Genomic DNA, 56389 nt, shown 5'->3' on the forward strand with positions numbered 1-56389 from the left:
CCGGTGGGCGGCGGCGTCGAGGTGCCGGACAGCGCCCAGATCGCGTGGGCGACGGCGTCGCTGTTGCGGTCGAGGGCGGTGTCGTTGATGTTCGCCGTCGTGTCGCAGGACGAGTGGTAGCAGCGGTCGAAGGCCGTGGCCGTACCGCCCCACTTCGCCACCTGGGCACTGGTCTTGACCCGGCTGGCGCCCGTGAAGAGCCCGCCGACGGGTATGCCGACGTTCTTGAACGAGGCGTGGTCCGAGCGACCGTCGCCCTCGGTCTCGATCTCGGTCGGGACGCCGAGACCGGCGAAGTAGTTCTTGAAGGTCGTCTCGATCGTGGGGTCGTCGTCGTAGACGAAGTAGCCCGGGTTCGGCGAGCCGATCATGTCGAAGTTCAGGTACCCGGAGAGCTTGGCGCGCTCGGTCGTGGGCAGCTGGGCGACGTAGTACTTCGAGCCGACGAGGCCGAGTTCCTCCGCGCCCCACCAGCCGAAGCGCAGGTGCTTGGAGGGCTGGTAGCCGGCCCGGGCCACCGCGAGCGCGGTCTCCAGGACGGCGGCGGAGCCGGAGCCGTTGTCGTTGATGCCGGCGCCGGAGGAGACCGAGTCGAGGTGCGCGCCGGCCATCAGGACCTGGTTCGGGTCGCCGCCCGGCCAGTCGGCTATCAGGTTGTAGCCGACGGCGCTGTTGGAGGTGAACTGCTGGATGGTGGTGGTGTATCCGGCGGCGTCCAGCTTGGCCTTCACGAAGTCGATGGAAGCCTTGTAGCCGGTACGGCCGTGGGCGCGGTTGCCGCCGTTGGCGTTGGCGATCGACTGCAGGTCCGTCAAGTGCTGCTTGACGTTGGCGAGCGGGATGTCGGGCGCGGCGGCGGCAGCGGCGGGGCTGGCCGAGGCGCTGGTGCCGGTGAGACCGCCGAGGGCGAGCGCCGCGAGTGCGGCGGCCGCGGTGAAGCGTCTGGACACGGAGATGTTCATCTGTGGGGGCTCCGGATTCCGAACGGGGATGGGACGGAACGTGCGAGACGCCTCGGGCGTGGGTGCCACGAGGCGCTGGAGCTGTGCGAGTGCATGTGCGGTGTTCAGTTGTTCTGGTGTTCTGTTGTGCGTGCTGAATGTTCAGCGAGGGTTTGACTCCGCGTCAAGAGCGGAAACCGGTCAGGGGCGTTCGCTCACCGGACAAGTGGACCCGCGACGGTCTCTCGCGCGCCGGGAGTCGGCCCGGTCCCGTCGGCGGGAGGCTGCTGAGGTCCGGGGGCGTCGTCTCGGGTGGGTCTCGGGTGCGGCCGCCCTCTTTCCGGGTGTGGCGGCCCGCGCACCCCGAACCGGCCGTGACGGACCCACCTGCCCGTCGCCACTGACCAAGCCCCCACCCACCGGCCGACAGGCGCACGCGCAGCCCCCGCCGCTGCCCGGGGCTTCGCGTGACCGCGGTCCCACCCGCGCCAGGGAAGTCGGCCCGCCCTGAAGCCCGGTCGGCCGGACGCTGTCCCGCGAGGAGGTACCCCGCCGCCGTTCAAGATCGTTCAGGAGGCAGAATGGGCCTTATGCCTCTGTCGAACACCCCGAAAACGGCAATAATCGACGACGCCCCGATGGTCAGCGGCGTCCTGGCCCGCGCCTTCGGCGACGACCCGATGATGCGCTGGTTCTTCCCCGACGACGCCTCGCGCGAGGCCGGTCTCGGCCGGTACTTCACCACCCTCTTCGCCCGGCAGTACGGCCTGCACGGTGTGTGCGAGCGCACCGACGCCGCCGCCGCCTTCTGGGTGGCGCCGGAGGGGCAGGACAAGGCCGTTCCCGACGCGGAGACCGTCCAGGAGCTCCAGGAGATCCTCGGTGACCGCGCCGGCCTGTTCCGTGCGGCCGTCGAGGCGGCCGCCGAGCACGCGCCGCAGGAGCCCCACTGGTACCTCGCGGTCATCGGTGCCGACCCGGCAGCCCGGGGGCAGGGTCACGGATCCGCGCTGCTGCGCTCCGGCCTCGCGCAGGCCGACGCGGCAGGCATGCCGGTCTACCTGGAGTCCTCCAAGCCGGACAACCTCCCCGTGTACGAACACTTCGGCTTCGTCGTCCTCGGCGAGGCGAGCCTGCCGGGCGGCGGTCCGACCCTGTGGGCCATGCGGCGCGCGCCCCGCGACCCCTCGGACGTCTGAGCCGCCACCGGCGGCCTCGGCATCCCGGTCGTCACGGCGCCGGCCGCCTGGGCTCCTGTGCCGTCCGCGCGCGCAGGTGGTCCAGGAGGCCCGCCGGCTCCGGGTACGGCTCCTCGTTCGGCAGCAGTCGGCGGGCGCCGTCCAGGTCGCCCGAACGGACGAGGTCGCGCACGTCGTGGGCGAGCGGCGTCACGTCGCTGACCGACACCGTCCACTCGTCCGCGTACCGGCGAGAGGCCTCGCCCGAGAGTCCGAGCTGGAGCGAGCGGTACGGCAGTGCCCGGAGCTGCGGGTCGCGCTCCGGGTCCCACTGGACGCGTGTCGGCGCCTCCCTCAACTGCCTCTTCCAGGCGGCCTGGTCGGGGTGGAACCCGCGCTCGTAGTGGGAGAGGCAGGCGTTCCGCAGGGCCCACTCGAAGCCCTCGCGGGTGATCTCCACGGCGAGGACGGTCTCCTGGCCCTCCTTCGTCCCCCAGCCGGAGCGGTACATCATCCACAGGAACGACGGCTTGATCCACGTCATCCGGTCCCGCTTCCAGGTGGCCGGAAACCGGCCCTCGCGGGCCGCGGGCAGGCCGATCCCGGGTCGGTACGCCTGGTAGACGGTGACCGTACGGTCGGTGTGGAGCGCCCGGATGCGGTACTTCGGCTCATCGGTGGCCGGCTTCGTTTCTTCCATGGGCCTCAGGATGGGTGAAGTCCCCGGGGAGGACCACCGGTTATCCGTGTCCTCCCGGCGAGACGTCCTCAGGACACCGCCGCCGCCTCCTTGGCGTCGTACTCCTCCCGTGCCGCCGCGATCTCGTTCTGGTGGCGTTCGGTCCAGGTGACCAGGGACCGGATCGTGGTGTGCAAGGTGCCGCCCAGAGGCGTCAGTTCGTAGTCGACGCGCGGCGGCACCACCGGGTGGACCGTGCGCTTCACCAGGCCGTCGCGCTCCAGCTGGCGCAGCGTCACGGTCAGCATGCGCTGGCTGACGCCGTCGATCTCGCGCTTCAGCTCGGTGAAGCGCAGGACGCGGCGGTCGAGGAGGGCGATGACCAGGAGGGACCACTTGTCGGCGACCCGGTCGAGGATCTGCCGCACCTCGCAGTCCTCCCGGGTGTCCCACTGGAAGGGGTCGGGGTCGCCCTCGGTTCCGTAGGTTCCCGCGCAGTGACTCGGTTCCTTCAAAGTGCCTTCTTCCATGGCACCCGATGGTCCCGCAGGATGCAGATGGTTACAAGAGGGAACCGACCCTCGGATCGGTAACCGTCCACCGCAATCCGTCCTGCCCTGGAGGCAGTTGTGTCCCTACGCGCCTGGAGTCTGCTCCTCGTCCTCTCCGGGACGATCTTCCTCGAAGGCATCGACGTCGCCATGCTCGCCGTCGCCGTCCCCACCGTCCGCGCCGACCTCGGACTCACCACCGGCACCGCCGCCTGGGTCATGTCCGCGTACGTCCTCGGCTACGCCGGCTTCACACTCCTCGGCGGCAGAGCCGCCGACCTGCTCGGACGGCGCCGGATGCTCCTCGGCTGGCTCACCGTCTTCCTGCTCTTCTCCGGCCTCGGCGGCCTCGCCGACGAGGGATGGACCCTGATCCTGGCCCGCTTCGTGACGGGCGTCGCCGCCGCCTTCATGACCCCGGCCGCCCTGTCGATCATCACGACGTCCTACGAGGAGGGCCCGCAGCGCAACCAGGCGCTCCTGGTCTTCGCCGGCACCGCCGCCGGCGGCTTCTCGCTCGGGCTCGTCATCGGCGGGCTGCTCACCCAGCTCGGCTGGCGCTGGGTCTTCTTCGCCCCGGTCCTCCTCGCCGCCGCCATCCTGGCCGCCGCGATCGCCCTGGTCCCGAAGGAGCCGCGCCCGGCCCGTGCGAACGGCGCGGCCGACGCGCAGGGCTCTGGTTCCGTGCGGGGCGGCTTCGACCTCGGCGGGGCGCTCACCGCCGCCGGAGCCATGCTGCTCCTCGCGTACGGCATCATCCGCCTGGAGCACGGACTCACCGGCTGGCAGGTCACGGCCGCCGTGCTCGCGGCCGGACTCCTCCTCGCCGCGGCCTTCGTCGCCGTCGAGCGCCGGGCCGCCGCCCCCCTCGTCCGCCTCGGCATCCTCCGCAAGGCCTCGCTCGTCCGCGCCGACCTGGGAGCCCTGCTCTTCGTCGGCTCCTTCTTCGGCTTCCAGTTCGTGGCCACGCTCTACCTCCAGGAGCTGCGCGGCTGGTCGTCCCTCCAGACGGCGCTCGCCCTCCTCGTGATGGGCGTCGACGCGGTCCTCGCCCCGACGCTCACCCCGCGACTCGTGGCCCGGTTCGGCAACGCCCGGGTGATCCTCGGCGGCTTCGTCCTCGCCGTCGTCTCCTACGCGCTGTTCCTGCCGGTCGGCCCGGACTGGTCGTACGCGGCGATGTTCCCGACGCTGTTCCTGACCGGGCTCGCGTTCGCCCTGGCGTACGGGCCGCTCACCATCGCCGGTACGGAGGGGATCGCGGAGGAGGAGCAGGGGCTCGCCGGCGGACTGCTCACGACGGCGACCCAGTTCGGCTCGGCGGTCGGCATCGCCGCGGTCACCGCGGTGTACGGCCTGGCGGGCGGCGGCCTCGACGGCTTCCGCGCGGCGCTCGTGGTGCCGCTGGTCATGGTCGTGCTCGGCGCGGTGATCACGGCGACGGGGGTACGCGGCGGGGCGGCCCGCGCGCGGGAGGTCCAGGAGGCCGCTCAGGCCCCGGAGGCCCCGGAGGTGCCCCAGCCTGCGACGAACGTCACGGTCTGAAGGCCCTCGCCCGCCCCTAATGTGGAGGGATGGACCTTTCGCCCGGCTGCCCGCTGATCGGCGTCGTCGCCACGTACATGCCCCGGCTCTCGGAGTTCACCTTCGAGCCGGGGCTCGTGGCCGCCGTCGACCAGCACGCCGCCGCCGTGTGCGACGCCCTGATCCCCGCCCAGCGGGGGCCGGAGGGCCGGACCGTCCGGCGCGAGGAGCTCGCCGACTACGTCCTCGGGTTCACGGACTGGCTCTCCGAGGTCGACTGGACCGAGCCCGTCGGCCACGACTTCGCGACCCTGCGCCTCACGGCGGTCTGCTGGCTGATCAGGGAGCACGACCTGCTGGCCGTGTGAGACCGGATCCGATATCCGGATCCCGGATCCGGGATCCGGATATGTGGAATGCGGATCCCGGATCCCCTGGATCTACATCGGGTCCATCGGCGGTTCCTGGCCGGGACGGCGCTCCATCGGCTCCTGTCCCTCGCCCCGCACCATGCGCTCCTGAGGAGCCGGCATTCCGCTCCGGGCGTCCTCACGGCCCCGCTGGTAGGCCGCGACCTGGTCCTTGGCCCGCCCGGTCTCGACCTCGGCCGCCGACAGCCAGCGCTCCCAGCGTCCCCGCATCGGGGTGATGAGACCACCGCCGACGCCGACGATGATGACACCCGCGATCGTCGCGAGCACCGCCGTGAGCACCGGCCCGGTCACCGAGGTCGCGATGCCCGCCTGGCTCAGCGCGGCGATCACGCCGAGGCCGACGATGAACGCCCAGGCCGCCGTGGCGAGGACCCTGCCGTAGGACGTCTGGCTCAGCGCGCCGCCGATGATGTCCCGTACCGCGCGGGCGATGGCCATGGCGACGACGACGATGACGCAGGCGACGATCGCCCTCGGCAGCCAGGCGACGATCCCGTTGATCATGACGCTGACCGGGTTGGGGCCGAAGACCCCGAAGGCCAGCTGGAGGGCGATCAGCAGGACCGCGTAGTAGAGGATCTTGGCGATGATGCCGGTGGCGTCGTACTTCGATTCCCTGAGGGTGTTCGAGACGCCGCTGCGCTCGGCCATCCGCTCGAAGCCGACCCGGCGCAGCAGCCGGTCGGCGACCTTGGCGATCATCTTGGCGACGAACCAGCCGATGAGCAGGATCACCAGGAAACCGATGAACTTCGGCACGAATTCGGCGACGGCGGACCATGCGTCCGTGAATCCCTGGCCGAAGTCGACCGAGAGGGCGAGGCGCTGCGCCATGGAGCCATCTCCACTCGGAGGGGCCCCTCCGGTTCGGGGCCTGGACCTCCGACGTAACTACGGCGGGGCCGCGTCCGCCCCCGGTCAGCGTCCCGGCTGGGCCGAAGGGGTGGAAACCACCGCTGTGGCCCCGGTCTCTTCACCGGCGTGTCCGGTGGCGGGCGGCACGGGCGCACCCGTTCCGGCCGCGCCCGACCTGGCCGCGCCCTTCGCCGCCTCGACCGCGAGCCGGCTGCGGCGGCCGGCGCGCAGGGCGTCCCAGGTGAGGATCGTCAGGGCCAGCCAGACGAGGGAGAAGCCGGCCCATCGCTCCGGCGGCATCGCCTCGTGGAAGTAGAGGATGCCGAGGAGGAACTGGAAGGTCGGTGCCAGGTACTGGAGGAGGCCGAGCGTGGACAGCGGTACGCGGATCGCCGCCGCCCCGAAGCAGACGAGCGGGACGGCCGTGACGATGCCGGTGACGGCGAGCAGGAGCGTGTGGCCGGTGCCGTGGGCGCCGAAGGCCAGGGTGCCCTGGCTGCCGAGCCAGACGAGGTAGCCGAGGGCGGGCAGGAACTGGACGGCGGTCTCGGCGGCGAGCGATTCGAGGCCGCCGATGTTGACCTTCTTCTTCACCAGCCCGTAGGCGGCGAAGGTGAAGGCGAGGGTGAGGGAGATCCACGGCGGCTGCCCGTACCCGATCGCGAGGACGAGGACGGCGGCGAAGCCGATGCCGACCGCCGCCCACTGCGCGGGGCGCAGCCGTTCCTGGAGCACGAGGACGCCGAGGGCGATGGTGACGAGCGGGTTGATGAAGTAGCCGAGGGAGGCCTCGACGACGTGGCCGGTGTTGACCGACCAGATGTAGAGGCCCCAGTTCACCGTGATGACGGTGGCGGCGACGGTGATCAGGCCGAGTTTGCGCGGGCTGCGGAGGAGCTCGCGTATCCAGCCCCAGCGGCGGAGGGCGAGCAGGGCGAGGCCGACGAAGGCCAGGGACCACACCATCCGGTGGGCGAGGATCTCGATCGCCCCGGCGGGCCTGAGGAGCGGCCAGAAGAGCGGGACCAGTCCCCACATGCCGTAGGCGCCGATCCCGTAGAGCAATCCCGCTCGCTCCGTGTTCTCCGTCTTCACCGGACCTCCCGCCCTGTGTCGCGCTGTCCTGTCGAAGGTAGCGCCGCACAGGGCGGCTTGTCATGTCCGTACCGCGATACGGTCATGACGGCTCAGGAGGCGTTCAGCGCTTCCTCGATCGACACGGCGATCGGGGTGGTGGGGCGGCCGATCAGGCGGGTCAGGTCGCCGGTCTGCAGGGCGAGCGCGCCGTGCTCGACGGCCCGGTCGACGTCGACCAGGATCTCGGCGAAGGGGGCGGGGACGCCGGCGCCGGTGAGGATCGCGAGGTGGGTCTCGGCGGGGACGCTGCTGTACGTGATCTCCCGGCCGGACTGCGCGGCGACCTCGGCCGCGTACTCGGCGAGCGACCAGGCGGTGTCGCCGCTCAGCTCGTACGCCCGGTTCAGGTGCTCCTCGGCGGGGCCGGTCAGGACGGCGGCCGCGGCGGCGGCGTAGTCGGCGCGGGAGGCCGAGGCGATCCGGCCCTCGCCCGCGTTGGAGACGACGGCGCCGTGGGCGAGGACGGGGGCGAGGTTCGCGGTGTAGTTCTCGGAGTACCAGCCGTTGCGCAGGAAGGTGTACGGCAGGCCGGAGGCGAGGATCAGCCGCTCGGTCTCCTTGTGCTCGGCGGCCAGGTCGAAGTCGGCCTCGTCGCCGCCGAGGACGCCGGTGTACGCGAGCTGGGCTACGCCCGCCGCCTTGGCGGCGTCGATCACGGCGGCGTGCTGGGCGACGCGCTGTCCGACCTCGCTGCCGGAGATCAGGAGCACCCGGTCGCCGGCCTCGAAGGCGTCCGCCAGGGTCTCGGGACGGCCGTAGTCGGCGATCCGCAGCTCGACGCCGCGCTCCGCGAGGTCGGCGGCCTTCTCCTTGTTCCGTACGACGGCGGTGACGGATGCGGCGGGGACGCCGGCGAGGAGGGCGTCGATGACGAGACGGCCGAGGGCTCCGGTGGCTCCGGTGACGACGATGCTCATGGTGCTTCCTTCTCCCGTGGGGGTGCGGTGGGCGGTGCACTCACCGGTACTCACCGTACGAGGGGCGCTGTCGTTTCGAAAGTACCCACTTTGAAGTAAGGTACTGGTATGGGAGTAAGTGACATGGGCGAGAAGCCGAAGGCGCTGTTCACCGACGTCGTCGGGGGCATGTGCCCGGCGCGTCTCGTCCTGGAGCACGTCACCAGCCGCTGGGGCGTCCTGATCCTGATCGCGCTGCTCGAGCGCTCGTACCGCTTCAGCGAACTGCGCCGGAGGGTCGGTGGAGTCAGCGAGAAGATGCTCACGCAGACGCTCCAGACCCTGGAGCGCGACGGCTTCGTCCTGCGCGTCGCCAGGCCCGTCATCCCGCCCCACGTCGACTACAGCCTCACCGCCCTGGGCGAGGAGGCCGCCCGTCAGGTCTCGGAGCTCGCCCGCTGGACCGACAGCCGGGTCCCGGAGGTCGAGGAGGCCCGCGCGCGATACGACGAGGCGCGTCGCGACAATGCCACGGATCCGTCTCAATGACGCTGTAACCGGGGCGAGTTGTCAGTCCCTGGCCATACGATCTGCTCACCGTTCGTGGGGAAACCGTGAGGGACCGTGGGGGAACTGTGGCGTACGGGGAGCGGAAGCCTCGGCATGTCTGGCGCGCCGTGATGGTGGGCGGGATGCTGGGCGGCTTGGTGTTGACGGGCTGTTCCGACGGGGGTGACGACGGGAAGAAACCCGACGGCATGGGGAGTACGAGCACGTCGGCCGCCCCGACCAAGGCGTCCCCGACCACACCCGACCCGACCACGGCGTCTCCGCCGCCCACCGCCCTTCCCTTCGTCCCCGACCCGAAGCGCGCGCCGAAGACCGAGGCCGACGCCAGACGGATCGCCCTCGCCGTCGTCGCGGGACCCGACGCCTGGGGCCCGGACTACGTGAAGCGCACCCCGCACCTCAGCGACCCGGCCTACTGGCCGGTGCTCGGTGCCGACTGCTCCTGGGGGACCGGCACCCGGCCCGCCACCGTCCTCTACAGCGTCACCGCCTACAGCGAGATCCCCGCCGACGGCGCCCTCGGGAACCTCCGGGTCGCCGCCACCGTCACCGTGCACCGCACGGAGGCCGACGCCGACTGGGAGATGGCCGGGACCCTGGAGGAGGCGCTCCGCTGCCCCGACCAGAAGCTGCGCGACGGCGAGCGCATCTCCGACCTCATCTCGCTCGGCAACCCCTTCGGCGTCGGAGGCAACTTCACCGCCCACGACTCCCTCGGAGAACGCGGGACCTACCTCAACGACGCGGTGAAGGGGAAGCAGTTCTACGGCTGGTACCAGTCGCGGATCGGCCAGGTCACCGTCGCCACCGTCGTCAAGGGTGCGCCCGGCTACAGCGAGCAGGAGGGGAGCGGCACGGTCGGCACCGTGACGGCCCAGGTCCAGGCCCTCGTCACGATGCTCCAACGTGCCGAGGACGAACTGGAGGTCCAGTCATGAGCCCCACCGGACCCATCGACTCCGCCGGCCCCACGGACCCCCAGCGCGGCCCCGTCCCCACCCCTGCCCGGCCCGAGCCCGGAGCCCTCCAGCCCCTCCTGTCCTCCGACCCGTCCTCGATCGCCGGCTACCGCCTCCTCGGCCGCCTCGGCGCCGGCGGCATGGGCGTCGTCTATCTGGGCCGTACGGAGAACGGCGAACTCGCCGCCGTCAAGGTCACCCACGCCGACCAGGCCGACCAGCCCGACTTCCGGGCCCGGTTCCGCCGCGAGGTCGAGGCCGCCCGCCGGGTCTCCAGCCCCTGGGCCGTCCCCGTCACCGGCGCCGACCCGGACGCCCCCGAACCGTGGATGGCCACCGCCTTCGTCGCGGGCCCCTCCCTCGGCGAGGCCGTCACCGCGCACGGCGCGCTGCCCGAGCGGAGCGTCCGCCTCCTCGGCTGGGCCGTCGCCCGCGCCCTGTCCGCCGTGCACGCGGCGGGCCTCGTCCACCGGGACGTGAAGCCGGGCAACGTCCTCCTCGCCGTCGACGGGCCACGCCTCATCGACTTCGGCATCGCCCGCGCCACCGGCGAGACCGCCCTCACCGCCACCGACATGGTCGTCGGCACCCCCGGCTTCCTCGCGCCCGAGCAGGCCGAGGCCCGCACCGACGCCATCGGGCCGCCCGCCGACGTCTTCGCGCTCGGTTGCCTCCTCGCGTACGCGGCGACCGGCCGCCCGCCCTTCGGCACCGGCGCCGTGGACGCCCTGATGTACCGGACCGTCCACGACGAACCCGACCTCACCGGCGTACCCGAAGGGCTGCTCGACCTCGTCAGGGCCTGCCTGGCCAAGGACCCGGCCGCCCGGCCCACCGCCGCGGAGATCGGAGTCCGGCTCACCGAGGACAGCCCCGCCGGCGGCGCCGACTGGCTGCCCGCCCCCGTCGTCCGGACCATCGCCGAACGCTCCGCCCGGATGCTCGCCCTCCCCGAGATCGACGCGACCGGGCCGGGCACCGAGCCGACGGAACCGCCGCGGCGCAGCCGTCGCGGCTTCCTGCTCCTCGCCTCCGGGGCCGCCGCCCTCGCCGTGGGCGGGGGTTCCTTCGCCGCGTGGGCGGGACTCAAGGACGACGAGACCGGCGGCGAGGCGGACGGCAAGAAGCCCGCGCCGCCCCGCACCACCTGGAAGATCGGCGTCCTCGCCGACCTCTCGGGACCCGCCAAGGAGATCGGCCTCGCCCAGGAGCGCGGCGCGCGCCTCGCCGTCGAGCAGTTCAACGCCCGTAAGAACAAGCCGTACACGCTGGAACTCGCGGTCTCCGACGACCGGGGCGACCCGGCCACCGCCCTGGAGGCGGCCCGCAGACTCACCACCGACCCGGGCGTGCTCGCGGTGCTCGGCGCCACCTCCGACGACACCGCCCAGGTCGTGCTGCCCGCCTTCGAGGAGTCCGGTCTCCCGCTGATCACGGTCTCGGCCGGCTACAACCTGCTCACCGTCCGGGACGAGGAGAGCCCGCCGAACACCACGGTCCTGCGGGCGATCCCCCACCACCCCTTCGCCGGGATGCACCTGGCCTACGCCGTCACGCTCCTGTCGGCCATCCGCAGGCCCGGGGTGCTCCAGGAGCGCACCGACGACCAGTACAGCTGGCAGCTCGTCCGGGGTGTCCAATTCGCCTTCGGGCAGGCCGGCCTCACGCCCCACTTCCGGGTGGTCCCGGCCCGGGTGCGGGAGTACCGCGCGGTCCTCGGCGAGATGATCGACTCCGGGATGGATGCGTACGTCCACTGCGGGACCCTGGCCGGCGCCGTCCTCGCGGCCCGCGCACTCGGTGAACTCCGGTTCACGGGGCCCCGGTTCACCGGGCAGCGGGCTTTCGGGCAGGCGTTCCTGAAGGAGGCGGGCGCCGACGCCGAGGGTTGGTTCTTCGGCGCCCCCGTGCTCGACGCCGTCTCCCGCAAGGAGGCCGCCGGCTTCGTCGCGGCCCACCGCAAGCGGTTCGGGGCGGCTCCCGCGTACTACACGGGGGAGTCGTACGACGTCGTCACCATGGCCCTGGACGAGCTCGCGCGACGCGCGAAGGCGGGTGGGGGCCCGGCCCGCAAGGGGCTCTGGCAGGCGCTGCGGAAGCAGAAGTACACCGGTGTCATGGGTGGTTACACCTTCGACGAGAGCGGTGACCTCACGAACGGCGGGACCTTCGTGCACGCGGTGCAGAACGGCGCCTACAAGGTGATCGGGCCCGCCCCCGTCGTCCCGGCGGACAAGGGGAAGCGGAAGGCCTGACCGTGCAGCCACTCCGTAAGGCCGACCAGTCCTCGATCGCGGGCCACCGGCTCCTCGGCCGGCTCGGCGCCGGCGGCATGGGCGTGGTGTACCTCGCCCGGTCCGGCGGCGGCGCGCTCGTCGCGCTCAAGGTGATCCGGGCCGAGCACGCCGCCGACCCCGGATTCCGGGAGCGGTTCCGTCGCGAGGCCCGTGCCGCCGAGCGGATCACGGGCCGCTGGGTCGTCCGCGTCCTCGGCGCCGACCCGGAGGCGCGGGAGCCGTGGCTGGCGACCGAGTACGTGCCGGGGCCCTCCCTCGCCGAGGCCGTCGCCGTGCACGGCGCCCTGCCCGAGCCGACCGTACGGGCCCTGGGCGCCCGGCTCGCGTCCGCGCTCGGCGACATGCACGCGGCAGGGCTCGTCCACCGGGACGTCAAGCCCGGCAACGTCCTCCTCGCCCTCGACGGGCCCCGGCTGATCGACTTCGGCATCGCGCGGACCGCCGGGGCGACCGCACTGACCGCCACCGACGCGATGATCGGCACCCCCGGCTTCCTCGCTCCCGAACAGGCCCGGGTCGGCGGGGCCGGTGAGGTCGGCCCGCCGAGCGACGTGTTCTCGCTCGGGTGCGTCCTCGCGTACGCGCTGACCGGTGAGCGCCCGTTCGGTACGGGTGGGGTGGCCGCCGTCGTCTACCGCACCGTCCATGAGGAGCCCGACCTCGCCGCCGTACCGGACACACTCCTGCCGCTGGTCACGGCCTGTCTGGCCAAGGATCCGGCGGCCCGGCCGACGGCGGCGCGGGTGCGGGCCGCCCTGGGGGAGGCCGAGGGGCCGGCCGGGGACTGGCTGCCGCCCGGCCTGCCCGCCCTGATCGCCCGGCGCTCCTCGCGGGTCCTTGACCTGCCGGTCGCCGAGCCGACGGTGCTCGTGAACTCCGAAGCGCCGCAAGGCCTTTCGCGGCGCAGGCTCCTGATGGGCGGCTCCGCGGCGGCCCTGGCGGGTGCGGGAGGCCTGACCGCCTGGCTCCTGAGCCGCGGACCGGCGGAGACGGGCGTGGGCACGATCGGCGGCATGGGCGGCACCGGGGCGCCGCTCTCCACGTACACCCTCGGTCTGCTCACCGACCTCAGCGGCCCTTCAAGGACCGACGGCCGGGCCCAGGAGCGCGGCGTCCGGGTGGCCGTGGAGGCCTTCAACGCCCGGCAGGGCCGCCCCTTCGACCTGGCCCTCCGGGTCACGGACGACGGAGGGGACGCCCGGCGCGCCGAGGCGGCTGCCCGCACCCTCCTCAAGGACGAGAGCCTGATCGGCGTCCTCGGCCCGACGACCGCCCCGACCGCCCACGCCGCGGTGGCCGAACTGCTCGACCGGTCGGTTCCGCTGGTCAGCGTCCTCGCCTCGATCCCGACGGGTGACACGGTCAAGGGCCAGACCAGCAGGCGGACCTATTTCGAGGCGCGGGCCTCCCCCGACGTGATGATCGTGCCCTTCGCACGCTACCTCTCCGAGCGGCAGGCCGTCCGGACCGCCGTCGTGGAGGACCGGGCCGCCGGCCGGTACAGCTGGTTCGCCGTCAAGAGCCTGAAGGACAGCCCGCCTTCGCAGGCCCAGGGCGGGGTGGTGACCTCGCACCCCGTCGAAGCGGACAGCCAGGACTTCGCGGCCGCCGTGCGGGCGGCTCTCGCAACCGGCCCGCAGGGCGTGATGTACGCGGGAGACTCGCCGCGCAGGGCGGCGCTGTGCGCCCGTGCCCTGCGCGAGCAGGGGTACGAGGGGCCCTGCGGCAGCGTCGAACGCGTCCTGGAGCCGGAGTTCCTCCGCCTCGCGGGGCCGGCGTGCGAGGGCTGGTACTTCGGCACGGGATACGTCGACCCTGACGGGATCCCGGCGGCGAAGGCCTTCGCCGCCGCGTACCGCAAGCGCTGGGGACTGACCGGTGCGACGCCCGTCGACCGCTACGCCACGGAGGCCTACGACGTCGTCAACTGGCTCGCGGAGGCGCTGAGTACGGCAGTCCTGGAGCACGCGGAGTCGAAGGCCTCCGCCGTCGCGAACACGCTGACGAGGGCCGCCCACGAGGGGCTGGCCAAGATGTACTCCGCCCGGGGCAAGGACAACAAGGTCGAGAGTCTCTCTGCGCTCTTCCTCTGGCAGGTGAGGGGCGGCAGGCCCGTCTTCCTCGGGAAGTACGACGAGGCGGCGCGGAAGGCGGCGCAGGACGGCACATGAGGGGGCCCGGTCCGTAAGGGTCTACGGACCGGGCCCCTCGTACGCGCGCGTGCTAGCCGACGACCGTCCAGGTGTCGTTCCCGGTCAGGAGCTGGCCCAGGTCGCCCTTGCCGTACCGCTCCACCGCCGTCTCCAGCTGGTCGGCCATGAGCGTGTCGTACACCGGCCGGTCCACCGAGCGGAACACCCCGATGGGGGTCTGGTGCAGGGTGTCCGGGTCCGCGAGCCGGGAGAGAGCGAAGGCGGTGGTGGGGGTGGTGGCGTGGGCGTCGTGGACGAGGATCCGCGACTCGTTCTCGGGGGTGACCGTGACGACCTGGAGGTCGCCGGTGGCCGGGTCGCGGACGACGCCCTTCTCGTCCTCGGCGCCGAAGCGGATCGGGCTGCCGTGTTCGAGGCGGATGACCGCCTCCTTGGCCTGGTCCTTGTCCTTGAGGACCTCGAAGGCGCCGTCGTTGAAGATGTTGCAGTTCTGGTAGATCTCGACGAGCGCCGTGCCGTTGTGGTCGGCGGCCTGTCGCAGCACCTCGGTGAGGTGCTTGCGGTCGGAGTCGACCGTGCGGGCCACGAAGGAGGCCTCCGCGCCGAGCGCGAGCGACACCGGGTTGAAGGGGGCGTCGAGCGAGCCCATCGGGGTCGACTTGGTGATCTTGCCGACCTCGGAGGTGGGGCTGTACTGGCCCTTGGTCAGCCCGTAGATCCGGTTGTTGAAGAGCAGGATCTTCAGGTTGACGTTGCGGCGGAGCGCGTGGATGAGGTGGTTGCCGCCGATGGAGAGCGCGTCGCCGTCGCCCGTGACGACCCAGACGGACAGGTCGCGGCGGGAGGTGGCCAGGCCGGTGGCGATGGCCGGGGCGCGGCCGTGGATCGAGTGCATCCCGTAGGTGTTCATGTAGTACGGGAAGCGGGAGGAGCAGCCGATGCCGGAGACGAAGACGATGTTCTCCTTCGCCAGTCCGAGCTCGGGCATGAAGCCCTGGACGGCGGCGAGGACCGCGTAGTCACCGCAGCCCGGGCACCAGCGGACCTCCTGGTCGGACTTGAAGTCCTTCATGGACTGCTGGGCCTCGGCCTTGGGCACCAGGTGGAGGAGGGGCTCAGGCATCGATGGCCTCCTTGAGGGCGGCGGCGAGCTGCTCGGCCTTGAACGGCATGCCGTTGACCTGGGTGTGGCTCCGGGCGTCGACGAGGTACTTCGCCCGGACGAGGGTGGCGAGCTGGCCGAGGTTCATCTCGGGGATGACGACCTTCTCGTACCGCTTCAGCACCTCGCCGAGGTTCTTCGGGAAGGGGTTGAGGTGGCGCAGGTGGGTCTGGGCGATGGGCTTGCCCGCGACCCTGAGGCGGCGGACGGCCGCGGTGATCGGCCCGTAGGTGGAGCCCCAGCCGAGGACCAGGGTGTCGGCGCCGTCCGGGTCGTCGACCTCGATGTCGGGGACGTCGATGCCGTCGATCTTTGCCTGCCGGGTGCGGACCATGAACTCGTGGTTGGCGGGGTCGTACGAGATGTTGCCGGTGCCGTCCTGCTTCTCGATGCCGCCGATGCGGTGTTCGAGGCCGGGTGTGCCGGGTACGGCCCACGGGCGGGCCAGGGTCTCGGGGTCGCGCTTGTACGGCCAGAAGACCTCGGTGCCGTCGTCGAGCGTGTGGTTCGGGCCGGTGGCGAACAGGGTCCGCAGGTCGGGGAGGTCCCCGACATCGGGGACGCGCCAGGGCTCGGAGCCGTTGGCGAGGTAGCCGTCGGACAGCAGGAAGACCGGCGTGCGGTAGGTGAGGGCGATCCGGGCCGCCTCGACGGCCGCGTCGAAGCAGTCGGCGGGCGTCCTGGGGGCGACGACCGGCACCGGCGCCTCGCCGTTGCGGCCGTACATGGCCTGGAGGAGGTCGGCCTGCTCGGTCTTGGTGGGCAGGCCGGTCGACGGGCCGCCCCGCTGGATGTCGACGATGAGGAGCGGCAGCTCCAGGGAGACCGCGAGCCCGATCGTCTCCGACTTCAGCGCCACGCCGGGGCCGGAGGTGGTGGTCACGGCGAGCGAGCCGCCGAAGGCCGCGCCGAGCGCGGCGCCGATGCCCGCGATCTCGTCCTCGGCCTGGAAGGTGCGCACGCCGAAGTTCTTGTGCTTGGACAGCTCGTGGAGGATGTCCGATGCCGGGGTGATGGGGTACGAGCCGAGGTAGAGCGGCAGGTCGGCCTGCCGGCCCGCGGCGATCAGCCCGTACGAGAGGGCGAGGTTCCCCGAGATGTTCCGGTAGGTGCCGGCGGGGAAGGCGCGGGTCGCCGGGGCGACCTCGTAGGAGACGGCGAAGTCCTCGGTGGTCTCGCCGAAGTTCCAGCCGGCCCGGAAGGCGGCCACGTTGGCCTCGGCGATCTGCGGCTTCTTCGCGAACTTCTGGCGCAGGAAGTTCTCGGTGCCCTCGGTCGGCCGGTGGTACATCCAGGAGAGCAGTCCGAGCGCGAACATGTTCTTGGAGCGCTCGGCCTCCTTCCGGGACAGGCCGAAGTCCTTCAGGGCCTCCACGGTGAGCGTGGTGAGCGGCACCGGGTGGACCCGGTAGCCGTCCAGCGAGCCGTCCTCCAGGGGGGACGTCTCGTAGCCGACCTTGGCCATGGCGCGCTTGGCGAACTCGTCGGTGTTCACGATGATCTCGCCACCGCGCGGCACGTCCCCGATGTTCGCCTTGAGGGCGGCGGGGTTCATCGCGACCAGCACGTTCGGGGCGTCACCGGGGGTCAGGATGTCGTGGTCGGCGAAGTGCAGCTGGAAGGAGGAGACGCCGGGCAGGGTTCCGGCGGGTGCCCGGATCTCGGCCGGGAAGTTCGGCAGCGTCGAGAGGTCGTTCCCGAAGGACGCCGTCTCCGAGGTGAACCGGTCACCTGTCAGCTGCATGCCGTCACCGGAGTCACCCGCGAAGCGGATGATCACCCGGTCGAGCCGGCGTACTTCCTTCTCTGTACCGTGGTGCGGCTTGGCCGGGGCGCTGCGCTGCTCCCCGAGCAGGGCCTCACCGGCCTCGCTACTGACCTGGCTGGTCACTGAACTGGACCTCCCTCGCGGCAAGGGGACTCTCCGCCGAAGGCGGGAGAAGGCTCGGGCTGCGGTCGGCCGATCACCGTCCGTCCCGTGCCCACCCTACGACGGTAAGGGGGGCCCTCCCGGGACTTCTCACATTGTGGACCTCTTTTTGAGACGCCCTCTTGCCCTGAATTGTCACGTTCTGTCGCCGCCCGGATTTCCGGAATGCCGGATTCCGTCCCCTCCGGGGGCTCGGGGCCCCCGGGGCGTCGACAGCCGGCCTTCCGTCCTCCAGGTCATCTGACAGGGTGTCAGATCATCAGGACTTCAGATACGTCAACACTGCGAGTACCCGGCGATGATCGCCGTCACTCGGCGAGAGCCCCAGCTTCAGGAAGATGTTGCTGATGTGCTTCTCCACCGCGCCGTCGCTCACGACCAGCGCTTTCGCGATCGCCGAGTTCGTCCGGCCCTCCGCCATCAGGCCCAGGACCTCCCGCTCGCGCGGAGTGAGGTTCGCCAGCACGTCCTGCTGACGGCTCCGGCCCAGCAGCTGCTGCACGACCTCCGGATCCAGCGCCGTACCGCCGCCGGCGACGCGTACGACCGCGTCCACGAACTCACGGACCTCCGCCACCCGGTCCTTCAGCAGATATCCCACACCCCGGCTGGAACCGGCCAGGAGTTCGGTGGCGTACTGCTCCTCCACATACTGCGAAAGGACCAGCACGCCGAGCCCCGGATACTCCTTGCGCAGCCGCACCGCCGCCCGCACGCCCTCGTCCGTGTGCGTGGGCGGCATCCGTACGTCCGCGACCACGACGTCCGGCAGCGCCCCCTGGCCCGCGAGCCCGGCGACGGTCTCGACGAGCGCCTCGCCGTCCCCGACGCCGGCCACGACGTCGTGCCCCAGATCGGTCAGGAGCCGGGTCAGTCCCTCCCTGAGCAGCACGGAATCCTCGGCGATGACCACCCGAACCCGCTCCGCCACGCCTTGCACAACCAGCCCCCATGTCCCGGTCCACCGATACGGCCTTCAGCATCGCAGGCCGACGCCCCGGGCGTGAGGACCCGTGCAGATTGCCCGGGGCGGCGGCCCCACGCTCCACCCCGTGCTCCCGCGGGCTACGCCCGCCACGGCAGCTCCGCCGTGACCGTCGTCGGCCCGCCCGCGGGCGAATCCACCGCGAGCACCCCGTCGACCGCCCCCACCCGCTCCGTCAGGCCCGCCAGGCTCCGGCCCGCGAGGGACTCCGCCCCGCCGACCCCGTCATCCCTGACCTGCACCATCAGCCGGTCGCCCGCCCGCCACACGTCCACCCAGGCGCGCCGGGCCCCCGCGTGCTCCGTGACGTTCCGCAGCAGCTCCGAGACCGTGAAGTACGCGATACCCTCGATCGCCGGCAGCGGCCGGGCCGGCAGGTCCACATCCACCGACACCGGGACCGCGCACCGCGAGGCCACCGCGGAGAGCGCCGCGTCGAGACCGCGGTCGGTCAGGACCGCCGGGTGGATGCCCCGGGCGAGGTCCCGCAGCTCCCGGAGCGCGAGCTTCACCTCGCCGTGGGCCTCGTCGACCAGGACCGCCGCCGCCTGCGGGTCCGCCGCGAGCTTCTCCTTCGCGAGCCCCAGGTCCATGGCGAGCGCGGCGAGCCGGGCCTGGGCGCCGTCGTGCAGGGCCCGCTCGATGCGGCGCAGGTCCGCGGCGGCGGTGTCCACGACGACACCCCGGTCCGACTCCAGCTCGGTCACCCGCGTGGCCAGCCGGGACGGGCCGAGCAGCCCCGAGACGAGGACCCGGTCGACGGCGACGAGACCGCGCAGCAGCCACGGCCCGACCATCACGAGCAGCAGCCCGACGGCGCTGGTCACGGCGATCTCGAAGGGGGAGTCGAGATAGAGGTCGTGGGAACCGTCGCCGTACAGCTGCATGCCGTCCTGCCCCAGGTACGCGGGGAACACCCACTGCCACAGCGGATACAGGAAGAGGCCCCAGCCCGTCGCCCAGAACGTCACCGTCACCGTGAACGAGAACACCGCCCACGGCATGTGCACGACCGCGTACAGCAGGTGCCGCCACGCCGCCCCGCTCTTCAGCATGGCCCCCATCCACGAGAACGCCCCGCCGGTCCGGCCCCGCACGGGCTCGGGCGGCCGGACGTCGAGCCCGAGCAGCCCGCGCGCCCTGGCCCGCTCGACGGCCCCGAAGCCCCGGCACATCGCGAGGGCCCCGGCCAGGATCGGCACACCGAGGAAGGTGATGAGCAGCCCGACGCCGGCCGAGACGAAGGAGACGGAGAGCGCGAACCAGAGGACGCCGAGCGGGAGCCCGATCAGCACGTAGAGCAGGGCACGCCAGGTGCGGGCCTCGAACGGCGCGCGGATCGCGGCGGGGAGTCGGTGGGAGGCCATCGCGGGGGTCCTTCTCTACGAGTCGTACGAGGGAGAGGGGAGCGGTCGGTACGTGTCCCAGGCTTCCGTGCGGCGGCCCGCCGGACCATGAGGTGAGTCGGCGTCTACGGGCGGGGGTTTTCCCTACCTGCGGTCACAGGCAGGCCCAACCTGCGGCCGCGTGCCTGGTCGCACCTGGGGTCACAGGCAGGCCGAACCTGCGGCCGCGTGCCTGGGCGCACCCGCGGTCACAGGCCGGCAGACCCGGCCTCACCCGCGTTCACACGCCCGGCCGCGAGCGCCACGGCAGCTCCGCCGTCACCGTCGTCGGACCGCCCTCCGGCGACTCCACGACCAGGAGCCCGTCCACCGCGCCGAGCCGCTCCGCGAGCCCCGCGAGCCCCGTACCGCCGTCGAGGCGTGCTCCGCCCGAGCCGTCGTCCGCCACCCGCAGCAGCAGCCGGTCCTCCGCCCGCCACACGTCCACGGAGGCGGACCGGGCGCGCGCGTGCTTGGAGACGTTCTGGAGGAGCTCCGACACCGTGAAGTACGCGATGCCCTCGATCGCCTCCGCCGGTCGCTCCGCCAGGTCCACCGACACCTTCACCGGAACCGTGCACCGCGCGGAGACCGAGGAGAGCGCGGCGCTGAGCCCCCGGTCGGTGAGGACCGCGGGGTGGATGCCCCGGGCCAGGTCCCGCAGCTCCTGGAGCGCGAGCTTCACCTCGCCGTGCGCCTCGTCGACCATCGCCGCGGCCGTCTCCGGGTCTTCGAGCAGCTTCTCCTTCGCCAGGCCGAGCCCCATCGCCAGCGCCACGAGCCGGGCCTGCGCGCCGTCGTGCAGGTCGCGTTCGATGCGCCGCAGGTCGGCCGCGGCGGTGTCGACGACCACGCCCCGGTCCGACTCCAGCTCGGCGATCCGCCGCTCCAGCTCGTCGGAGGGCGAGAGCAGCCCCCGGACCATGCCCCGGTCGGCGTTGGCCAGACCCCGGGAGAGGAAGGGGAGCACGGGCCACAGGACGATGAGCGAGACCAGGGCGAGCGTGAAGGTCACGATCCCCCAGGGCAGCCGGATCAGCCCGTACAGCTGGGTCCGCCAGGCCACCGGGTCCTTCAGCGAGGTCCACAGCCAGCCGAAGAAGCCGTCGCGCGACGGCAGCGGGGACGGCTCGGCGACCTCGACGTCGAGCAGCCCGCGCGCCCGCGCCCGCTCCGACCGGCCGATCAGCCGCGCGCCGCGCAGCCCGAGGGCGAGCAGCGGCAGCCCGATCACGGTGACCGAGAGACCGACGCCGAGGAGCACGCTCACGACGGCGTAGACGAAGCCGACCAGGGCGGTGAGGAGATTGGAGAGGAGGAAGGCGATCTCCTTCCACGTCTCCTTGCCGTAGGCGGTGCGCTGCGGCGGACGGGGGGCGGGAGGGGAGGATTCATGATCGGCGCTCATGCTCCCCAGACTGCCGGTCGGCGGCCGCGCGACGCCATGGGGGAGGTCGGTGAGAGAGAGGGGGGATATCCCCACCCGCGACTGCTTACGGCGCCTTTAGCAGGGCCTAGACTCGCGTCCGTACAGAAGTGACCCATGAGACACGAGACCGAGGGGCGGACGTGCGGGAACCGACCGTTGTCGCGGCCGACGCGGCGGACTACTTCCAGACGTACTCCGTCGTCGGCCTGCTCGCCGTCGTCGGCGTGCTCTTCGTCGCCGTGGCGTTCGGCGCGGGCCGGCTGCTGAGGCCCGTCGTGCCCACGCCCGAGAAACTCCTCACCTACGAGTGCGGTGTCGACCCCGTGGGGGAGGGCTGGGCGCACACCCAGGTCCGCTACTACGTGTACGCCTTCCTCTACGTCATCTTCGCCGTCGACTCGATCTTCCTCTTCCCCTGGGCGACGGTCTTCGCGGCACCCGGTTACGGGGCCACGACCCTGGTCGAGATGTTCGTCTTCCTGGGCTTCCTCGCCGTGGGGCTGCTCTACGCATACAAGAAGGGCGTCCTGACATGGACGTGACCCCGCTCCCCGCCCCGAAGCTGGGGACGCTCGCGCGCCTGGCCCCGGAGCCGATGAAGGTGGTCCTGAATTGGGGCCGCCGCTACAGCCTGTGGGTCTTCAACTTCGGCCTCGCCTGCTGCGCGATCGAGTTCATCGCCGCGTCGATGGCCCGGCACGACTTCATCCGGCTCGGCGTCATCCCGTTCGCGCCGGGCCCGCGCCAGGCCGACCTGATGATCGTCTCCGGCACCGTGACGGACAAGATGGCCCCGGCCGTCAAGCGCCTCTACGAGCAGATGCCGGAGCCGAAGTACGTCATCTCCTTCGGCGCCTGCTCGAACTGCGGCGGCCCGTACTGGGACTCGTACGCGGTCACCAAGGGCGTCGACCAGATCATCCCCGTCGACGTGTACGTTCCGGGCTGCCCGCCGCGCCCCGAAGCGCTGCTCCAGGGCATCCTCAAGCTCCAGGAGAAGATCGCGCGCGAGAGCCTGGCGGAGCGGTACGCGTCGACGGCGACGGTCACGGAACTGACGAGCCCGCTGGTGCCCCCGCCGGGAGGCACGGCATGACCGCCCCCGCCTACGACTCCCTCCCCGACTCCGTGACCGAGGTCTTCGGCGAGGAGGCGACGGCGGAGCGGGCGTACGACCTGCTGACCGTCGACGTCCCGCCGGCGTCCTGGATCACGGCGCTCACCACGGCCCGGGACGCGCTGGGCTGCACGTACTTCGACTGGCTGAGCGCGGTCGACGAGCCGGGCACGGGCTTCCGGGTCTGCGCGCACGTCGTGTCGCTCGCGGAGGGCCGCCCGCGCCGCCTCCTCGTCCGTACGACGGTCCCGCACGACGCCCCCGTCCTGCCCACGGCGATCGGGGTGTACGCGGGCGCGGGCTGGCACGAGCGCGAGACCCACGAGATGTTCGGCGTCGACTTCACCGGCCACCCGCACCTCGTCCCCCTCCTCCTCCCCGACAACTTCGAGGGCCACCCGCTGCGCAAGGACTTCGTCCTCGCGGCCCGGGTCGCCAAGGCGTGGCCGGGCGCGAAGGAGCCGGGCGAGTCGCACGACGGCGGCCCGAAGCGCCGCCAGATGCTCCCGCCGGGTGTCCCGGACCCCAACGAGTGGGGCCCCCTGAAGGGCCAGCTCCCGCCTGCCCCGGCCCGCCCCGCCCGAGCGGCGGGAGACCGTCCGGCCCGCGCGGCGGCGGCCGACCGCCCGCCCCGCCGCGCCCGCTCCGTGTCGGAGGGCTCGGCGAGCCAAGCGGAAGCGACCACTCCGCCCCCGGCGGACGCGCCGGCCGAGACACCCCGCCCACCGCGCCGCTCCCGCTCGGTCGCGGAGGGCTCGGCGAGCCAGGCGGTACCGCCTTCGGACGACGCGACCGCGCCCGGCACCCCGACCCCCGAGGCCCGCCCGCCGCGCCGCTCCCGCTCGGCTTCGGAGGGCTCGGCGAGCCAGTCGGCCCCGGACGCCCCCGCGCCGAGCACGGAGGCCGCCGGTCCCGCCGCTCCCCGTACCCGCAGTGCGGACGCCCCCTGGCACCACGCCCGTCCGGCCTTCGACGAGGAACCGACCCCTCAGAAGGCCCCGGAGGCGAAGCCGGAGCCCGGCCCGCCCGTCGAGCCGGCCGCCCCGGCCGAGCCCGACGCCCCGGCCGCAGGCCCCGACACCGCCGCGCAGGGCGACGACACCGACCCCACCACCCCCGCCGGAGGCGATCCCGCGTGAACGACGTACTCGACGTCGCCCTCCGGCTGCTCGTCGTCTTCGCCGTCTTCCTCGTGCTGCCCCTCGTCGTCGGACAGACCGAGCACAAGGTCATGGCCCACATGCAGGGCCGTCTCGGCCCCATGTACGCCGGTGGCTTCCACGGCTGGGCCCAGCTCGTCGCCGACGGCGTGAAGTTCGCGCAGAAGGAGGACGTGGTCCCCAAGGACGCCGACCGCCGGGTCTTCCAGCTCGCGCCGGCCGTCGCCCTCCTCCCGTACCTCCTCGTCCTCGTCGCGATCCCCATCGGGCCGAGCGAGGGGGCCGTCGGTCAGGTCGTCGACGCGGGCATCTTCTTCGTCCTCGCCGTGATGGGCGTCGGCGTGCTCGGCAGCCTGATGGCCGGCTGGGCGTCCGCCAACAAGTTCTCGCTGCTCGGCGGCCTCCGTACCGCCGCCCAGCTCCTCGCGTACGAGCTTCCGATGCTGCTCGCCGCCGCCTCCGTGGCGATGGCCGCCGGCACCGTCTCCCTCCCCGGCATCCTGAACGCCTTCGAGTGGTGGTGGCTGCCCTGGCAGATCGTCGGCGCCCTCGTCTTCTTCGTGGCGGGGCTCGCGGAGCTCCAGCGGCCCCCGTTCGACATGCCGGTCGCCGACTCGGAGATCATCTTCGGCGCGTACACCGAGTACACCGGTCTCCGTTTCGCCCTGTTCCTGCTCGCCGAGTACGCCGGCATCGTCGTCCTGTGCGGTCTCACCACCGTCCTCTTCCTCGGCGGCTGGCACGGCCCCTTCGGCGCGGACGGCCTCGGCTGGGTCTGGACCCTCCTGAAGACCGCCCTCCTCGCGTTCGTCGTCATCTGGCTGCGGGTGAGCTACCCGCGGCTCCGTGAGGACCAGCTCCAGAAGCTGGCCTGGACGACGCTCGTCCCGCTCGCCCTCGCGCAGATCGCGCTCACCGGCATCGTGAAGGTGGCGATCCAGTAATGGCCCCCCTTTTCCCACCCTCCCGGCCCGGCATTCCCGGTTCCGGCCTCGCCAAGGGCCTCGCCGTCACTCTCCGCACGATGACGAAGAAGACCGTCACCGCGCAGTACCCGGACGTCCAGCCCGAGCTGCCGCCCCGCACCCGCGGGGTCATCGGACTGTTCGAGGAGAACTGCACGGTCTGCATGCTGTGCGCCCGCGAGTGCCCCGACTGGTGCATCTACATCGACTCCCACAAGGAGACCGTGCCGGCCGCCGCCCCCGGTGGCCGCGAGCGCAGCCGGAACGTCCTCGACCGCTTCGCCATCGACTTCTCGCTCTGCATGTACTGCGGTATCTGCATCGAGGTGTGCCCGTTCGACGCGCTGTTCTGGTCGCCCGAGTTCGAGTACGCGGAGACCGACATCCACGAGCTGACCCACGAGCGCGACAAGCTCCGCGAGTGGATGTGGACGGTCCCCGAGCCGCCCGCGCTCGACCCGCACGCGGAGGAACCGAAGGAGATCGCGGCGGCCCGCAAGGCGGCGGACAAGGCGGCCGAGAAGGCAGCGGCCGCCGCCCAAGCCGAAGCGGAAGCCCAGGCCCAGGAGGAGCAGCAGTGATCCCGGCAGCACAAGCGGCGGCGGAGGCCCACGGCTTCCTCTCGCCGACCGGCGTCGAGATCGCCTTCCTCCTCGTCGGCCTCGTCACCCTCGGCGCCGCCCTCGTCACGGTCACCACCCGCCAGCTCGTGCACGCCGCGCTCTGGCTGGTCGTGGCACTCGGCGGCCTCGCCGTCGAGTACCTGCTCCTGACGGCCGAGTTCATCGCCTGGGTCCAGGTCCTGATCTACGTCGGCTCCGTGGTCGTCCTCCTCCTCTTCGGCCTCATGCTCACCAAGGCCCCCATCGGCCGCTCCCCGGACGCCGACTCCGGCAACAGGCCGGCGGCCGTCGCGGTCGCCGTGGCCGCCGCGGCTGCCCTCGTCTGGGTCGTCGTCGACGCGTTCCGCACGACCTGGATCGACCTGGACGGAGCCGTCCAGGGCTCCACCAAGGTGTCCGGCGAGATCCTCTTCCGGCACTGGGTGCTGCCCTTCGAGGCGCTGTCCGTGCTCCTCCTGGCCGCCCTGGTCGGCGCCATCGTGCTCTCCCGGAAGAAGAAGGAGGGGGAGCGCTGATGCATCTCGTCTACCCGGCCGTCCTCGCCGCCCTCCTCTTCGCCATCGGCGTGTACGGCGTCCTCGCCCGCCGCAACGCGATCCTGGTCCTGATGTCCGTCGAGCTGATGCTCAACGCCGTCAACCTCAACCTGGTCGCCTTCGACGTCTGGCTCCGCGACACCCTCCACGCCGGCCAGGCCCTCACCCTCTTCACCATCGCCGTCGCCGCCGCCGAGATCGGCATCGGCCTCGCGATCGTCCTGATGGTCCACCGCAACAAGGGCACCGCGGACGTCGACCGCCTCCGCGACACGGCGGAGGACCCGCACGACAGCTCCGACGAGACATCCACCGACGGGACGTCCGGCGGGACGCCCACCGGCGAGAAGGCCGAGGCCACCGCGTGACCACCACGACCCTCGCCGTCCTCGTCCCCCTCCTGCCCTTCCTCGGCTCCGCCGCCGGACTCCTGCTCGGCCGCACCGCGCCCGGCTTCGTCCGCCCGCTCGCCGTGCTGCCGACGCTCGCCGCCGCCGTCCTGGCCGCCCTCGTCGCGGTCCGGCAGGGCGGAGACGAGACGATCGACGCGGCCACCCGGCTCACCCCCACCGGCTCGGTCCCCATCGACCTGGCCCTGTACATCGACGGCTTCGCCGCCCTCGTCGCCGTCCTGGTCGGCGTCGTCGCCACCTGTGTGCAGATCTACTCGACCGGGTACCTGCGCGACGACCCGCGCTACCCCTCGTACGCCGCGCTCGTCTCCCTCTTCACCTCCGCGATGCTGCTCGTCGTCTACTCCGGCGACCTGATGGTGCTCCTGGTCGGCTGGGAGATCATGGGCATCTGCTCGTACTTCCTCGTCGGCCACTACTGGGAGACCCCCGAGGCGCGCGCCGCCTCCCTGAAGGCCTTCCTGGTCACCAAGCTCGGCGACGTCCCCTTCCTCATCGGCCTGTTCGCGCTCGCCGTCGACGCGGGCACCTTCCGGATCACGGGTGTCCTCGGAGCCGTCGCGAACGGCGGCCTCGACCACCCCACCCTGATCGCCCTGCTGTTGCTCGCCGGTGTGGCGGGCAAGTCGGCGCAGTTCCCGCTGCACACCTGGCTCCCGGACGCCATGGCCGGCCCCACCCCCGTCTCCGCGCTCATCCACGCGGCGACGATGGTCGCCGCCGGCATCTACTTCACGGCCCGGCTGCTGCCCGTCTTCGCCGCCTCCGCCGCCGCGATGACGGTGCTCGCCGTGATGGCCGCGATCACGATGGTCGGCTCGGCGCTCGCCGCGCTCGCCCAGGACGACATCAAGCGGGTCCTCGCCTACTCGACGATCGGCCAGCTCGGCTACATGGCCGGTGCCCTCGCCGTCGGCGACCGGGGCGCCGCCGTCTTCCACCTCCTCTCGCACGCCGCCTTCAAGGCACTGCTGTTCCTCGCCGCCGGCGCCGTCATCCACGCCGCCGGTACGAACTCGCTGACCGCCATGTCCCGGATGAGCGGCCTCGCGAAGCGCATCCCGGACGCGTACTGGACGATGACCATCGCCCTGCTCGCGCTCGCCGCGATCCCGCCCTTCGCCGGCTTCTTCTCCAAGGAGGCCGTCCTGGTGGCCGCCGAGCACACCGCGTTCGGGGACCGGGATGTCGCCCCCGCGGGGGCCGGCTGGACCGTCCTCGTCGCGGGCCTGCTGACCGCCCTCCTCACCGCCGCGTACGCGCTCCGCCTGTGGCTGCGCACCTTCCGCGGCCGGGGCGCCGAAGCCCCCGACCACGGTCGCCAGCCGATCGCCATGACCAGCGTCCTGTGGGTGCTCGCCGTCCCCTCTCTCGGATTCGGTCTGACCGCCACGTACGTCGACGACTGGTTCGACGGGCACGCCCTCACCCCGACCGTCACCACGGCCGTCCTGGGCACGGGCCTCGCCGTCGCCGGAGCCGCCGTCACCTACGCGATCTGGCGCACCCTCACGGCCCGCACCCCGGTCGCGGCCCCCGCGCCCCCCGCGCCCCCCTTGCCGCACGTTGCCCACCCCGACGCCGACGCCGGGCACGTCGAGGCCGAGGCGCTGCACCTGCCGCACCCCGCCGAGGACCCGGCCGACCCCGGCCGCGCCCTCCTCGGGCCGCTGCACGGCCCCGCCGCCGACGGCTTCCACCTGGACGCCGTCTACCGGACCGCCTTCGTCCGCCCCGTCCTCGCCGCCGCCTCCCTGGTCCGCTTCCTGGACCGCGAGGTCGTCGACACGTACGTCCGTGCCGCGGGCGATTCGGCCAAGGGCCTCGGCTGGCTCGTCCGCCGCGCCCAGACCGGCAACGTCCAGACCTATCTGAGCGCCCTGCTCGCCGGCTCCGTCGTCCTGGCGATCGCCGCAGTCGCCCTCGCCAACGCCGTCGCCGGAGCGTGAGCCGTGATCGATATCAGCGAATCCGTGATGCAGTTCCTTCTGGCATTGATCGTCGTCGGCCCGCTCCTCGGGGCCGCCGCCGCTCTCCTCCCGGCCCCGCCCGGGCTGAGGGGGAAGTCACCGGACCAGGCCGTGCTCCGCCACGGCGTCACCGTCACCGGCGTCATCCTGCTCGCCGCGATCGTCCTGGCGCTCGGCTTCGACCACGACCAGCCGTCGCGGATGCAGGCCACGACGGACATCAGCTGGATCCACGCGCTCGACGTGCGCATCCACCTCGGTGTCGACGGCATTTCCCTCCCCCTCCTGGTCCTGACCGCGCTGCTGACCTTCCTCTGCGCGCTGTACAGCTACTTCAAGATGCCTGCGGGCCCTTCCCCCAAGGGCTTCGTCGCGCTTCTCCTGGTCCTGGAGTCCGGCACCCTCGCCACCTTCGCCGTCCTCGACCTCGTCCTGTTCTTCCTGGCCTTCGAGATGGTCCTCATCCCGATGTACTTCCTCATCGCCCGCTGGGGCGGCGAGGGCAGGCAGGCCGCCGCCTGGAAGTTCATCCTCTACACGCTGCTCGGCTCCGTCGTCATGCTGCTCGGCCTGCTCCTCATCGGCGTGAAGGCGGGCACGTTCGACATGGTGGCACTGGCCACTGACAACGGCCGTGGGCTGACCACGTCCGTGCAGGTCATCGCCGTTCTCGCGATCGGCATCGGGCTCGCGGTGAAGACCCCGATGTGGCCGCTGCACAGCTGGCTCCCGGACGCCCACACCGCCGCCCCGACCGTCGGCTCGGTCCTCCTCGCCGGCGTCCTGCTCAAGATGGGCACGTACGGGTTCGTCCGGATCCTGCTCCCGATCACACCCGACGGGATGCGGGTCTTCGCCCCGTACCTCGCCGCCTTCGCCGTCGCCGGGATCATCTACGGATCGCTGGCCTGCCTGGCCCTCGCCAGGCCCGGCAACAAGGGTGACCTCAAGCGCCTCATCGCCTACTCCTCCGTCGGCCACATGGGCTTCGTCCTCCTCGGCATCGCCACGATGACCCCCACCGGAGTCAACGGCGCCCTGTTCGCCAACGTCGCCCACGGCCTCGTCACCGGCCTGCTCTTCTTCCTGGTCGGCGCGATCAAGGACCGGTACGGCACCGCCGACCTCGACACCCTCGCGGGCGCCACCGGCGCCGCCCTCTACGGCCGCGCCCCGCGCCTCGGCGCCCTCCTGGCCTTCGCCGCCGTCGCCTCCCTCGGCCTGCCGGGCCTGGCCGGCTTCTGGGGCGAGATGCTGGCCCTGTTCGGCGCCTTCGAGCCCGCCGAGGGCCTCAGCCGCCCCGCCTTCCTCACCTTCACGGCGATCGGCGCCTTCGGCACCCTCCTCACCGCGGCCTACCTGCTCCTCGTCGTCCGCCGCGTCTGCATGGGCGGCCCCAGGCCCGTCGGGGAGACGCCGATCGCCGACGTCCAGGGGTACGAGTTCGCCGCCTGGACCCCGCTCGTCGCCCTCACCGTCCTCGCCGGACTCTGGCCCGCGGTCCTCCTCGGCCTCACCGACCCGGCCGTCCAGCAGCTCCTCGCCGGAGGCACCCGATGACCCCAGTGGCCAGCGAGTCGCTCGTCCAGTCCGTCGACTGGCTCACGATCGCGCCCCCCACCCTCACGGCCGTGGTCGCCCTCGTCGTGCTCGTCGCCGACCTCTTCGTCCCCGAGGGGCGCAAGCAGCTCCTCGGCTGGACCGCGGTCGGCGGCCTCGCCGCGGCCCTCGTCCTGCTCGTGCCGCTGCGGGACGGCAACCGCTCCACCTTCTGCCTGACCGCCGACACCCAGGTCACGGCGTGCAGCTACACCGCCGACCACTTCACCCTCGTCATCCAGCTGCTCGTCCTCGGCGGCGCGCTCCTGACGGCCCTGCTCTCGCTCACCGAGACCCGCGAGAAGCTTCCCGCCGGCGAGTTCTGGTTCCTGCTGCTCTCCTCGGCGGCCGGCGCCGCCCTGCTGCCCGCCTCCCGCGACCTCGCGACCCTCGTCGTCGCCCTCGAAGTGGCCTCGCTGCCCGCCTTCGCCCTCGTCGGCCTCAAGCGCGGCGACCGCATGTCCGGCGAGGCGGCGCTCAAGTTCTTCCTCTCCTCGGTGACGGCGACCGCCGTCACCCTGCTCGGCGTCAGCTTCGTGTACGCGGCGACCGGCACCCTCCACCTCACGGAGATCGCCCAGCGCCTCGACGACGTCCCCGGGCAGCTCCAGACGCTCGCCGAGGCGGGCGTGGCCCTCACCCTCGTCGGCTTCGCCTTCAAGACGGCCGCCGTCCCCTTCCACTTCTGGGTGCCCGACACGTACGTCGGCGCCCCGCTGCCCGTCGCCGCCTACCTCTCCGTGGTCGGCAAGGCCGTCGGCTTCACCGGACTCATCCTGGTGACGGTCGTCGCCTTCCCCTCGTACGCCGACGTGTGGGGCCCGGCGCTCGCCGTCCTCGCCGCGCTCACGATGACCGCGGGCAACGTCGCCGCCCTCCGCCAGCTCTCCACGCGCGCGTGGAGCGCGGTCCGGCTGCTGGCCTGGTCCTCCGTCGCCCAGGCCGGCTACCTCCTGGTGCCGATCGCCGCCGCCGCGTACTCCAGCGACGACCAGATCGGCGCCACCGTCGCGTACGCCCTGATGTACGCCGTCGTGAACCTCGGCGCGTTCGCGGTCGTCGCGCTCGTCGCACGCAGCCACCCCCGGAACCGGATCGAGGACTACCGCGGCCTGTACGCGGCGAGCCCCGCCGCCGCCCTCGCGCTCGCCTTCTTCCTCCTGAATCTGGCCGGTTTGCCCCCGGGTATCATCGGCCTCTTCGCCAAGGTGACCGTCTTCTCGTCGGCCGTCGACGCGGGCCTCGGCTGGCTGGCCGTGATCATGGCCGTCAATGTCGTGATCGCGCTGTACTACTACCTGCGCTGGACGGCTCTGCTGTTCCGGACGCCGGAAGGGGCGGCCGGGAAGGTCCGCCACCGGACCCCCGTGCCGATCACCCTGGCGATCGTGCTGACCGCAGCCGCAGGAGCCGTGCTTTCGGGCTACCCGCAGTTCGCCCTCCGCTTCGCCACGGACAGCCTTTTCTGACCCCCCACAGAGAAACACCGAGGAGCAACACCCCGTGCTGAACGGATTCAAGGACTTCATACTCCGCGGGAACGTCATCTCGATGGCCGTCGGACTGGCCGTCGGAACGGCGTTCACGGCTGTCGTCACCGGCTTCAGCAAGGCCTTCATCACCCCGCTCATCGGTCTTGCCACCGGCTCCGTCGGTGACTTCAACGCGGCGAAGTTCAGCGTCGGCAAGACCGTCTTCCCCTACGGCCTCGCCATCTCCGCAGCCATAGCCTTCGTCATCACCGCCGGGGTCCTGTACTTCCTGATCGTCGCCCCGCTCGCGAAGGTCCAGGACAGGTTCGCCAAGGCGGAGGCCGCCGACCCCAAGTCGGAGAAGCGCGACTGCCCCCGCTGCTTCACCGAGATCCCGGCCGTCGCCACCCGCTGCGCCCACTGCACCAGCGAGGTCGAGCCCACCGCAGCCACCCTGGGGAAGATCCCGGCGGCCCGCTGATCACCCGAACGGCCCACAGTGCCCCCGGTGCGGCCGGGGGAACCCGAACCTCCCGCCTGGCGTTGACCAGTACGGAAGGGTCCACTGGACGAGTGGACGAAGTGGATGACCACGAAGCGAAGGGTTCCCCTGCCGCACCACTTGGAGGGCGTACCGTGCACCGCCGGCACAACGGGCTGAGGACCGCCGTACTCCTCGGAGGGCTCTCGGCCCTCATCATCGTCATCGGCAGCTTCTTCGGGCGTACGGGACTGATCGTCGCGCTGGTCGTGGCGCTCGGCACCAACGCCTACGCGTACTGGAACAGCGACAAGCTGGCGCTCCGGGCCATGCGGGCCCGTCCCGTCAGCGAGTTCGAGGCGCCCGCGCTCTACCGGATGGTGCGGGAGCTCTCCACCCAGGCGCGCCAGCCCATGCCCCGGCTCTACATCTCGCCGACTCAGGCGCCCAACGCCTTCGCCACCGGCCGCAACCCGCGCAACGCCGCCGTCTGCTGCACCGAGGGCATCCTCGCGATCCTCGACGAGCGCGAGCTGCGCGGGGTCCTCGGCCACGAGCTCAGCCACGTCTACAACCGGGACATCCTCATCTCCTCGGTCGCCGGAGCGCTCGCCTCAGTGATCATGTTCCTGGTCAACTTCGCCTGGCTGATTCCGGTCGGCCGCTCGAACGACGACGACGGGCCGGGCATCCTCGGCTACCTGCTGATCCTCATCCTCGGCCCGATCGCCGCCTCGATCATCCAGCTCGCCATCTCCCGCTCCCGCGAGTACGAGGCCGACGCATCCGGCGCCCAGCTCACCGGCGACCCGCTCGCCCTGGCCGGCGCCCTGCGGAAGCTGGAGGCGGGGACCAAGCAGCTGCCGCTGCCCGCGGAGCCCCGGATCGAGACGGCCAGCCACATGATGATCGCGAACCCGTTCGGCCCCGGCCGGGGCATGTCCAAGATGTTCTCCACCCATCCACCGATGGCCGAGCGGATCGCCCGGCTCGAGAAGATGGCAGGTCACCGCCCGTGAAGACGATCCTCAACGTCATATGGCTGATCCTGTGCGGATTCTGGATGTTCCTGGGCTACATGCTCGCGGGCGTCCTGCTCTGCATCACGATCATCGGCATCCCCTTCGGCCTCGCCGCGTTCCGCATCGGGATCTACGCCCTGTGGCCCTTCGGGCACACGGTCGTCGACCGCAGGGACGCGGGCGCCCCCTCCGTCATCGGCAACGTGCTGTGGCTGATCCTCGCGGGCTGGTGGCTCGCCCTCGGCCACATCGCCACCGGCATCGTCCTCTGCGTCACGATCATCGGCATCCCGCTCGGCATCGCGAACTTCAAGCTGATCCCGGTGTCGCTGCTCCCGCTCGGCAAGGAGATCGTCCCCACGGACCAGGCGTACGGGTACGCGGCGGGCCGCTAGGGGGTGTCTTGGGCGGACAGGCCCTAAGGCGCGGTCCGGTCCCGGCCGCGGCCGATGGCCCACGCCACCACACCGGCGGCGACGACGCCCGAACCGGCCAGCACGGAGCCGAGCGGCAGCGCGAACGCGAGCGCGCCGCACCCGGCGAGCCCCAGCGCGGCGAGCGGGCGCCGGGCCGGCCCCAGGGTCCACGCCGAGGCGTTCGCGATCCCGTAGTAGACGAGCACCCCGAAGGACGAGAAGCCGATCGCGTCGCGCACGTCCGCCGTGGCCGCCACCACGGCCACCACCGCACCCACCGCGAGCTCCGCCCGGTGCGGCACCTGGAACCGCGGGTGGACGGCCACGAGCGCGGTCGGCAGGTGGCCGTCGCGCGCCATCGCCAGGGTCGTACGGGACACCCCGAGGATCAGCGACAGCAGCGAGCCGAGCGCGGCGACCGCCGCCCCGACCACGACCACCGGCACCAGCCAGCCGGCGCCCGCCGCACGGGCCGCGTCGGTCAGCGGGGCGGGGGAGTCGGCGAGGGCCGCCGGGCCGAGGACGGTGAGCACGCTCACCGCGACGAGCGCGTAGACGGCGAGAGCGATCCCGAGCGCGATCGGCACCGCGCGGGGGATCGTCCGGGCCGGGTCACGGACCTCCTCGCCGAGCGTGGCGATCCGCGCGTACCCCGCGAATGCGAAGAAGAGCAAACCCGCGGCCTGCAGCGCCCCGCCCGCCGTGAGCTCCCCGCCGGGGGCCAGCGGCGACGTCTCGCCGACTCCGAAGGACACCACGACGACGGCCGCGAGGACGGCGAGGACGAGCGCGACGATCACCCGGGTGAGCAGCGCCGACTTCTGAACTCCCCCGTAGTTGACGGCCGTCAGGGCCACCACGGCGGCCACCGCCACCGCGTGCGCCTGCCCCGGCCACACGTACGCCCCGACGGTCAGGGCCATCGCCGCGCAGGAGGCCGTCTTGCCGACCACGAAGGCCCAGCCGGCCAGGTAGCCCCAGAACGACCCGAGGCATTCGCGACCGTACACATAGGTGCCGCCCGAACTGGGGTAGCGCGCCGCGAGCCGGGCCGACGCCATGGCGTTGCAGTACGCGACGACCGCGGCGATCCCGAGCGCCACGAGCAGCCCGGTCCCGGATCCGGCCGCCTCCGCGGCGGGTCCGAGCGCGACGAAGATCCCGGCACCGACCATGGCCCCGAGCCCGATCACGACCGCGTCGAAGACGCCGAGCGTGCGGCGCAGTTCCGATGTCATGCCCCGCACATTAGAGGCTGAGACCGGTCTCCCTGAGCGTGATGTTGAGCCGCCCCCTCAGGCCGAGCGCCGGCTCCGCCGTCCCCGGGTACACCTTGGGAACACCGTGGTGAACCCACCGCGAAGGCCCGCCGAACACGAACAGGTCCCCGGAGGCCAGCTCGACGTCCTGGTACGGCCGTCCGCGGCCCTCCTCGTTCCCGAACCGGAACACGCACCGGTCCCCGAGGCTCAGCGACACCACCGGCGCCCCCGACCGCTCCTCCCGGTCCTGGTGCATGCCCATCCGCGCCCCCGGCTCGTAGAAGTTCACGAGGGCGGTGTCGGGCGCGAAACCGCCGTGGTCCCCGTACGCCTCGACGAGCGCCTCCCGGCCCAGCGCGCCCAGCCACCCGGGCAGCGGGACCCCGACCACGTCGAGATAGCGGTACGGCACCCACTGCCGGCCCAGACACAGCGTTCGCACCGACATGACACCCCCGCCGGGCAGCACCGTCCGCCGGTACGGCACGGGCCCGCGCCCCCACTCCCTGCAGGCGTCCACCAACTCCCGCTGCCGCGCGAACGGCAGCCACCCGGGCACGTGCACGGCCCCTGGGGCGACGACGGCCCGCTCGCGGGGGAAGAGCCCTTCGGTCACACCAGGGCCCCCTCCAGGCCCAGGAGCCGCTCCTTGCGCTCCAGCCCGGCGGCGTATCCCCGCAGACTCCCGTCGGCCCCGATCACCCGGTGGCAGGGCCGCACCACGAGCAGCGGATTGCGCCCGATCGCGGTCCCCACGGCCCGTACGCCGGCGCCGGCGGAACCGACCCGCCGGGCGATCTCCCCGTACGAGACGGTCGTGCCGTACGGGATCTCCTCGAGGGCCTGCCAGACGCGCCGCTGGAAGTCGGTCCCGGCGTCCGTCGCGAGCGGCAGGTCGAACCCGTCCCTGCGCCCGGCGAAGTACTCACCGAGCTGCCCGGCGACCTCCGCGAACGCCTCGGGCGCGAGCGTCCACCCGTCCTCGACCCCGACGGCGCCCTTCTGCCCCGGCAGGGACAGCGAGCGCAACGCGACACGGCCCCCTCCGGCGAGCTGCCCGACCAGCAGCATCTCGCCCAGGGGGCCGTCGACGTACGCGTACACGGTCATGACTGGGTCCTCTCCCCGCACGGTCTTCCACGACCCAGTGTGCGGGGCCCGCCGAACCTCGGGCTGGCGGTATTCGGACACGGCCCTCGACCGGGCGGACGGATCAGCGGTAGTTCACGAACTGGATCGCGAAGTCGAAGTCCTTGCCCTTGAGCAGCGTCTGAACGGCCTGCAGGTCGTCCCGGCTCTTCGAGCTGACCCGCAGCTCGTCGCCCTGCACCTGGGCCTTGACGCCCTTGGGACCCTCGTCCCGGATGGCCTTCGCGACCTTCTTGGCGTTCTCCTGCGAGATGCCCTCGGTGACCGACGCGAAGAGCTTGTACTCCTTGCCGGACAGCTGCGGCTCACCCTCGACGTCCAGCGACTTCAGCGAGATCCCGCGCTTGATCAGCTTGGTCTGGAAGATGTCGAGGATCGCCATGACGCGCTCCTCGCCGTTCGCCTGCATCAGGATCTTCTCGCCCGACCAGGCGATCGAGGCGTTGGTTCCCTTGAAGTCGTAACGCTGGGAGATCTCCTTCACGGCCTGGTTGAGGGCGTTGTCGACCTCCTGCCGCTCGACCTTGGACACGATGTCGAAACTGGAGTCGGCCATGACTCGTGGCTCCTTGCTCGGATGCTTGGGGTACAGCCCAAAGCCTAGGGGGTGCGCCACGGCCCGAACCGCTGATCAATCCGGTGGCGAAGCACCCCGGGGGATCAGGTATTGTTTACGTCGTTGCCACGGAACACCGCCGAAAAGCGGCTCCACGGCAGCGATCTCATGGCGATGTGCCCGAGTGGCCAATGGGAGCGGACTGTAAATCCGTCGGCTTAGCCTACCCAGGTTCGAATCCTGGCGTCGCCACGTGAAGAAGGTCCCCGGTGCTTGCACCGGGGACCTTCACTCGTTTTCGGCTGCCTGCGGACCGGTCAGTTTCCGGCCACGTCCTTCACCGCTACCGACAGTGGGGTCGAGCCCGCGATCAGTTCCAGGGTGAGGCCGGCGGTCGCCGGGGTGTCGAGGAGTTCCACCAGGGTCGCCGCCACGTCGTCGCGGGAGATCGGGCCCCGGCCCGTATGGGCCTCGAGACGGACCAGGCCCTTGCCCGCGTCGTCCGTCAGGATGCCGGGCCGCAGGATCGTCCAGTCCAGGGCCGTACGGGAGCGGACGTCGTCGTCGGCGGCGCCCTTGGCGCGGAGATAGGCGTCGAAGACGTCGCCGCCCTGGTGCGAGGCGTCCGCGCCCATCGAGGACACCACCACGTACCGCCGCACGCGCGCGCGTTCCGCCGCGTCCGCGAAGAGCACCGCCGCCGCCCGGTCCACCGCGTCCTTCCGTTCCGCGCCGCTGCCCGGCCCCGCTCCCGCCGCGAAGACGGCCGCGTCGGCGCCCTGGAGGACGGCGGCGACCATCTCCACCGACGCCGTCTCCAGGTCGAGGACGACGGGCTCCGCGCCCGCGTGCCGCAGGTCGTCGGCCTGTTCCGGTCTGCGGATGATCCCCGCGACCTCATGCCCGCCCGCCGAGAGGAGCCTCTCCAGGCGAAGGGCGATCTGTCCGTGTCCCCCAGCGATGACGATGCGCATACTCACGACCGTACGACGGGACCGGCCGGCGGGCTTCCCGGCTCGGGCGGCCGCTCCGGGCGCGCCTGGCGAGGCAGGTCGAGCGCCGCCGCCGAGTCGCAGTACTCCCGCACCGCGCTGGTCCTGGCCACCACCCGCCCCCGGTGCACCACGATCCGGCTGTACGCGAGGGACAGCACGCCCGACAGGCGCTCCCCGCGGACCGCGAGCAGCTCCGCGGGGAACCCGGCCTCCACCCGCACCTCCGGCAGCCCCATCGCGGCCCGCGCCTCCGCGCTCACCGCGGCGTACGCCTCCTCGGGCGGGAGGCCGCCGAGCGAGGCGAGCAGGTACGCCGCCTCCAGCGGATCGCCGCGCCCCACCGGGTTGGACACGTCCCGCAGCGCCCCGCTGCCCGCCGCGACCCGCACCCCGGCCGCCCGGAGCAGTCGCACCGGCGCCGCGCCCCGGCGCTCCGTGCCCCCGCAGCCGCCCTGGGGCAGGCACACCACGGTCACGCCTGCCGCCGCCAGCTGGTCCGCGGCCCGCCGGGCCGCGTCGGCGGGAAGCCGGCCGAGACCCGCGCACGGGCCGATCGCCACCCCGGGCCGCAGTCCGCCGGCCATCGCCGCGAGCCGGGCGAGCCGGGCCGGGTCGTCCCCGTCGGTGTGCAGGTCGACCGGGACGCCGTGTTCGGCCGCGACCTCGAGGACCGCCTCCACGTAACCGGCCGGGTCCGGGTCGAGGTCCGGGCAGCCGCCGACCACCCCGGCGCCCATCTTCACGGCGTCCCGCAGCATCGCGAGGCCGTCGGCTCCCGCGACCCCGGTGAGCAGCCGGGGTACGGCCACGGTGGTGAGGTCGGCGAGGCCGCGCAGCGAGCGCCGGGCCTGGAGCACCGCTTCGAGCGGCCCGAGTCCCTGGACGTCGCCGATCCGCACGTGGGCGCGGAGCGCGGTCGCGCCGTGGCCGAGCTGGAGCAGCGCGGCCTCGGTGGCCCGGCGCTGGACGTCCTCGGGGGCGTACGAGACGGGCCCGGGGGAGTCGGCGGAGAGCGCGGTGTCGGCGTGGGCGTGGGGTTCGGCGGCGGCGGGCAGCAGCAGATAGCCGGTGAGGTCCACGCGCGAGCCCACGGCGGTGAGGCTGCCGGCGGTGCCGACGGCCTCGATCCGGCCACCGACGAGCCGTACGTCGACGGTCCGCCCGTCGGTGAGCCGTGCGTGGGAGAGCAGGAGCGAGGCCGAGTCGGCGGTGGTGGCGGCCCCGTCCTCGGGCGGCTGGGGCTGCTTGCTGTCGGCTGACATCGGGCTCCTCAAGGCTCCTCAAGATCAAGATCACGCAGCGTGGGGCCGAGCCTAGGGGCGCCCGCACCGAGCTTCGAGGAGGAGCGCAATAGTCGTACCGATGAGTCCACGAGTGGCGTACGTGACGCCTGGTGAGGGCACGCGCGGGGGGCCACGGAAACGGATTTGGGTGATGGGCGGGAGACCGTGTAATGTCTTCCTCGCTCGCCCCAATAGCTCAGTCGGTAGAGCGTCTCCATGGTAAGGAGAAGGTCTACGGTTCGATTCCGTATTGGGGCTCTGGTGAGAAGGAACCCACCCTCGGGTGGGATCCGGATCATCAAAGCGGTGTAGCTCAGTCGGTAGAGCAAGCGGCTCATAATCGCTGTGTCACCGGTTCAAGTCCGGTCACCGCTACACACGGTAGCCGATTGTGGGGTCGGTCCTTCGATCGGCTACTCTTTTATGCGTTCATCCGTCCCATCCGTCCAAGGAGCACTCACGTGGCTGCCACCGACGTCCGCCCGAAGATCACGCTGGCCTGCGTGGAGTGCAAGGAGCGGAACTACATCACCAAGAAGAACCGGCGTAACAACCCGGACCGTCTTGAGATGAAGAAGCACTGCCCTCGCTGCAACTCGCACACCGCGCACCGCGAGACGCGTTAATCAGGCTCGTACACGAGGCCGTCCCCACCAGGGGGCGGCCTCGTGTCGTTTGTCGGCGACGACAAAGGCACCAGGCAACCAATCCAGGAGGTATCGAGTCCATGGCGCTCGACCAGTCCTTCGTGGGCCGGACCTATCCGCCCACCCCGGCCTACGAGGTCGGCCGGGAGAAGATCCGCGAGTTCGCCGAGGCGATCGGGGACGCCAATCCCGCGTACACCGACACCGAGGCGGCCAAGGCGCTCGGGCACCCGGACGTGATCGCCCCGCCCACCTTTGTGTTCGCCATCACGTTCAAGGCGGCCGGCGCGGTCATCGAGGACCCGCAGCTCGGGCTCGACTACAGCCGCGTCGTCCACGGCGACCAGAAGTTCGCCTACACCCGGCCCGTACGCGCCGGGGACCGGCTCTCGGTCACCTCCACCATCGAGGCGGTCAAGTCCCTCGCCGGCAACGACATCGTCGACATCCGCGGCGAGGTCCACGACGCCTCCGGCGAGCACGTCGTCACCGCCTGGACCAAGCTCGTCTCCCGCGCACCCGAGGGGGCCTGACCATGGCCGCGAAGATCAGCTACGACGAGGTCGAGGTCGGCACCGAACTGCCGGCGCAGACCTTCCCCGTGACCCGCGCCACGCTCGTCCAGTACGCCGGCGCCTCAGGGGACTTCAACCCCATCCACTGGAACGAGAAGTTCGCGGTGGAGGTCGGCCTCCCCGACGTCATCGCCCACGGCATGTTCACCATGGCCGAGGCGATCCGCGTCGTGACCGACTGGACCGGCGACCCCGCCGCCGTCGTCGAGTACGGCGTCCGCTTCACCAAGCCCGTCGTCGTCCCCAACGACGACAAGGGCGCGGCCGTGGAGGTCAGCGCCAAGGTCGCCGCGAAGCTGGACGACCGGCGGGTGCGGGTGGACATCACCGCGATGAGCGCCGGGCAGAAGGTGCTCGGCATGTCGCGCGCCGTGGTCGAGCTCGCCTGACGGTACGAGCGTCACGGGCCCGTCGCGGAAGCGGCGGGCCCGTACCCTTGTGCCCGTGCAGCCACTCCACGACGCCCTCCTCGCGCCCCTCACCACCTTCCGGCTCGGCGGTCCCGCCACCCGGCTCGTGACCGCCACCACCGACGACGAGGTCGTCGCGGCGGTACGCGAGGCCGACGCCACGGGGACGCCGCTCCTCGTCATCGGCGGCGGCTCCAACCTGGTCATCGGGGACAAGGGCTTCGACGGCACCGCGCTGCGCATCGCCACCACCGGCTTCACCCTCGACGGGACCCGGCTGGAACTCGCCGCGGGCGAGGTCTGGACGGACGCCGTCGCCCGCACCGTCGAGGCCGGGCTCGCCGGCATCGAGTGCCTGGCCGGCATCCCCGGCTCGGCCGGCGCGACCCCGATCCAGAACGTCGGCGCCTACGGGCAGGACGTCTCCGCCACCGTGACCGAGGTCGTCGCCTACGACCGGCGAGCCGAGGAGACGGTCACCCTCACCAACGCCGAGTGCGCCTTCTCGTACCGGCACAGCCTCTTCAAGGACCAGCCCGAGCGGTACGTCGTGCTGCGGGTCCGCTTCGAGCTGGAGGACGCGGACGGTCTGTCCGCGCCGATCAAGTACCCGGAGACCGCCCGCGCCCTCGGCGTCGAGGCGGGGGACCGGGTGCCGCTCGCGACGGCCCGCGAGACCGTCCTGAGGCTGCGCGCCGGCAAGGGCATGGTCCTGGACCCCGAGGACCACGACACCTGGTCCGCCGGTTCCTTCTTCACCAACCCGATCCTCACGGCGGGGGAGTACGAGGCGTTCCTCGCGCGCGCGGCCGAGCGGCTCGGCGCGGACGTCACCCCGCCGGCCTTCCCCGCGGGGGAGGCCGGCGCGGTGAAGACGTCCGCCGCCTGGCTGATCGACAGGGCCGGCTTCACCAAGGGGTACGGATCCGGCCCCGCCAGGATCTCCACCAAGCACACGCTCGCCCTCACCAACCGCGGCGGGGCGACCACCGAGGACCTGCTCGCCCTCGCCCGTGAGGTCGTCGCCGGGGTCCGGGACGCCTTCGGGATCACCCTGGTCAACGAGCCGGTGACCGTGGGCGTCGAGCTCTAGGGCCGCCGCCCCGAAGCCGCCCCTAGTACGCCACGCCCACGCCCTGCTTGACCGTGGCCGGGTCGTCGATCATCGCCAGCATCGCGTGGGCCACGTCCGCGCGGCCGAGGGAGCGGCCCCGCGGCGGGGTGCCGCCGATGACCGTGCGGTAGCGGCCGGTGGCAGGCTTGTCCGTCAGCTTGGGCGGGCGTACGGAGGTCCAGTCGGCCGTGCTGGTGGCGAGGTCGGACTCCATGACCCGCAGATCGGCGTAGACGTCCTTCAGGGCCGCGTTGACGATCGCGAGCACGGCCTTGTCGAGGACGGCCTGGCCGGCCGGGACCGGGCCGAGCGGGGCGGCGCTGACCACCAGGAGCCGGCGTACCTTCTCGGCTTCCATGGCCGTCAGCACCGAACGGGTCAGCCGGGCGGCCACGCCCGCGTCCGCCCGGCTCCGGGCGCCGAGGCCCGAGAGCACCGCGTCCCGGCCCCTGACCGCGCCGCGCAGGGCCTCCGGGTCCGACAGGTCGGTCCGCAGGACGGTGAGGCGCTCGCCGCGCGCCGTGAGTCGTGCCGGGTCGCGGACCACCGCCGTCACCTGGTGGCCCGACGCCAGGGCCTGGTGGACGATCTCCTGGCCGATGCCGCCGGTCGCACCGAAGACTGTGAGCTTCATGTCGCACCCTCCCGGGGTGGGTAAGTGTTCACTCACCCCCAGGGTGAGTGGATACTCACTCACACGTCAAGCGTGGCTGGAGGATGCATGGAACAGAGGCCGACCCGGGTACGGATCGTCGACGCGGCCCGCGACCTGATGCGGACGGCGGGGCTCGCCCGCACCACGACCAAGGAGATCGCCAAGGCCGCCGGCTGCTCCGAGGCGGCCCTCTACAAGTACTTCACCAGCAAGGAGGAGCTCTTCCTCACCGTCCTCAGCGAGCGGCTGCCCCAGCTCGGCGGACTCCTCGGCACCCTGGCCGCCGACCCCGGCGGCCGCACCGTCGAGGAGAACCTCACCGAGGTCGCCCGCCAGGCGGCCCGCTTCTACGAGCAGACCTTCGCCGTCCTCGCCTCCCTCTACGCGGAACCGCAGCTCAAGCAGCGCCACGACGAGGCCATGCGCACCTACGGCAGCGGCCCCCACAAGCCCATCGAAGGCCTCGCCGCCTATCTGCGCGCCGAACAGCGGCACGGCCGCGTCGCCGCCGACGCCGATCCGATGGCCGCCGCCTCCCTGCTCCTCGGCGCCTGCGCCCAGCGCGCCTTCGCCTGGGAGGCCACCCCGGACCGCAGACCGCCGGACTCGCTCGACGACTTCGCGAGCGCCGTCGCCCGCACCCTGCTGCGAGGGCTCAGCTAGCGATCCAGTCGTCGATCCCCGCCAGCAGCTTCGCCCGGACGCCCTCCGGGGCCGCCGAGCCCCGCACCGACTGCCGGGCCAGTTCCGCCAGCTCCGCGTCCGTGAAACCGTGGTGCCGGCGGGCGATCTCGTACTGCGCCGCGAGCCGCGAACCGAACAGCAGCGGGTCGTCCGCGCCTAGCGCCATCGGCACCCCCGCCTCGAAGAGGGTCCGCAGCGGTACGTCCTCGTGCCGCTCGTACACCCCGAGCGCCACGTTGGACGCCGGGCACACCTCGCAGGTCACCCCCCGCTCCGCGAGCTTCCGCAGCAGCCGGGGGTCCTCCGCCGCCCGCACCCCGTGCCCGACGCGCGTGGCCCGCAGGTCGTCCAGGCAGTCCCGTACGGACGAGGGGCCCGTCAGCTCGCCGCCGTGCGGGGCCGCCAGGAGGCCGCCTTCCCGCGCGATGGCGAAGGCCCGGTCGAAGTCCCGCGCCAGGCCGCGGCGCTCGTCGTTGGAGAGCCCGAAGCCCACCACGCCCCGGTCCGCGAACCGCACCGCGAGCCGGGCGAGCGTACGGGCGTCGAGGGGGTGCTTCATACGGTTCGCCGCGACGAGCACCCGCATCCCGAGACCGGTCTCCCGCGAGGCCGCGTCGACCGCGTCGAGGATGACCTCAAGGGCCGGGATGAGCCCGCCGAGATGCGGCGCGTACGAGGTGGGGTCGACCTGGATCTCCAGCCACCCCGAGCCGTCCCTGACGTCCTCCTCGGCCGCCTCGCGCACGAGCCGCTGGATGTCCTCCGGCGAGCGCAGGCAGGACCGGGCGATGTCGTAGAGCCGCTGGAAGCGGAACCAGCCGCGCTCGTCGGTCGCCCGCAGCTTGGGAGGCGTACCGCTGCTCAGCGCCTCGGGAAGATGCACGCCGTACTTGTCGGCCAGCTCGATGAGCGTCGTGGGCCGCATCGAACCGGTGAAGTGCAGGTGCAGATGGGCCTTGGGCAGCAGGGTGATGTCGCGGGAATCGTGCTCCATTGGCCGATCCTGCCGCACCCGAATGGACCAGGACACCCCCTTTCCCCGATCGGGACCCCGCTAGAACGCAAAAACGGGCCCCCGGTTCCGAAGAACCGGGGGCCCGGACCACACCTCGACATTCAGGTGTGGTCAGACGGTCGCCTCGGCGAGCAGCTTCTGGATCCGGGACACGCCCTCCACCAGGTCCTCGTCGCCCAGCGCGTACGAGAGGCGCAGGTAGCCCGGCGTGCCGAAGGCCTCGCCCGGGACGACCGCCACCTCGGCCTCGTCGAGGATCAGCGCGGCCAGCTCGACCGAGGTCTGCGGGCGCTTGCCGCGGATCTCCTTGCCGAGCAGCGCCTTCACCGACGGGTACACGTAGAAGGCGCCCTCCGGGGTCGGGCAGAACACGCCCTCGATCTCGTTGAGCATCCGCACGATCGTCTGGCGGCGCCGGTCGAAGGCGCGCCCCATCACCGCGACCGCGTCCAGGTTGCCCGAGACGGCGGCGAGCGCGGCCACCTGCGCCACGTTGCTCACGTTGGACGTGGCGTGCGACTGCAGGTTGGTCGCGGCCTTCACCACGTCCTTCGGGCCGATGATCCAGCCCACCCGCCAGCCGGTCATCGCGTACGTCTTGGCGACGCCGTTGACGACGATGCACTTGTCGCGCAGCTCCGGCATGACCGCCGGCAGGGACACCGCGGAGGCGCCGCCGTAGACCAGGTGCTCGTAGATCTCGTCCGTGAGGACCCACAGGCCGTGCTCGACGGCCCAGCGGCCGATCGCCTCGGTCTCGGCCTCGCTGTAGACGGCGCCGGTCGGGTTCGACGGGGAGACGAAGAGGACGACCTTGGTCTTCTCCGTGCGGGCCGCCTCCAGCTGCTCCACCGAGACCCGGTAGCCGGTGGTCTCGTCGGCCACGACCTCCACCGGGACACCGCCCGCGAGGCGGATCGACTCGGGGTACGTCGTCCAGTAGGGAGCCGGGACGATGACCTCGTCGCCCGGGTCGAGGATCGTGGCGAAGGCCTCGTAGATCGCCTGCTTGCCGCCGTTGGTCACCAGGATCTGCGAGGCGTCGACCTCGTAACCGGAGTCACGGAGCGTCTTGGCGGCGATGGCGGCCTTCAGCTCCGGCAGACCGCCGGCGGGCGTGTAGCGGTGGAACTTCGGGTTCTTGCAGGCCTCGACGGCCGCTTCGACGATGTAGTCCGGCGTAGGGAAGTCGGGCTCACCCGCGCCGAAACCGATCACCGGGCGCCCGGCGGCCTTGAGAGCCTTGGCCTTGGCGTCGACGGCGAGGGTGGCGGACTCGGAGATCGCACCGATGCGGGCGGAGACCCGACGCTCGGTGGGAGGGGTAGCAGCGCTCATGCGGCCCATCGTCCCAGACCGCTTCAAGGCCCGGCACACAGGTTTCACGGACCGGACAGGAACGGTCATTCCTGGTCGTACGCGCGTCCGGCGGCGGGACGGTCACGGTTCCGTCGCCGTTTCTGTTCGACGTAGGGGCCCCTGACCACGTATGCTCACTGCTCGTTGGCCCGCACCGACCACATCTCACGATGCGGTAGGTTGGGGACACCAACAAAGGGTCGTAGCTCAATTGGTAGAGCACCGGTCTCCAAAACCGGCGGTTGGGGGTTCAAGTCCCTCCGGCCCTGCTACACACACCGCCAGGTGTTGTGCGCATGTACGTACTTCATTGCACCGCCGTGCGGCTCCACCCGGGCGCGGCACGGCCGACCCGGAATCAGGTGAGAGATCGTGACGGACGCCGTAGGCTCCATCGACATGCCTGATGCCGATGACGATGCCGCAGAGTCGAAGAAGAAGGCTCGCAAGGGCGGCAAGCGCGGAAAGAAGGGCCCTCTGGGCCGTCTCGCGCTCTTCTACCGTCAGATCGTCGCGGAGCTCCGCAAGGTCGTCTGGCCCACGCGCAGCCAGCTGTCGACGTACACCACTGTGGTGATCATCTTCGTCGTCATCATGATCGGCCTTGTCACCGTGATTGACTATGGCTTCCAGGAAGCAGTCAAGTACGTCTTCGGCTGACTTTTTGTTCCACCCCATCTGTATCGCAGGAAGAAGCAGCCACCGTGTCTGACGCGAACCTGAACGACGCCTTCGAGTCCGAGTCCGTCGAGGACGAGCTGGACATCGTCGAGGCCGCCGACGAGGACCAGGCCGACGCTGCTGACGACGTTGCCGGCGAGGCCGCCGAGGAAGCCGCTCTCCACGTCGAGTCCGATGAGGACGACGACGAGGACGAGTCGGAGACCGTCGAGGCCGCCGAGGGCGACGACGACGAGGCCGCCGACGACGTCGAGGACGCCGAGGGCGACGACGAGTCCGTCGAGGACGAGGACGCCGAGGAAGAGACCGAGGAGGAGGCCGAGCCGGCCGCCCCGGTCGACCCGGTCGCCGCGCTCCGCGAGGAGCTGCGCCTCCTGCCCGGCGAGTGGTACGTCATCCACACCTACGCGGGCTACGAGAAGCGCGTGAAGGCCAACCTGGAGCAGCGCGCCGTCTCGCTCAACGTCGAGGACTTCATCTACCAGGCCGAGGTCCCCGAGGAAGAGATCGTCCAGATCAAGGGCGGCGAGCGGAAGAACGTCAAGCAGAACAAGCTTCCCGGCTACGTTCTCGTCCGCATGGACCTGACGAACGAGTCCTGGGGCGTCGTCCGCAACACCCCCGGCGTCACCGGCTTCGTGGGCAACGCCTACGACCCGTACCCGCTGACCCTGGACGAGATCGTCAAGATGCTCGCCCCGGAGGCCGAGGAGAAGGCCGCCCGCGAGGCCGCCGAGGCCGAGGGCAAGCCGGCTCCGGCCCGCAAGCTGGAGGTCCAGGTCCTGGACTTCGAGGTCGGCGACTCGGTGACGGTCACGGACGGTCCCTTCGCGACCCTCCAGGCGACGATCAACGAGATCAACCCGGACTCGAAGAAGGTCAAGGGCCTCGTCGAGATCTTCGGTCGCGAGACCCCGGTCGAGCTCAGCTTCGATCAGATCCAGAAGAACTGATCCCACCCTCTTCCGACCAGGTCAGAGTGGCTGTCACAGCCGCTCTGACCTGCTCGGTTTTTAGCCGCGCGTGTATACCCGTTATCGTTGTGCGGTATGCCTCCATCCGGATGACCGGATGGCGGGCTGAACACTCTCACTAGGACCCGGAGAGAGCAATGCCTCCCAAGAAGAAGAAGGTCACGGGGCTTATCAAGCTCCAGATCAACGCCGGTGCGGCGAACCCGGCCCCGCCGGTCGGCCCCGCGCTCGGTCAGCACGGCGTCAACATCATGGAGTTCTGCAAGGCCTACAACGCCGCGACCGAGTCGCAGCGTGGCATGGTCGTGCCGGTGGAGATCACGGTCTACGAGGACCGTTCCTTCACCTTCATCACCAAGACTCCGCCGGCCGCCAAGCTGATCCTCAAGGCCGCGGGTGTGGACAAGGGCTCCGGCGAGCCGCACAAGACCAAGGTCGCCAAGCTCACGGCCGCCCAGGTCCGCGAGATCGCCACGGTCAAGCTCCCCGACCTGAACGCCAACGACCTGGACGCCGCGTCCAAGATCATCGCTGGCACCGCCCGTTCGATGGGCATCACGGTCGAGGGCTGAGCAGCCCCCGTTCGACCTTTTCAGTGGTAGGGCCAGCGCCGGCCCGCACCACGACTCCACACCTGAACCACCAGGAGAAGAAGTGAAGCGCAGCAAGGCTCTCCGCGGCGCGGACGCCAAGATCGACCGGGAGCGGAACTACGCCCCCCTCGAGGCCGTCCGTCTCGCCAAGGACACCGCCACCACGAAGTTCGACGGCACCGTCGAGGTCGCCTTCCGCCTGGGTGTCGACCCGCGCAAGGCCGACCAGATGGTCCGTGGCACCGTGAACCTTCCGCACGGCACCGGTAAGACCGCCCGGGTCCTGGTCTTCGCGACCGGTGACCGTGCCGAGGCCGCGATCGCCGCCGGCGCCGACATCGTCGGCTCGGACGAGCTCATCGACGAGATCTCCAAGGGCAACCGCCTGAACGAGTTCGACGCCGTGGTGGCCACCCCGGACCTCATGGGCAAGGTCGGCCGCCTCGGCCGCGTCCTCGGTCCGCGTGGTCTCATGCCGAACCCCAAGGTCGGCACCGTCACCCCCGATGTCGCGAAGGCTGTCAACGACATCAAGGGCGGCAAGATCGAGTTCCGCGTCGACAAGCACTCGAACCTGCACTTCATCATCGGCAAGGTCTCCTTCGACGAGACCAAGCTGGTGGAGAACTACGCCGCGGCTCTGGACGAGATCCTCCGTCTGAAGCCGTCCGCCGCCAAGGGCCGCTACATCAAGAAGGCGACCCTGACGACGACGATGGGCCCCGGCATCCCGCTGGACTCCAACCGCACCCGCAACCTCCTCGTCGAGGAGGACCCGGCTTCTGTCTAGCCGGGCCGAACCCCACGGGGTTCGCTGAAGTGCTCAGCCGGCCCCCGCCTCTCTCCGGAGAGGCGGGGGCCGGCTCTTTGTTACGGTTCACAGGACCGCAAAGACCTTGATCAAGGGGTGGGGAACTCTCATGAGCAAGTCCGCAGGGAAGCGCGCGGGTATCGCCGTCACGGTGGTGGCCCTCGCCGTGGGCGTCGCAGGCTGTCAGGACGGCACGGGCAAGGCGTCCGGCGCACCGGCGTCCGATGCGCCGAAGACGCAGAGCCTGGGCGACATCACGAAGGTCATCCAGGCGGCTTACGAGAAGACCTCGGCGGCGAAGGCCGCCAAGGTCAAGATGACGATGAGCATGACCGGTACCGGAGCGGACTCCGGCACCGTCGAGATGACCGGCGTCCAGGGCTGGGACCCCGCGGTGATGGACATCACCATGAAGGGCTCCATGCTGAGCGCGGGCGGCACCGGCGGCCCCGAGCAGATGCGCATGGTCATGCTCGACAACGTCATGTACATGGACATGGGTGCCAAGCAGGCCGCCGAGATGGACGGCAAGCGCTGGATGAAGATGGACCTGAAGGCCGCCGCCGACATGTCCGGCGACAAGTCGCTCCAGAAGCAGATGACCGGCGGCCTGGACAACATGAACCAGGACCCGGCCCAGCAGCTCGCCCTGCTCCTCGACTCCCCGAACCTCAAGCACGTCGGCGCCGAGAAGATCAAGGGCATGCAGACGCAGCACTACAAGGGCACGCTGACCTTCGAGCAGATGCTGGAGGCCAACAAGGCCTCCAAGACGCTCTCCAAGAAGGACCACGACGCCCTCGTCGCCAGCATGAAGAAGGCCGGCCTCAAGGGGTACGACACCGAGGTCTGGGTCAACGAGGACGGCTACCCGGCGCGCATGGACGTCGGCATGACCATGGCCCAGGGGTCGATGCAGATCCGGGCCGACTACAGCGACTACGGCACCCAGGCCGCCGTCCAGGCCCCGCCGGCCAAGGACACCCTGGACCTCTTCGAGATGCTGAAGGGCGCCGGCCAGGCCTGATTTGCCCGAAGCCGACCCGGTCGCGTACTCTTCCACAGAAGCCAAAGACCGCTGGTTGTCACTGTGCCGTCAAGGTGCGGTGGCCGAAGGATTCGCTGAGACGCGAACGGCCCGCGCAGGTGATTGTGGATGAGTTCCCGGATCTTCGTGATGCGGTAGAGCTGAGCCCCGAGCGCCTGCGCCCGGGGCGTTTTGTTTTGTCAGCCCCTTCTGAGCGGTCCTCATCACCCGGAAGGAGGCCGACGCTCTATGGCAAGGCCCGACAAGGCTGCTGCGGTAGCCGAGCTTGAGGACCAGTTCCGCAGCTCGAACGCCGTTGTGCTGACCGAGTACCGGGGTCTCACCGTCGCGCAGCTCAAGACGCTGCGTCGCTCGCTCGGTGAGAACGCCCAGTACGCCGTGGTGAAGAACACGCTGACCAAGATTGCGGCCAACAACGCCGGGATCACCTCGCTCGACGACCAGTTCACCGGTCCGACGGGCGCTGCCTTCATCACCGGTGACCCGGTGGAGTCGGCGAAGGGTCTTCGTGACTTCGCCAAGGAGAACCCGAACCTCATCATCAAGGGCGGTGTCCTTGATGGTAAGGCGCTGACCGCCGATGAGATCAAGAAGCTCGCGGACCTCGAGTCCCGCGAGGTTCTGCTCAGCAAGCTGGCCGGCGCGTTCAAGGGCAAGCAGTCGCAGGCTGCCTCGCTCTTCCAGGCGCTGCCGTCGAAGTTCGTCCGCACCGCGGAGGCGCTTCGCGTCAAGCTCGCCGAGGGCGGTGCCGAGTAATTCGGCTCGCGCACTGATCCACGCCGCCTAGTGCGTGGGTCACAGCGGGCCGTTACGCCCGCCTCTACATACATCCGGCACCTGCCGAATTAGTGGAAGGATCGCCCATCATGGCGAAGCTCTCTCAGGACGACCTCCTCGCCCAGTTCGAGGAGATGACCCTCATCGAGCTCTCCGAGTTCGTGAAGGCCTTCGAGGAGAAGTTCGACGTCACCGCCGCCGCGGCCGTCGCCGTTGCCGGCCCCGCCGCGGGTGGCGCTGCCGCCGAGCCCGAGGCCGAGCAGGACGAGTTCGACGTCATCCTCGAGGGTGCCGGCGACAAGAAGATCCAGGTCATCAAGGTCGTGCGCGAGCTCACCTCCCTGGGCCTCAAGGAGGCCAAGGACCTCGTCGACGGCACCCCGAAGCCGGTCCTCGAGAAGGTCGCGAAGGAGGCCGCCGAGAAGGCTGCCGAGTCCCTCAAGGCCGCCGGCGCCTCCGTCACGGTCAAGTAAGACCGTTTCGAGTCGCTGAAGCTGACTCCCGCCCCCGTGTAACGCGGAGGCACCGAAAGGCGATCACCCTTCTGGGTGGTCGCCTTTCGGCGTTCCCCGGGAAGGGCGTGGCGGGGGCCGTGAGGGCCGCCGGGAGCGGAGTATGGTGATCTTCGCCGTGCGCCCCGCAGACCGGGGGGCCTTGACGAACCGCACGCAGCGCGCAATTCTCAGGACGCGTCGTCACAACGATCCGTTTCCGAGGCATGGATCGACGGCTGAACGGGCAGTATCGAGGTGCGCCGCACGGCGCGAGGTACCGCGGAGTTGAGAGCAACGAGGGTCGCGAATTACTCGCCCTGGACATCAGTGAGCCAAGTGGCTACACTGACCCTTTGCGCTGCCTGTTAGCTGCCCCCTGCCCGTCACCAGGGGCATACCTTCGCATCTGCATCATTGGCTGACCCCCTCTGAACTGGCCTTTCGGTCATATCAGGAAACGTCTGCCATGACGCACTGCTGAGGGACCGGTACGCGCGTAGTGAGTCCGAGCCCTCGGAAGGACCCCCTCTTGGCCGCCTCGCGCAACGCCTCGACCAATACGAACAACGGCGCAAGCACCGCCCCGCTGCGCATCTCCTTTGCAAAGATCAAGGAGCCCCTCGAGGTTCCGAACCTCCTCGCGCTGCAGACTGAGAGCTTTGACTGGCTGCTCGGTAACGCCGCCTGGAAGGCTCGCGTCGAGGCTGCCCTTGAGTCGGGACAGGACGTCCCCAGGAAGTCCGGCCTGGAGGAGATCTTCGAGGAGATCTCCCCGATCGAGGACTTCTCCGGGTCGATGTCGCTGACCTTCCGCGACCACCGCTTCGAGCCGCCGAAGAACTCGATCGACGAGTGCAAGGACCGTGACTTCACGTACGGCGCCCCGCTCTTCGTCACCGCCGAGTTCACCAACAACGAGACCGGCGAGATCAAGTCCCAGACGGTCTTCATGGGCGACTTCCCGCTCATGACCAACAAGGGCACCTTCGTCATCAACGGCACCGAGCGTGTCGTGGTGTCGCAGCTGGTCCGTTCGCCGGGTGTCTACTTCGACTCCTCCATCGACAAGACGTCCGACAAGGACATCTTCTCCGCCAAGATCATCCCGTCCCGGGGTGCCTGGCTGGAGATGGAGATCGACAAGCGCGACCTGGTCGGTGTCCGCATCGACCGCAAGCGCAAGCAGTCCGTCACCGTCCTCCTCAAGGCTCTCGGCTGGACCACCGAGCAGATCCTCCAGGAGTTCGGCGAGTACGAGTCCATGCGTGCCACCCTGGAGAAGGACCACACCCAGGGCCAGGACGACGCGCTGCTCGACATCTACCGCAAGCTGCGTCCGGGCGAGCCGCCGACCCGTGAGGCCGCTCAGACGCTGCTCGAGAACCTCTACTTCAACCCGAAGCGCTACGACCTCGCCAAGGTCGGTCGCTACAAGGTGAACAAGAAGCTCGGCGCGGACGAGCCGCTGGACGCCGGCGTGCTCACCACCGATGACGTCATCGCCACGATCAAGTACCTGGTCAAGCTCCACGCGGGCGAGACCGAGACGATCGGCGAGAACGGCAACGAGATCGTCGTCGAGACCGACGACATCGACCACTTCGGCAACCGTCGTCTGCGCAACGTCGGCGAGCTCATCCAGAACCAGGTCCGTACGGGTCTGGCTCGTATGGAGCGCGTCGTGCGTGAGCGCATGACCACCCAGGACGTCGAGGCGATCACGCCGCAGACCCTGATCAACATCCGGCCGGTCGTCGCCTCCATCAAGGAGTTCTTCGGCACCAGCCAGCTGTCGCAGTTCATGGACCAGAACAACCCGCTGTCGGGTCTGACGCACAAGCGTCGTCTCTCGGCGCTGGGCCCTGGTGGTCTGTCCCGTGAGCGGGCCGGCTTCGAGGTCCGAGACGTGCACCCGTCCCACTACGGACGCATGTGCCCGATCGAGACCCCCGAAGGCCCGAACATCGGTCTGATCGGTTCGCTCGCCTCGTACGGCCGCGTCAACGCGTTCGGCTTCATCGAGACGCCGTACCGCAAGGTCATCGACGGTCAGGTCACCGACGAGGTCGACTACGTCACCGCCGACGAGGAGGACCGCTTCGTCATCGCGCAGGCCAACGCCGCGCTCAACGACGAGATGCGTCTCACCGAGAACCGCGTCCTGGTGCGTAAGCGTGGCGGCGAGGTCGACTACGTCCTCCCGTCCGAGGTCGACTACATGGACGTCTCGCCGCGCCAGATGGTGTCGGTCGCGACCGCCATGATCCCGTTCCTCGAGCACGACGACGCCAACCGTGCCCTCATGGGCGCGAACATGATGCGTCAGGCGGTGCCGCTGATTAAGTCGGAGGCCCCGCTCGTCGGTACCGGCATGGAGTACCGCTGTGCCACCGACGCCGGCGACGTGCTCAAGGCCGAGAAGGACGGTGTCGTCCAGGAGCTGTCGGCCGACTACGTCACGGTCGCCAACGACGACGGCACGTACATCACGTACCGCCTGCACAAGTTCTCCCGCTCCAACCAGGGCACCTCTGTGAACCAGAAGGTCGTCGTGGACGAGGGCGACCGCGTCATCGAGGGCCAGGTCCTCGCCGACGGTCCCGCCACCGAAGACGGCGAGATGGCGCTCGGCAAGAACCTGCTCGTGGCGTTCATGCCGTGGGAGGGTCACAACTACGAGGACGCGATCATCCTGTCGCAGCGCCTCGTGCAGGACGACGTCCTCTCCTCGATCCACATCGAGGAGCACGAGGTCGACGCCCGTGACACCAAGCTCGGCCCGGAGGAGATCACCCGGGACATCCCGAACGTCTCCGAGGAGGTCCTCGCCGACCTCGACGAGCGCGGCATCATCCGTATCGGTGCCGAGGTCGTCGCCGGCGACATCCTCGTCGGCAAGGTCACGCCCAAGGGTGAGACCGAGCTGACGCCGGAGGAGCGCCTGCTCCGCGCGATCTTCGGTGAGAAGGCCCGTGAGGTCCGTGACACCTCGCTGAAGGTGCCGCACGGCGAGATCGGCAAGATCATCGGCGTCCGCGTCTTCGACCGCGAGGAGGGCGACGAGCTTCCCCCGGGCGTGAACCAGCTGGTCCGCGTCTACGTCGCCCAGAAGCGCAAGATCACCGACGGTGACAAGCTCGCCGGCCGCCACGGCAACAAGGGTGTCATCTCCAAGATCCTTCCGATCGAGGACATGCCCTTCCTCGAGGACGGCACCCCGGTCGACATCATCCTCAACCCGCTGGGTGTCCCGTCCCGAATGAACCCGGGACAGGTCCTGGAGATCCACCTCGGCTGGCTCGCCAGCCGCGGCTGGGACGTCTCCGGCCTCGCGGACGAGTGGGCGCAGCGCCTCCAGGCGATCGGCGCCGACCAGGTCGCCCCGGGCACCAACGTCGCCACCCCCGTCTTCGACGGTGCGCGTGAGGACGAGCTCGCGGGTCTGCTGAACCACACCATCCCGAACCGCGACGGCGAGCGCATGGTGCTCCCGACCGGTAAGGCGAGGCTGTTCGACGGCCGCTCCGGCGAGCCGTTCCCCGACCCGGTCTCGGTCGGTTACATGTACATCCTCAAGCTCCACCACCTGGTCGACGACAAGCTCCACGCTCGTTCGACCGGTCCGTACTCGATGATCACCCAGCAGCCGCTGGGTGGTAAGGCCCAGTTCGGTGGCCAGCGCTTCGGTGAGATGGAGGTGTGGGCGCTGGAGGCGTACGGCGCCGCTTACGCCCTCCAGGAGCTGCTGACGATCAAGTCCGACGACGTGACCGGCCGCGTGAAGGTCTACGAGGCCATCGTCAAGGGCGAGAACATCCCTGAGCCCGGCATCCCCGAGTCCTTCAAGGTGCTCATCAAGGAGATGCAGTCCCTGTGCCTCAACGTGGAGGTGCTGTCCTCGGACGGCATGTCCATCGAGATGCGCGACACCGACGAGGACGTCTTCCGCGCAGCGGAGGAGCTCGGCATCGACCTGTCCCGGCGCGAGCCGAGCAGCGTCGAAGAGGTCTGACGGGAGTTCGGTCGGGGACTCGGCGTAACGCCGCCGAGTCCCCGGCCGGCCCCAGGACCCCCGTATCAGACCCCAAGCCTTACAACCCTGAGAGGGATTGACGCATAGTGCTCGACGTCAACTTCTTCGACGAGCTCCGGATCGGTCTGGCCACCGCTGACGACATCCGTCAGTGGAGCCACGGCGAGGTCAAGAAGCCGGAGACCATCAACTACCGCACGCTCAAGCCCGAGAAGGACGGACTCTTCTGCGAGAAGATCTTCGGTCCGACCCGGGACTGGGAGTGCTACTGCGGCAAGTACAAGCGTGTCCGCTTCAAGGGCATCATCTGTGAGCGGTGTGGCGTCGAGGTCACCCGCGCGAAGGTGCGCCGTGAGCGGATGGGCCACATCGAGCTCGCCGCTCCCGTCACCCACATCTGGTACTTCAAGGGCGTTCCGTCGCGTCTTGGCTACCTGCTCGACCTCGCCCCGAAGGACCTCGAGAAGGTCATCTACTTCGCGGCGTACATGATCACGTTCGTCGACGACGAGCGTCGTACGCGTGACCTGCCCTCCCTGGAGGCGCACGTCTCCGTCGAGCGTCAGCAGATCGAGAACCGTCGCGACTCCGACCTGGAGGCCCGCGCCAAGAAGCTCGAGAACGACCTCGGTGAGCTGGAGGCCGAGGGCGCGAAGGCCGACGTGCGCCGCAAGGTGCGCGAGGGCGCCGAGCGTGAGATGAAGCAGCTGCGCGACCGTGCGCAGCGCGAGATCGACCGTCTGGACGAGGTCTGGTCGCGCTTCAAGAACCTCAAGGTCCAGGACCTGGAGGGCGACGAGCTCCTCTACCGCGAGCTGCGTGACCGCTTCGGCACGTACTTCGACGGTTCGATGGGTGCGGCTGCTCTGCAGAAGCGCCTGGAGTCGTTCGACCTCGAGGAGGAGGCCGAGCGCCTCCGCGAGATCATCCGTACCGGCAAGGGCCAGAAGAAGACCCGTGCGCTCAAGCGCCTCAAGGTCGTCTCCGCGTTCCTGCAGACCGCGAACAGCCCCAAGGGCATGGTTCTCGACTGCGTGCCGGTGATCCCGCCGGACCTGCGTCCGATGGTGCAGCTGGACGGTGGCCGCTTCGCGACCTCCGACCTGAACGACCTGTACCGCCGCGTGATCAACCGCAACAACCGTCTGAAGCGTCTCCTCGACCTCGGTGCCCCCGAGATCATCGTGAACAACGAGAAGCGCATGCTTCAGGAGGCCGTGGACGCCCTCTTCGACAACGGTCGTCGTGGTCGTCCGGTGACCGGTCCCGGTAACCGTCCCCTGAAGTCCCTCAGCGACATGCTGAAGGGCAAGCAGGGTCGATTCCGTCAGAACCTTCTCGGCAAGCGTGTGGACTACTCCGCGCGTTCCGTGATCGTCGTCGGTCCGCAGCTGAAGCTGCACCAGTGTGGTCTGCCGAAGGCCATGGCCCTGGAGCTCTTCAAGCCGTTCGTGATGAAGCGCCTGGTGGACCTGAACCACGCGCAGAACATCAAGAGCGCCAAGCGGATGGTCGAGCGCGGCCGCACGGTCGTGTACGACGTCCTCGAAGAGGTCATCGCCGAGCACCCGGTTCTGCTGAACCGTGCGCCCACGCTGCACCGCCTCGGCATCCAGGCCTTCGAGCCGCAGCTGGTCGAGGGCAAGGCCATCCAGATCCACCCGCTCGTCTGCACCGCGTTCAACGCGGACTTCGACGGTGACCAGATGGCCGTGCACCTGCCGCTCTCCGCGGAGGCGCAGGCCGAGGCCCGCATCCTGATGCTGTCCTCGAACAACATCCTGAAGCCCGCCGACGGCCGTCCGGTCACGATGCCGACCCAGGACATGGTCCTCGGTCTGTTCTTCCTGACCACCGACGGTGAGCTCCGTGACACCAAGGGCGAGGGCCGCGCGTTCGGCTCCACGGCCGAGGCGATCATGGCGTTCGACGCCGGCGAGCTCGCTCTGCAGTCGCAGATCGACATCCGCTTCCCGGTCGGCACCGTCGCTCCGCGCGGCTGGGTCCCCCCGGTCGCGGAGGAGGGTGACGAGCACGTCCCGGCCGCCGAGTGGCAGCAGGGTGACTCGTTCCGTCTGCGGACCTCCCTGGGCCGCGCGCTCTTCAACGAGCTGCTGCCCGAGGACTACCCGTTCGTCGACTACTCCGTCGGCAAGAAGCAGCTCTCCGAGATCGTCAACGACCTCGCCGAGCGCTACCCCAAGGTCATCGTGGCGGCGACGCTCGACAACCTGAAGGCGGCGGGCTTCTACTGGGCGACCCGTTCCGGTGTCACCGTGGCCATCTCCGACGTCGTCGTGCCCGAGGCCAAGAAGGCCATCGTCAAGGGCTACGAGGAGCAGGACGAGAAGGTCCAGAAGCAGTACGAGCGCGGTCTGATCACCAAGGAAGAGCGCACTCAGGAGCTCATCGCGATCTGGACCAAGGCGACCAAC

The 56389-nt window shown here is 70.8% G+C and carries 54 protein-coding genes and 4 tRNA genes (2 of these 58 only partly in view); 38 read left to right on the forward strand and 20 right to left on the reverse strand.

The features are described from left to right. On the reverse strand, positions 1 to 962 hold the 5' portion of the coding sequence (locus IO20_RS0135460; RefSeq protein ID WP_031127897.1) for a M28 family peptidase. The gene continues 175 nt to the left of window position 1, outside the view; 962 of the gene's 1137 nt are visible here — the first part of the coding sequence; it begins with the start codon at positions 960 to 962; its stop codon lies beyond the left edge, outside the window. Between the two features lie 569 nt (positions 963 to 1531). On the opposite strand from IO20_RS0135460, the gene IO20_RS0135465 reads away from it, so the two are divergent. Continuing rightward, complete coding sequence (locus tag IO20_RS0135465) at positions 1532 to 2140, forward strand: GNAT family N-acetyltransferase (protein WP_106978587.1); 609 nt, start codon at positions 1532 to 1534, stop codon at positions 2138 to 2140. Positions 2141 to 2171: 31 nt separating this feature from the next. Here the strand turns inward: IO20_RS0135465 and IO20_RS0135470 are convergent, their stop codons facing one another. Continuing rightward, on the reverse strand, positions 2172 to 2819 hold the full coding sequence (locus IO20_RS0135470; RefSeq protein WP_031127899.1) for a DUF4291 domain-containing protein: 648 nt from the start codon (positions 2817 to 2819) through the stop codon (positions 2172 to 2174). A 68-nt stretch (positions 2820 to 2887) separates the two neighbouring features. Then, complete coding sequence (locus IO20_RS0135475) at positions 2888 to 3328, reverse strand: winged helix-turn-helix transcriptional regulator (RefSeq protein WP_030549889.1); 441 nt, start codon at positions 3326 to 3328, stop codon at positions 2888 to 2890. A 99-nt stretch (positions 3329 to 3427) separates the two neighbouring features. Here IO20_RS0135475 and IO20_RS0135480 point away from each other — a divergent pair, with 99 nt between their 5' ends. After that, complete coding sequence (locus IO20_RS0135480; protein WP_030549887.1) at positions 3428 to 4894, forward strand: MFS transporter; 1467 nt, start codon at positions 3428 to 3430, stop codon at positions 4892 to 4894. 29 nt (positions 4895 to 4923) lie between these two features. After that, positions 4924 to 5241 carry a DUF6401 family natural product biosynthesis protein gene (locus IO20_RS0135485; protein WP_030222927.1) on the forward strand — a complete coding sequence of 106 codons (318 nt, stop codon included), beginning with the start codon at positions 4924 to 4926 and terminating at the stop codon, positions 5239 to 5241. Positions 5242 to 5313: 72 nt separating this feature from the next. Here IO20_RS0135485 and IO20_RS0135490 read toward each other — a convergent pair whose 3' ends face one another. The 3 genes from IO20_RS0135490 to IO20_RS0135500 form a co-directional block, all read right to left on the reverse strand. After that, positions 5314 to 6141 (reverse strand): mechanosensitive ion channel family protein, encoded by an 828-nt coding sequence (locus tag IO20_RS0135490; RefSeq protein ID WP_051874461.1) that lies wholly within the window; start codon positions 6139 to 6141, stop codon positions 5314 to 5316. Between the two features lie 84 nt (positions 6142 to 6225). Next, positions 6226 to 7257 (reverse strand): EamA family transporter RarD, encoded by a 1032-nt coding sequence (gene rarD / locus IO20_RS0135495; RefSeq protein WP_030549885.1) that lies wholly within the window; start codon positions 7255 to 7257, stop codon positions 6226 to 6228. 92 nt (positions 7258 to 7349) lie between these two features. Then, a complete protein-coding gene (locus IO20_RS0135500) occupies positions 7350 to 8216 on the reverse strand; it encodes an NmrA family NAD(P)-binding protein (protein ID WP_030549884.1) in 867 nt (288 codons plus the stop codon). A gap of 108 nt (positions 8217 to 8324) precedes the next feature. On the opposite strand from IO20_RS0135500, the gene IO20_RS0135505 reads away from it, so the two are divergent. From IO20_RS0135505 to IO20_RS0135520, 4 genes are all read left to right on the forward strand, one after another. Beyond that, positions 8325 to 8744: a winged helix-turn-helix transcriptional regulator gene (locus IO20_RS0135505; protein ID WP_051874460.1), complete on the forward strand. Its 420-nt coding sequence runs from the start codon at positions 8325 to 8327 to the stop codon at positions 8742 to 8744. Between the two features lie 209 nt (positions 8745 to 8953). Continuing rightward, positions 8954 to 9703 (forward strand): hypothetical protein, encoded by a 750-nt coding sequence (locus IO20_RS0135510; RefSeq protein ID WP_245685175.1) that lies wholly within the window; start codon positions 8954 to 8956, stop codon positions 9701 to 9703. Next, positions 9700 to 11979: a bifunctional serine/threonine-protein kinase/ABC transporter substrate-binding protein gene (locus IO20_RS0135515; RefSeq protein ID WP_078945994.1), complete on the forward strand. Its 2280-nt coding sequence runs from the start codon at positions 9700 to 9702 to the stop codon at positions 11977 to 11979. Before IO20_RS0135510 ends, IO20_RS0135515 begins: the two co-directional genes overlap by 4 nt. Before the next feature lie 2 nt (positions 11980 to 11981). Further along, entirely contained in the window at positions 11982 to 14192 is a 2211-nt protein-coding gene (locus IO20_RS0135520; RefSeq protein ID WP_030549880.1) for a bifunctional serine/threonine-protein kinase/ABC transporter substrate-binding protein, read from the forward strand. A gap of 52 nt (positions 14193 to 14244) precedes the next feature. Here IO20_RS0135520 and IO20_RS0135525 read toward each other — a convergent pair whose 3' ends face one another. The 5 genes from IO20_RS0135525 to IO20_RS0135545 form a co-directional block, all read right to left on the reverse strand. Then, positions 14245 to 15297: a 2-oxoacid:ferredoxin oxidoreductase subunit beta gene (locus tag IO20_RS0135525; RefSeq protein WP_030549879.1), complete on the reverse strand. Its 1053-nt coding sequence runs from the start codon at positions 15295 to 15297 to the stop codon at positions 14245 to 14247. Beyond that, a complete protein-coding gene (locus IO20_RS0135530; protein WP_030549878.1) occupies positions 15290 to 17227 on the reverse strand; it encodes a 2-oxoacid:acceptor oxidoreductase subunit alpha in 1938 nt (645 codons plus the stop codon). The genes IO20_RS0135525 and IO20_RS0135530 overlap by 8 nt, the downstream gene beginning before the upstream one ends. Positions 17228 to 17525: 298 nt before the next feature. Continuing rightward, positions 17526 to 18197, reverse strand: coding sequence for a response regulator transcription factor (locus IO20_RS0135535; protein ID WP_078945993.1), 672 nt, complete (start codon positions 18195 to 18197; stop codon positions 17526 to 17528). 134 nt (positions 18198 to 18331) lie between these two features. Further along, complete coding sequence (locus IO20_RS0135540; protein WP_030549876.1) at positions 18332 to 19618, reverse strand: sensor histidine kinase; 1287 nt, start codon at positions 19616 to 19618, stop codon at positions 18332 to 18334. A gap of 259 nt (positions 19619 to 19877) precedes the next feature. Next, positions 19878 to 21044, reverse strand: coding sequence for a sensor histidine kinase (locus IO20_RS0135545; protein WP_030549875.1), 1167 nt, complete (start codon positions 21042 to 21044; stop codon positions 19878 to 19880). A gap of 161 nt (positions 21045 to 21205) precedes the next feature. Here IO20_RS0135545 and IO20_RS0135550 point away from each other — a divergent pair, with 161 nt between their 5' ends. From IO20_RS0135550 to IO20_RS0135610, 13 genes are all read left to right on the forward strand, one after another. Further along, positions 21206 to 21607, forward strand: coding sequence for an NADH-quinone oxidoreductase subunit A (locus IO20_RS0135550; RefSeq protein WP_030549874.1), 402 nt, complete (start codon positions 21206 to 21208; stop codon positions 21605 to 21607). Continuing rightward, the gene (locus IO20_RS0135555; RefSeq protein ID WP_030549873.1) at positions 21598 to 22161 is read left to right on the forward strand and encodes an NADH-quinone oxidoreductase subunit B; all 564 of its coding nucleotides are present in this window, start codon (positions 21598 to 21600) and stop codon (positions 22159 to 22161) included. The genes IO20_RS0135550 and IO20_RS0135555 overlap by 10 nt, the downstream gene beginning before the upstream one ends. Beyond that, positions 22158 to 23321, forward strand: a complete 1164-nt coding sequence (locus IO20_RS0135560) for an NADH-quinone oxidoreductase subunit C (RefSeq protein WP_030549872.1) — start codon at positions 22158 to 22160, stop codon at positions 23319 to 23321. The genes IO20_RS0135555 and IO20_RS0135560 overlap by 4 nt, the downstream gene beginning before the upstream one ends. After that, entirely contained in the window at positions 23318 to 24286 is a 969-nt protein-coding gene (locus tag IO20_RS0135565) for a complex I subunit 1/NuoH family protein (protein ID WP_030549871.1), read from the forward strand. Before IO20_RS0135560 ends, IO20_RS0135565 begins: the two co-directional genes overlap by 4 nt. After that, on the forward strand, positions 24286 to 24888 hold the full coding sequence (locus IO20_RS0135570) for a NuoI/complex I 23 kDa subunit family protein (protein ID WP_030549870.1): 603 nt from the start codon (positions 24286 to 24288) through the stop codon (positions 24886 to 24888). The genes IO20_RS0135565 and IO20_RS0135570 overlap by 1 nt, the downstream gene beginning before the upstream one ends. Next, positions 24885 to 25445, forward strand: a complete 561-nt coding sequence (locus tag IO20_RS0135575) for an NADH-quinone oxidoreductase subunit J family protein (protein ID WP_030549869.1) — start codon at positions 24885 to 24887, stop codon at positions 25443 to 25445. The genes IO20_RS0135570 and IO20_RS0135575 overlap by 4 nt, the downstream gene beginning before the upstream one ends. Beyond that, entirely contained in the window at positions 25445 to 25834 is a 390-nt protein-coding gene (nuoK, locus tag IO20_RS0135580; protein WP_030549868.1) for an NADH-quinone oxidoreductase subunit NuoK, read from the forward strand. Before IO20_RS0135575 ends, nuoK begins: the two co-directional genes overlap by 1 nt. Next, complete coding sequence (locus IO20_RS0135585) at positions 25831 to 27828, forward strand: NADH-quinone oxidoreductase subunit 5 family protein (RefSeq protein ID WP_030549867.1); 1998 nt, start codon at positions 25831 to 25833, stop codon at positions 27826 to 27828. The genes nuoK and IO20_RS0135585 overlap by 4 nt, the downstream gene beginning before the upstream one ends. Before the next feature lie 27 nt (positions 27829 to 27855). Then, positions 27856 to 29409, forward strand: a complete 1554-nt coding sequence (locus tag IO20_RS0135590; protein WP_030549866.1) for a complex I subunit 4 family protein — start codon at positions 27856 to 27858, stop codon at positions 29407 to 29409. Next, the gene (locus IO20_RS0135595; protein WP_030549865.1) at positions 29406 to 30917 is read left to right on the forward strand and encodes an NADH-quinone oxidoreductase subunit N; all 1512 of its coding nucleotides are present in this window, start codon (positions 29406 to 29408) and stop codon (positions 30915 to 30917) included. The genes IO20_RS0135590 and IO20_RS0135595 overlap by 4 nt, the downstream gene beginning before the upstream one ends. 34 nt (positions 30918 to 30951) lie before the next feature. After that, on the forward strand, positions 30952 to 31401 hold the full coding sequence (locus IO20_RS0135600) for a large conductance mechanosensitive channel protein MscL (RefSeq protein WP_030549864.1): 450 nt from the start codon (positions 30952 to 30954) through the stop codon (positions 31399 to 31401). A gap of 155 nt (positions 31402 to 31556) precedes the next feature. Continuing rightward, positions 31557 to 32420 carry a zinc metalloprotease HtpX gene (gene htpX / locus IO20_RS0135605; protein ID WP_030549863.1) on the forward strand — a complete coding sequence of 288 codons (864 nt, stop codon included), beginning with the start codon at positions 31557 to 31559 and terminating at the stop codon, positions 32418 to 32420. Next, positions 32417 to 32818: a YccF domain-containing protein gene (locus IO20_RS0135610; protein WP_030549862.1), complete on the forward strand. Its 402-nt coding sequence runs from the start codon at positions 32417 to 32419 to the stop codon at positions 32816 to 32818. Before htpX ends, IO20_RS0135610 begins: the two co-directional genes overlap by 4 nt. 23 nt (positions 32819 to 32841) lie before the next feature. On the opposite strand, the gene IO20_RS0135615 is transcribed toward IO20_RS0135610, so the two are convergent. From IO20_RS0135615 to IO20_RS0135630, 4 genes are all read right to left on the reverse strand, one after another. Then, on the reverse strand, positions 32842 to 34077 hold the full coding sequence (locus IO20_RS0135615; RefSeq protein ID WP_030549861.1) for an APC family permease: 1236 nt from the start codon (positions 34075 to 34077) through the stop codon (positions 32842 to 32844). Between the two features lie 10 nt (positions 34078 to 34087). After that, complete coding sequence (locus IO20_RS0135620; RefSeq protein ID WP_030549860.1) at positions 34088 to 34717, reverse strand: alpha-ketoglutarate-dependent dioxygenase AlkB family protein; 630 nt, start codon at positions 34715 to 34717, stop codon at positions 34088 to 34090. Next, positions 34714 to 35211, reverse strand: a complete 498-nt coding sequence (locus IO20_RS0135625; protein ID WP_030549859.1) for a methylated-DNA--[protein]-cysteine S-methyltransferase — start codon at positions 35209 to 35211, stop codon at positions 34714 to 34716. The genes IO20_RS0135620 and IO20_RS0135625 overlap by 4 nt, the downstream gene beginning before the upstream one ends. 103 nt (positions 35212 to 35314) lie before the next feature. Further along, positions 35315 to 35806, reverse strand: coding sequence for a YajQ family cyclic di-GMP-binding protein (locus tag IO20_RS0135630; protein WP_030549858.1), 492 nt, complete (start codon positions 35804 to 35806; stop codon positions 35315 to 35317). A 170-nt stretch (positions 35807 to 35976) separates the two neighbouring features. Between IO20_RS0135630 and IO20_RS0135635 the strand changes: the two genes are divergently transcribed. Beyond that, positions 35977 to 36058: transfer RNA gene (locus tag IO20_RS0135635), tRNA-Tyr, on the forward strand. Positions 36059 to 36123: 65 nt separating this feature from the next. On the opposite strand, the gene IO20_RS0135640 is transcribed toward IO20_RS0135635, so the two are convergent. Then, the gene (locus tag IO20_RS0135640; RefSeq protein ID WP_030213873.1) at positions 36124 to 36780 is read right to left on the reverse strand and encodes an NAD(P)H-binding protein; all 657 of its coding nucleotides are present in this window, start codon (positions 36778 to 36780) and stop codon (positions 36124 to 36126) included. A gap of 2 nt (positions 36781 to 36782) precedes the next feature. After that, positions 36783 to 38063, reverse strand: a complete 1281-nt coding sequence (locus IO20_RS0135645) for an amidohydrolase family protein (protein ID WP_030213876.1) — start codon at positions 38061 to 38063, stop codon at positions 36783 to 36785. A 206-nt stretch (positions 38064 to 38269) separates the two neighbouring features. On the opposite strand from IO20_RS0135645, the gene IO20_RS0135650 reads away from it, so the two are divergent. From IO20_RS0135650 to IO20_RS0135675, 6 genes are all read left to right on the forward strand, one after another. Further along, positions 38270 to 38342 (forward strand) — tRNA-Thr (locus IO20_RS0135650). 44 nt (positions 38343 to 38386) lie between these two features. After that, positions 38387 to 38459: transfer RNA gene (locus tag IO20_RS0135655), tRNA-Met, on the forward strand. An 86-nt stretch (positions 38460 to 38545) separates the two neighbouring features. Continuing rightward, positions 38546 to 38710 (forward strand): 50S ribosomal protein L33, encoded by a 165-nt coding sequence (rpmG, locus tag IO20_RS0135660; RefSeq protein WP_003956487.1) that lies wholly within the window; start codon positions 38546 to 38548, stop codon positions 38708 to 38710. Between the two features lie 101 nt (positions 38711 to 38811). After that, the gene (locus IO20_RS0135665; RefSeq protein WP_030213879.1) at positions 38812 to 39264 is read left to right on the forward strand and encodes a MaoC family dehydratase N-terminal domain-containing protein; all 453 of its coding nucleotides are present in this window, start codon (positions 38812 to 38814) and stop codon (positions 39262 to 39264) included. Between the two features lie 2 nt (positions 39265 to 39266). Next, positions 39267 to 39695: a MaoC family dehydratase gene (locus tag IO20_RS0135670; protein WP_030549857.1), complete on the forward strand. Its 429-nt coding sequence runs from the start codon at positions 39267 to 39269 to the stop codon at positions 39693 to 39695. 49 nt (positions 39696 to 39744) lie between these two features. Further along, positions 39745 to 40809 carry a UDP-N-acetylmuramate dehydrogenase gene (locus IO20_RS0135675; protein WP_078945992.1) on the forward strand — a complete coding sequence of 355 codons (1065 nt, stop codon included), beginning with the start codon at positions 39745 to 39747 and terminating at the stop codon, positions 40807 to 40809. A gap of 22 nt (positions 40810 to 40831) precedes the next feature. Here IO20_RS0135675 and IO20_RS0135680 read toward each other — a convergent pair whose 3' ends face one another. Then, on the reverse strand, positions 40832 to 41464 hold the full coding sequence (locus IO20_RS0135680; RefSeq protein WP_030549855.1) for an NAD(P)-dependent oxidoreductase: 633 nt from the start codon (positions 41462 to 41464) through the stop codon (positions 40832 to 40834). Positions 41465 to 41551: 87 nt separating this feature from the next. On the opposite strand from IO20_RS0135680, the gene IO20_RS0135685 reads away from it, so the two are divergent. After that, positions 41552 to 42148, forward strand: a complete 597-nt coding sequence (locus tag IO20_RS0135685) for a TetR/AcrR family transcriptional regulator (protein WP_030549854.1) — start codon at positions 41552 to 41554, stop codon at positions 42146 to 42148. On the opposite strand, the gene IO20_RS0135690 is transcribed toward IO20_RS0135685, so the two are convergent. Beyond that, positions 42141 to 43163: an adenosine deaminase gene (locus tag IO20_RS0135690; RefSeq protein ID WP_030549853.1), complete on the reverse strand. Its 1023-nt coding sequence runs from the start codon at positions 43161 to 43163 to the stop codon at positions 42141 to 42143. The genes IO20_RS0135685 and IO20_RS0135690 overlap by 8 nt on opposite strands. A gap of 132 nt (positions 43164 to 43295) precedes the next feature. Beyond that, entirely contained in the window at positions 43296 to 44522 is a 1227-nt protein-coding gene (locus IO20_RS0135695) for a pyridoxal phosphate-dependent aminotransferase (RefSeq protein WP_030549852.1), read from the reverse strand. Between the two features lie 217 nt (positions 44523 to 44739). Here IO20_RS0135695 and IO20_RS0135700 point away from each other — a divergent pair. The 10 genes from IO20_RS0135700 to IO20_RS0135745 form a co-directional block, all read left to right on the forward strand. Beyond that, positions 44740 to 44812, forward strand: a tRNA-Trp gene (locus tag IO20_RS0135700). Between the two features lie 103 nt (positions 44813 to 44915). After that, complete coding sequence (gene secE / locus IO20_RS0135705; RefSeq protein ID WP_030213895.1) at positions 44916 to 45203, forward strand: preprotein translocase subunit SecE; 288 nt, start codon at positions 44916 to 44918, stop codon at positions 45201 to 45203. A 44-nt stretch (positions 45204 to 45247) separates the two neighbouring features. Beyond that, positions 45248 to 46177, forward strand: a complete 930-nt coding sequence (gene nusG, locus IO20_RS0135710) for a transcription termination/antitermination protein NusG (RefSeq protein WP_030549851.1) — start codon at positions 45248 to 45250, stop codon at positions 46175 to 46177. A 158-nt stretch (positions 46178 to 46335) separates the two neighbouring features. Beyond that, positions 46336 to 46770 (forward strand): 50S ribosomal protein L11, encoded by a 435-nt coding sequence (gene rplK / locus IO20_RS0135715; RefSeq protein ID WP_030318720.1) that lies wholly within the window; start codon positions 46336 to 46338, stop codon positions 46768 to 46770. An 82-nt stretch (positions 46771 to 46852) separates the two neighbouring features. After that, positions 46853 to 47581, forward strand: coding sequence for a 50S ribosomal protein L1 (gene rplA, locus IO20_RS0135720; protein WP_030213902.1), 729 nt, complete (start codon positions 46853 to 46855; stop codon positions 47579 to 47581). Between the two features lie 130 nt (positions 47582 to 47711). Continuing rightward, a complete protein-coding gene (locus IO20_RS0135725) occupies positions 47712 to 48629 on the forward strand; it encodes an SCO4651 family lipoprotein (protein ID WP_030549850.1) in 918 nt (305 codons plus the stop codon). 249 nt (positions 48630 to 48878) lie between these two features. Continuing rightward, positions 48879 to 49406 carry a 50S ribosomal protein L10 gene (gene rplJ, locus IO20_RS0135730; RefSeq protein ID WP_030549849.1) on the forward strand — a complete coding sequence of 176 codons (528 nt, stop codon included), beginning with the start codon at positions 48879 to 48881 and terminating at the stop codon, positions 49404 to 49406. 110 nt (positions 49407 to 49516) lie between these two features. After that, entirely contained in the window at positions 49517 to 49900 is a 384-nt protein-coding gene (rplL, locus tag IO20_RS0135735) for a 50S ribosomal protein L7/L12 (RefSeq protein WP_030549848.1), read from the forward strand. A gap of 550 nt (positions 49901 to 50450) precedes the next feature. Then, complete coding sequence (gene rpoB, locus IO20_RS0135740; RefSeq protein WP_030549847.1) at positions 50451 to 53933, forward strand: DNA-directed RNA polymerase subunit beta; 3483 nt, start codon at positions 50451 to 50453, stop codon at positions 53931 to 53933. Positions 53934 to 54040: 107 nt separating this feature from the next. Further along, positions 54041 to 56389, forward strand: the 5' portion of a protein-coding gene (locus IO20_RS0135745; RefSeq protein WP_030213917.1) for a DNA-directed RNA polymerase subunit beta'. It continues 1566 nt past the right edge of the window; the window shows 2349 of its 3915 coding nt (coding positions 1–2349); its start codon is at positions 54041 to 54043; the stop codon falls past the right edge of the window.

Source organism: Streptomyces exfoliatus (genome assembly GCF_000725545.1).
Taxonomy (GTDB): domain Bacteria; phylum Actinomycetota; class Actinomycetes; order Streptomycetales; family Streptomycetaceae; genus Streptomyces; species Streptomyces exfoliatus.

Coding starts and splice junctions, on each gene's coding strand:
- IO20_RS0135640 (WP_030213873.1), bottom strand. CDS start 36,780: ATGCGCATCGTCATCGCTGGGGGACACGGACAGATCGCCCTTCGCCTG.
- IO20_RS0135570 (WP_030549870.1), top strand. CDS start 24,286: ATGGCCCCCCTTTTCCCACCCTCCCGGCCCGGCATTCCCGGTTCCGGC.
- IO20_RS0135725 (WP_030549850.1), top strand. CDS start 47,712: ATGAGCAAGTCCGCAGGGAAGCGCGCGGGTATCGCCGTCACGGTGGTG.
- IO20_RS0135680 (WP_030549855.1), bottom strand. CDS start 41,464: ATGAAGCTCACAGTCTTCGGTGCGACCGGCGGCATCGGCCAGGAGATC.
- IO20_RS0135685 (WP_030549854.1), top strand. CDS start 41,552: ATGGAACAGAGGCCGACCCGGGTACGGATCGTCGACGCGGCCCGCGAC.
- IO20_RS0135510 (WP_245685175.1), top strand. CDS start 8,954: ATGGGGAGTACGAGCACGTCGGCCGCCCCGACCAAGGCGTCCCCGACC.
- IO20_RS0135625 (WP_030549859.1), bottom strand. CDS start 35,211: ATGACCGTGTACGCGTACGTCGACGGCCCCCTGGGCGAGATGCTGCTG.
- IO20_RS0135645 (WP_030213876.1), bottom strand. CDS start 38,063: ATGTCAGCCGACAGCAAGCAGCCCCAGCCGCCCGAGGACGGGGCCGCC.
- IO20_RS0135490 (WP_051874461.1), bottom strand. CDS start 6,141: ATGGCGCAGCGCCTCGCCCTCTCGGTCGACTTCGGCCAGGGATTCACG.
- IO20_RS0135465 (WP_106978587.1), top strand. CDS start 1,532: ATGCCTCTGTCGAACACCCCGAAAACGGCAATAATCGACGACGCCCCG.
- IO20_RS0135485 (WP_030222927.1), top strand. CDS start 4,924: ATGGACCTTTCGCCCGGCTGCCCGCTGATCGGCGTCGTCGCCACGTAC.
- IO20_RS0135515 (WP_078945994.1), top strand. CDS start 9,700: ATGAGCCCCACCGGACCCATCGACTCCGCCGGCCCCACGGACCCCCAG.
- IO20_RS0135525 (WP_030549879.1), bottom strand. CDS start 15,297: ATGCCTGAGCCCCTCCTCCACCTGGTGCCCAAGGCCGAGGCCCAGCAG.
- IO20_RS0135630 (WP_030549858.1), bottom strand. CDS start 35,806: ATGGCCGACTCCAGTTTCGACATCGTGTCCAAGGTCGAGCGGCAGGAG.
- IO20_RS0135695 (WP_030549852.1), bottom strand. CDS start 44,522: ATGAGCGCTGCTACCCCTCCCACCGAGCGTCGGGTCTCCGCCCGCATC.
- IO20_RS0135540 (WP_030549876.1), bottom strand. CDS start 19,618: ATGGCCTCCCACCGACTCCCCGCCGCGATCCGCGCGCCGTTCGAGGCC.
- IO20_RS0135560 (WP_030549872.1), top strand. CDS start 22,158: ATGACCGCCCCCGCCTACGACTCCCTCCCCGACTCCGTGACCGAGGTC.
- IO20_RS0135590 (WP_030549866.1), top strand. CDS start 27,856: ATGCAGTTCCTTCTGGCATTGATCGTCGTCGGCCCGCTCCTCGGGGCC.
- IO20_RS0135555 (WP_030549873.1), top strand. CDS start 21,598: ATGGACGTGACCCCGCTCCCCGCCCCGAAGCTGGGGACGCTCGCGCGC.
- IO20_RS0135670 (WP_030549857.1), top strand. CDS start 39,267: ATGGCCGCGAAGATCAGCTACGACGAGGTCGAGGTCGGCACCGAACTG.
- IO20_RS0135500 (WP_030549884.1), bottom strand. CDS start 8,216: ATGAGCATCGTCGTCACCGGAGCCACCGGAGCCCTCGGCCGTCTCGTC.
- nuoK (WP_030549868.1), top strand. CDS start 25,445: ATGCATCTCGTCTACCCGGCCGTCCTCGCCGCCCTCCTCTTCGCCATC.
- IO20_RS0135690 (WP_030549853.1), bottom strand. CDS start 43,163: ATGGAGCACGATTCCCGCGACATCACCCTGCTGCCCAAGGCCCATCTG.
- rplK (WP_030318720.1), top strand. CDS start 46,336: ATGCCTCCCAAGAAGAAGAAGGTCACGGGGCTTATCAAGCTCCAGATC.
- IO20_RS0135505 (WP_051874460.1), top strand. CDS start 8,325: ATGGGAGTAAGTGACATGGGCGAGAAGCCGAAGGCGCTGTTCACCGAC.
- IO20_RS0135595 (WP_030549865.1), top strand. CDS start 29,406: ATGACCCCAGTGGCCAGCGAGTCGCTCGTCCAGTCCGTCGACTGGCTC.
- IO20_RS0135615 (WP_030549861.1), bottom strand. CDS start 34,077: ATGACATCGGAACTGCGCCGCACGCTCGGCGTCTTCGACGCGGTCGTG.
- IO20_RS0135665 (WP_030213879.1), top strand. CDS start 38,812: ATGGCGCTCGACCAGTCCTTCGTGGGCCGGACCTATCCGCCCACCCCG.
- IO20_RS0135545 (WP_030549875.1), bottom strand. CDS start 21,044: ATGAGCGCCGATCATGAATCCTCCCCTCCCGCCCCCCGTCCGCCGCAG.
- rplL (WP_030549848.1), top strand. CDS start 49,517: ATGGCGAAGCTCTCTCAGGACGACCTCCTCGCCCAGTTCGAGGAGATG.
- IO20_RS0135475 (WP_030549889.1), bottom strand. CDS start 3,328: ATGGAAGAAGGCACTTTGAAGGAACCGAGTCACTGCGCGGGAACCTAC.
- rplJ (WP_030549849.1), top strand. CDS start 48,879: ATGGCAAGGCCCGACAAGGCTGCTGCGGTAGCCGAGCTTGAGGACCAG.
- IO20_RS0135470 (WP_031127899.1), bottom strand. CDS start 2,819: ATGGAAGAAACGAAGCCGGCCACCGATGAGCCGAAGTACCGCATCCGG.